41 protein-coding genes, 2 pseudogenes and 1 other annotated feature are annotated in these 44,203 nt (G+C 48.8%); of the genes and pseudogenes, 12 read left to right on the top strand and 31 right to left on the bottom strand.

The window, feature by feature from the left end; translation table 11 throughout:
* Positions 1 to 74 precede the first annotated feature (74 nt).
* The 10 genes and pseudogenes from DWZ16_RS12370 to DWZ16_RS16290 form a co-directional block, all read right to left on the bottom strand.
* Entirely contained in the window at positions 75 to 1,925 is a 1,851-nt protein-coding gene (locus DWZ16_RS12370) for a glycosyltransferase family 2 protein (protein WP_118492057.1), read from the bottom strand.
* Between the two features lie 111 nt (positions 1,926 to 2,036).
* Positions 2,037 to 3,197 carry a glycosyltransferase family 2 protein gene (locus tag DWZ16_RS12375; RefSeq protein WP_118522958.1) on the bottom strand — a complete coding sequence of 387 codons (1,161 nt, stop codon included), beginning with the start codon at positions 3,195 to 3,197 and terminating at the stop codon, positions 2,037 to 2,039.
* A complete protein-coding gene (locus tag DWZ16_RS12380) occupies positions 3,160 to 4,530 on the bottom strand; it encodes an exopolysaccharide biosynthesis polyprenyl glycosylphosphotransferase (RefSeq protein WP_118467352.1) in 1,371 nt (456 codons plus the stop codon). Before DWZ16_RS12380 ends, DWZ16_RS12375 begins: the two co-directional genes overlap by 38 nt.
* 100 nt (positions 4,531 to 4,630) lie before the next feature.
* Positions 4,631 to 5,626 carry a glycosyltransferase gene (locus DWZ16_RS12385; protein WP_182427364.1) on the bottom strand — a complete coding sequence of 332 codons (996 nt, stop codon included), beginning with the start codon at positions 5,624 to 5,626 and terminating at the stop codon, positions 4,631 to 4,633.
* Positions 5,601 to 6,296: a transcription termination/antitermination NusG family protein gene (locus DWZ16_RS12390; protein WP_118522960.1), complete on the bottom strand. Its 696-nt coding sequence runs from the start codon at positions 6,294 to 6,296 to the stop codon at positions 5,601 to 5,603. The genes DWZ16_RS12385 and DWZ16_RS12390 overlap by 26 nt, the downstream gene beginning before the upstream one ends.
* Before the next feature lie 711 nt (positions 6,297 to 7,007).
* A pseudogene (leuS, locus tag DWZ16_RS12400) lies at positions 7,008 to 9,418 on the bottom strand (leucine--tRNA ligase).
* Positions 9,419 to 9,613: 195 nt separating this feature from the next.
* Positions 9,614 to 9,852, bottom strand: a binding site (T-box leader).
* A gap of 128 nt (positions 9,853 to 9,980) precedes the next feature.
* On the bottom strand, positions 9,981 to 10,193 hold the full coding sequence (locus DWZ16_RS12405) for a FeoA family protein (RefSeq protein ID WP_022360163.1): 213 nt from the start codon (positions 10,191 to 10,193) through the stop codon (positions 9,981 to 9,983).
* A 233-nt stretch (positions 10,194 to 10,426) separates the two neighbouring features.
* Positions 10,427 to 11,485 carry an MBL fold metallo-hydrolase gene (locus tag DWZ16_RS12410; RefSeq protein ID WP_118492051.1) on the bottom strand — a complete coding sequence of 353 codons (1,059 nt, stop codon included), beginning with the start codon at positions 11,483 to 11,485 and terminating at the stop codon, positions 10,427 to 10,429.
* 30 nt (positions 11,486 to 11,515) lie between these two features.
* Positions 11,516 to 12,427 carry an MATE family efflux transporter gene (locus DWZ16_RS12415; RefSeq protein WP_243015209.1) on the bottom strand — a complete coding sequence of 304 codons (912 nt, stop codon included), beginning with the start codon at positions 12,425 to 12,427 and terminating at the stop codon, positions 11,516 to 11,518.
* Positions 12,355 to 12,870 (bottom strand): MATE family efflux transporter, encoded by a 516-nt coding sequence (locus DWZ16_RS16290; RefSeq protein ID WP_243015210.1) that lies wholly within the window; start codon positions 12,868 to 12,870, stop codon positions 12,355 to 12,357. The genes DWZ16_RS12415 and DWZ16_RS16290 overlap by 73 nt, the downstream gene beginning before the upstream one ends.
* 393 nt (positions 12,871 to 13,263) lie before the next feature.
* Between DWZ16_RS16290 and DWZ16_RS12420 the strand changes: the two genes are divergently transcribed.
* The gene (locus DWZ16_RS12420; protein ID WP_118522962.1) at positions 13,264 to 14,583 is read left to right on the top strand and encodes an acetyl-CoA hydrolase/transferase family protein; all 1,320 of its coding nucleotides are present in this window, start codon (positions 13,264 to 13,266) and stop codon (positions 14,581 to 14,583) included.
* A 158-nt stretch (positions 14,584 to 14,741) separates the two neighbouring features.
* On the opposite strand, the gene DWZ16_RS12425 is transcribed toward DWZ16_RS12420, so the two are convergent.
* From DWZ16_RS12425 to DWZ16_RS12435, 3 genes are all read right to left on the bottom strand, one after another.
* The gene (locus DWZ16_RS12425; RefSeq protein ID WP_107001643.1) at positions 14,742 to 15,263 is read right to left on the bottom strand and encodes a hypothetical protein; all 522 of its coding nucleotides are present in this window, start codon (positions 15,261 to 15,263) and stop codon (positions 14,742 to 14,744) included.
* Positions 15,260 to 16,390: a hypothetical protein gene (locus tag DWZ16_RS12430; RefSeq protein ID WP_118522963.1), complete on the bottom strand. Its 1,131-nt coding sequence runs from the start codon at positions 16,388 to 16,390 to the stop codon at positions 15,260 to 15,262. The genes DWZ16_RS12425 and DWZ16_RS12430 overlap by 4 nt, the downstream gene beginning before the upstream one ends.
* Before the next feature lie 534 nt (positions 16,391 to 16,924).
* A complete protein-coding gene (locus DWZ16_RS12435) occupies positions 16,925 to 19,015 on the bottom strand; it encodes an elongation factor G (RefSeq protein WP_118492046.1) in 2,091 nt (696 codons plus the stop codon).
* A gap of 334 nt (positions 19,016 to 19,349) precedes the next feature.
* Here DWZ16_RS12435 and DWZ16_RS12440 point away from each other — a divergent pair, with 334 nt between their 5' ends.
* Together DWZ16_RS12440 and aroA are read left to right on the top strand one after the other, a co-directional pair.
* On the top strand, positions 19,350 to 20,456 hold the full coding sequence (locus DWZ16_RS12440) for a prephenate dehydrogenase (protein WP_118492045.1): 1,107 nt from the start codon (positions 19,350 to 19,352) through the stop codon (positions 20,454 to 20,456).
* 66 nt (positions 20,457 to 20,522) lie between these two features.
* Entirely contained in the window at positions 20,523 to 21,800 is a 1,278-nt protein-coding gene (gene aroA, locus DWZ16_RS12445; RefSeq protein ID WP_118522972.1) for a 3-phosphoshikimate 1-carboxyvinyltransferase, read from the top strand.
* 74 nt (positions 21,801 to 21,874) lie between these two features.
* Here the strand turns inward: aroA and DWZ16_RS12450 are convergent, their stop codons facing one another.
* The 13 genes from DWZ16_RS12450 to DWZ16_RS15575 all read right to left on the bottom strand — a co-directional run bounded on the left by DWZ16_RS12450 (position 21,875) and on the right by DWZ16_RS15575 (position 34,983).
* The gene (locus tag DWZ16_RS12450; protein ID WP_118492044.1) at positions 21,875 to 23,335 is read right to left on the bottom strand and encodes a peptidoglycan D,D-transpeptidase FtsI family protein; all 1,461 of its coding nucleotides are present in this window, start codon (positions 23,333 to 23,335) and stop codon (positions 21,875 to 21,877) included.
* Positions 23,319 to 24,659, bottom strand: a complete 1,341-nt coding sequence (locus DWZ16_RS12455) for an FtsW/RodA/SpoVE family cell cycle protein (protein ID WP_118467334.1) — start codon at positions 24,657 to 24,659, stop codon at positions 23,319 to 23,321. The genes DWZ16_RS12450 and DWZ16_RS12455 overlap by 17 nt, the downstream gene beginning before the upstream one ends.
* A 47-nt stretch (positions 24,660 to 24,706) precedes the next feature.
* Entirely contained in the window at positions 24,707 to 25,801 is a 1,095-nt protein-coding gene (locus DWZ16_RS16980) for a hypothetical protein (RefSeq protein WP_412694345.1), read from the bottom strand.
* Positions 25,783 to 27,090 (bottom strand): U32 family peptidase, encoded by a 1,308-nt coding sequence (locus tag DWZ16_RS16985; protein ID WP_412694346.1) that lies wholly within the window; start codon positions 27,088 to 27,090, stop codon positions 25,783 to 25,785. Before DWZ16_RS16985 ends, DWZ16_RS16980 begins: the two co-directional genes overlap by 19 nt.
* A gap of 13 nt (positions 27,091 to 27,103) precedes the next feature.
* Positions 27,104 to 28,258: a cell division protein ZapA gene (locus DWZ16_RS15570; RefSeq protein WP_182427365.1), complete on the bottom strand. Its 1,155-nt coding sequence runs from the start codon at positions 28,256 to 28,258 to the stop codon at positions 27,104 to 27,106.
* An 89-nt stretch (positions 28,259 to 28,347) separates the two neighbouring features.
* On the bottom strand, positions 28,348 to 29,370 hold the full coding sequence (gene ruvB / locus DWZ16_RS12470; RefSeq protein WP_107001650.1) for a Holliday junction branch migration DNA helicase RuvB: 1,023 nt from the start codon (positions 29,368 to 29,370) through the stop codon (positions 28,348 to 28,350).
* A 158-nt stretch (positions 29,371 to 29,528) separates the two neighbouring features.
* Complete coding sequence (gene ruvA, locus DWZ16_RS12475; protein WP_022360178.1) at positions 29,529 to 30,152, bottom strand: Holliday junction branch migration protein RuvA; 624 nt, start codon at positions 30,150 to 30,152, stop codon at positions 29,529 to 29,531.
* 520 nt (positions 30,153 to 30,672) lie between these two features.
* Positions 30,673 to 31,611, bottom strand: a complete 939-nt coding sequence (locus DWZ16_RS12480) for an AMP-binding protein (protein WP_118522964.1) — start codon at positions 31,609 to 31,611, stop codon at positions 30,673 to 30,675.
* Entirely contained in the window at positions 31,494 to 31,979 is a 486-nt protein-coding gene (locus DWZ16_RS12485) for a hypothetical protein (protein ID WP_118522965.1), read from the bottom strand. The genes DWZ16_RS12480 and DWZ16_RS12485 overlap by 118 nt, the downstream gene beginning before the upstream one ends.
* Before the next feature lie 104 nt (positions 31,980 to 32,083).
* Positions 32,084 to 33,229: an acetyl-CoA C-acyltransferase gene (locus tag DWZ16_RS12490; protein ID WP_118522966.1), complete on the bottom strand. Its 1,146-nt coding sequence runs from the start codon at positions 33,227 to 33,229 to the stop codon at positions 32,084 to 32,086.
* A 135-nt stretch (positions 33,230 to 33,364) separates the two neighbouring features.
* Positions 33,365 to 33,934 (bottom strand): biotin transporter BioY, encoded by a 570-nt coding sequence (locus tag DWZ16_RS12495; RefSeq protein ID WP_022360190.1) that lies wholly within the window; start codon positions 33,932 to 33,934, stop codon positions 33,365 to 33,367.
* A gap of 182 nt (positions 33,935 to 34,116) precedes the next feature.
* Positions 34,117 to 34,758 carry a hypothetical protein gene (locus tag DWZ16_RS12500; RefSeq protein WP_147353425.1) on the bottom strand — a complete coding sequence of 214 codons (642 nt, stop codon included), beginning with the start codon at positions 34,756 to 34,758 and terminating at the stop codon, positions 34,117 to 34,119.
* Positions 34,759 to 34,842: 84 nt separating this feature from the next.
* Complete coding sequence (locus DWZ16_RS15575) at positions 34,843 to 34,983, bottom strand: hypothetical protein (RefSeq protein WP_182427366.1); 141 nt, start codon at positions 34,981 to 34,983, stop codon at positions 34,843 to 34,845.
* 277 nt (positions 34,984 to 35,260) lie between these two features.
* On the opposite strand from DWZ16_RS15575, the gene DWZ16_RS12505 reads away from it, so the two are divergent.
* Positions 35,261 to 36,676 (top strand): spore germination protein, encoded by a 1,416-nt coding sequence (locus DWZ16_RS12505; protein WP_022360194.1) that lies wholly within the window; start codon positions 35,261 to 35,263, stop codon positions 36,674 to 36,676.
* Between the two features lie 97 nt (positions 36,677 to 36,773).
* Here DWZ16_RS12505 and DWZ16_RS12510 read toward each other — a convergent pair whose 3' ends face one another.
* Together DWZ16_RS12510 and DWZ16_RS16990 are read right to left on the bottom strand one after the other, a co-directional pair.
* Complete coding sequence (locus tag DWZ16_RS12510; RefSeq protein WP_118522968.1) at positions 36,774 to 38,276, bottom strand: PLP-dependent aminotransferase family protein; 1,503 nt, start codon at positions 38,274 to 38,276, stop codon at positions 36,774 to 36,776.
* Between the two features lie 14 nt (positions 38,277 to 38,290).
* Positions 38,291 to 38,413 (bottom strand): hypothetical protein, encoded by a 123-nt coding sequence (locus DWZ16_RS16990; protein WP_412694347.1) that lies wholly within the window; start codon positions 38,411 to 38,413, stop codon positions 38,291 to 38,293.
* Positions 38,414 to 38,563: 150 nt separating this feature from the next.
* Between DWZ16_RS16990 and DWZ16_RS12515 the strand changes: the two genes are divergently transcribed.
* The gene (locus DWZ16_RS12515; RefSeq protein ID WP_118522969.1) at positions 38,564 to 38,791 is read left to right on the top strand and encodes an IS66 family transposase; all 228 of its coding nucleotides are present in this window, start codon (positions 38,564 to 38,566) and stop codon (positions 38,789 to 38,791) included.
* Positions 38,792 to 38,991: 200 nt separating this feature from the next.
* Here the strand turns inward: DWZ16_RS12515 and DWZ16_RS12520 are convergent, their stop codons facing one another.
* On the bottom strand, positions 38,992 to 39,354 hold the full coding sequence (locus tag DWZ16_RS12520; RefSeq protein ID WP_118522970.1) for a winged helix-turn-helix domain-containing protein: 363 nt from the start codon (positions 39,352 to 39,354) through the stop codon (positions 38,992 to 38,994).
* Positions 39,355 to 39,411: 57 nt separating this feature from the next.
* Positions 39,412 to 39,807 (bottom strand): S-layer homology domain-containing protein, encoded by a 396-nt coding sequence (locus DWZ16_RS12525; protein ID WP_243022025.1) that lies wholly within the window; start codon positions 39,805 to 39,807, stop codon positions 39,412 to 39,414.
* A gap of 190 nt (positions 39,808 to 39,997) precedes the next feature.
* Here DWZ16_RS12525 and DWZ16_RS12530 point away from each other — a divergent pair, with 190 nt between their 5' ends.
* Genes DWZ16_RS12530 through DWZ16_RS12540 form a run of 3 tightly spaced genes read left to right on the top strand, consistent with a single transcriptional unit; the run spans position 39,998 to position 41,598 of the window.
* Positions 39,998 to 40,270: a helix-turn-helix domain-containing protein gene (locus DWZ16_RS12530; RefSeq protein WP_002592127.1), complete on the top strand. Its 273-nt coding sequence runs from the start codon at positions 39,998 to 40,000 to the stop codon at positions 40,268 to 40,270.
* The gene (locus DWZ16_RS12535; RefSeq protein ID WP_117534454.1) at positions 40,230 to 40,619 is read left to right on the top strand and encodes a TnpV protein; all 390 of its coding nucleotides are present in this window, start codon (positions 40,230 to 40,232) and stop codon (positions 40,617 to 40,619) included. The genes DWZ16_RS12530 and DWZ16_RS12535 overlap by 41 nt, the downstream gene beginning before the upstream one ends.
* 16 nt (positions 40,620 to 40,635) lie before the next feature.
* Complete coding sequence (locus DWZ16_RS12540) at positions 40,636 to 41,598, top strand: DUF3658 domain-containing protein (protein WP_014078537.1); 963 nt, start codon at positions 40,636 to 40,638, stop codon at positions 41,596 to 41,598.
* A gap of 61 nt (positions 41,599 to 41,659) precedes the next feature.
* On the opposite strand, the pseudogene DWZ16_RS12545 reads toward DWZ16_RS12540, so the two are convergent.
* A pseudogene (locus DWZ16_RS12545) lies at positions 41,660 to 42,465 on the bottom strand (helix-turn-helix domain-containing protein).
* 485 nt (positions 42,466 to 42,950) lie between these two features.
* Here DWZ16_RS12545 and DWZ16_RS12555 point away from each other — a divergent pair.
* From DWZ16_RS12555 to DWZ16_RS15680, 4 genes are all read left to right on the top strand, one after another.
* Positions 42,951 to 43,139, top strand: coding sequence for a hypothetical protein (locus DWZ16_RS12555; RefSeq protein ID WP_003020302.1), 189 nt, complete (start codon positions 42,951 to 42,953; stop codon positions 43,137 to 43,139).
* On the top strand, positions 43,136 to 43,477 hold the full coding sequence (locus DWZ16_RS12560) for a DeoR family transcriptional regulator (RefSeq protein WP_006873175.1): 342 nt from the start codon (positions 43,136 to 43,138) through the stop codon (positions 43,475 to 43,477). Before DWZ16_RS12555 ends, DWZ16_RS12560 begins: the two co-directional genes overlap by 4 nt.
* Positions 43,470 to 43,766, top strand: a complete 297-nt coding sequence (locus tag DWZ16_RS12565; protein WP_009323503.1) for a DUF3847 domain-containing protein — start codon at positions 43,470 to 43,472, stop codon at positions 43,764 to 43,766. The genes DWZ16_RS12560 and DWZ16_RS12565 overlap by 8 nt, the downstream gene beginning before the upstream one ends.
* A gap of 256 nt (positions 43,767 to 44,022) precedes the next feature.
* Positions 44,023 to 44,203: hypothetical protein (locus DWZ16_RS15680; RefSeq protein ID WP_207663871.1), on the top strand; the 181-nt coding region annotated here is incomplete at its 3' end.

Consider the following 44,203-nt stretch of genomic DNA (forward strand, 5'->3'; position numbering starts at 1 on the left):
TGCTTCATGAGTGGTTTATATTTTTTAAATAATTCTATTTGCTTCTTTCCCATTCTCAATTCTCCTAATGGATACTAACCTCTATTTGTTAATATTTTTTCAATCCAGAGCTTTCCATTTTTTAATATTTCGTATTTTGTCTTATATTCTTTTTGAGTTTTTCCATATTGAACCATCAGAATCCGCCAAGTATTTATGCAATACATAGCTGCTTTGAAAAGCTGTCTTTCTTCCCGGACTGCCACTCTCTTCTTTTTTGCCCCAGTATCCCGCAATTCAATCCGCTTCTTTCGGAAAATCGAAAACGGTGCATCATACGGACGTAAGATACCTACTTCTTTATCTGCTGGCAGGAACCAGCCGTTGAAAGTTATCTTTTTCCAAAACTGTTTTTTATTCCGATCCGGGTTATAGCACCTCTGTAATTCTTTTAGGGTTGGCTGCTCTTCCAATTCCATCGGCTCTGTATCCGGAAGATGCTTTCTCAACTGATTGTTCAACCGCTCTGCGTCTGTCCCCATCAGCCATTCTGGACCTTTCATGAAATCTATCATTCCCCGCCAGGAGAAATAGGCTTCTTCATAACGCATCTTTAAAACAGCTGTTATGATAAATTTAGAGATCCATTTCCACATCTGAATTCGTGACATATCCGGTTCATGCAGTGCTGCAAATATCAGGTTATTCCGCACATCGTAATATGCGTTGGTTCCCAGAAAATTCACTTCAAACCCTTTATGCCAGACATTGAATCCATTTAAGAAAACAATGCCTGTCTCTCTGTTTCGAATCTCATATTCGATATCATCCCGGTGAATAAACAGCGGAAGCGGCAAATTATCTTTTCGAACTGTATTCAGGGAATAGCAGCAACACCACCAACCGGAATACATCCGATACTCATCCTGCGGTGTCTCAATCAATGGCTTCCGGCAGTTCTGAAAGCTACGCATATCTGTCATAACAAGACGGTTAGTCACATTGAATCCTTCAAACCACTCTCCCATTGCCTGACAAATATATGGATAATCTTCCCGAAGCAGCGTACCTCCCAAGCGGATATCCTCCCACTCATCCTTCCGCATCCCCAGGAACCCATACGCCCGCACAAAAAGCTCCGGATCCATGATGGCATCATCATCCATCAGCTGTACATGCGTTAATCCGAGACGTTCTTTTTCCTCGATCGCCTCAATCATGCCTCTGGTAAAACCACCCGCGCCACCGACGTTACGGTTTGGTATGATTCGAACGGTTTCTGGATATCTGGCTGCCAGGCGGCTGATTTCTTCATGTTCCGAAAGCGTTCTTCCGTTGTCTACCAGCCAATAGCAGAGTTTTAAAGAAGCATTTTCCGGTCGTTCCAGAAATTGCAGGATACTTTTCAGATTTCGGAGGACATATGGCTCTCTCTTAAACGTGCAAACTACCGCTGCGATCCGCACCTGTTTTTCATTCCGACAAGTTCCCTCATACCAGCCTTTTATATGATTTGATATATCAAAACCGATATTTTTCTTTGTATCCTTTATCGTTTTGGCAGCTGCATTTTCTGCTGATTCTGTCTCCGCGTCTTTCACGTTCTCCGATTCTGTCTCTTTCCCGGCACCTATCTTTTTCACCGAAAACCAGAAAACTCCTTTTTCCGTCTCCGGATATGGGAACTCCAGATCCAGAGTTTCTTTCCCCCCCGTCAGCATCTTTTCCTGAATGACATTCTCATCCAACATCAGACGAATTGCCTGACAGCCATTCAATTCCAGGTGCAGCGTCAAACTTTCCTGGTTTGTGTACTTCTTTCTTTTTTCGATATAGAAAAGGTTGAAATATCCATTGAAATCGACCCATTCTCCATTTCGATGGAAATACAGTTCTTCTTCCCTGCAGATATCTGCTTCCGGAAATCGTATATTTTGTAGACGCATCCGCTGTGTCTCCTTTTCAGTCCTTTTAGGAACTGCCGTTCCTCATTCCATGTTTTGGGATTATATAGTTTCTAATCTGTCTTTATATCTCTGACGGATCTATCTTCATTTTTAGAACTTCCTTCTGCTACGCCCAAGCGCCCACACCGCCGCCCGGTACAGCCCATACCGGCTTACCCGCAGCAGCTTCACCGCCTTATTTCGGTTCGCATGGTAAATCTCCGGATAGTCCCGAAGTAATTCATCTTCAAACTGCACCAATGCATGCTTTACTTCCTTGCCTGCCGGAAGGCTCAGAAGTATCTTCACTCTCCCAGCTGCCACCCTGGCGATTCCATTTTCAAGATACTGTAGCTTTTCCTGACTGCATGGAAGCTTCTTTCCGTCTTTTCCGGTAAGTGTTCCACCCTGATACAGACGATAAAATGACAGCAGGGATTCCATCACCCGGTCATAATTTTCCTTATTCCTGATCATCTTCTCCGGGCTGACACTCTGTCCTTCCCGGCCGATCCGGTACTGATAGACAAAGTCCGGGATAAAGGATACGGTCTTGACCCACGGAATCGGATACAGGATGTATTCGGCATCAACGTAATAGCAGTGTTCATCGATGGAAAGCGGCATCTGCCGCAGAATCTCCGTCCTCCAGGTAATTCCATGCATTTTCATATAAATCTGATCCGCGATTCCATCGAATTCATAGGAAATCCCATATTTCACCCCTGAAAATGGTTCTGGAATTTCTGCTTTTTTCGGAAAGGAGCTTTCCTCTCCGCTTCCGTTGTCAAATCGCCAGTAGAAACCGCTGACCAGCACATCATCCCGACAGTTTTTCAGCGCAGCAATCAGATGATCCAATGCCTCCGGATCCACCCAGTCATCGGCATCGACTACTTTCATATACCGCCCCAATGCATTCTGGATGCCGCAGTTGATCCCAGATCCATGACCGCCATTTTCTTTATGAATGACACGGACAACGGTCGGATAGCGCTCCGCATATTGATCGGCAATCGCACCGGTTTGATCCCTTGATCCATCGTCTATAATCAATATTTCCATGTATTCGGACCAATCCATACCTGGTTGAAAATCAGGCATTCTTGCTGATACGGTTTGAATGTTTGATTCCGTTTCATTTCCTGTCCAGCTCTGATTTTTCTTTTTCAAATCCTGGTCTTTGCATCCTGCGCACAGTGAATCCAGGGTATATGTGATATATTTTTCCGCGTTATACGCCGGGATGACGACTGTCAGAAGCTTTTCCATTGTCTGCGACTCCTTCCGTACTCTCTTTGAGCATCATGATCTTCGGTGTCATCAGGATGAGCTTCAGGTCGAGAAGCAGAGAGTAATTTCGTATGTAAGTCAAATCCAGTTTCAGTTTGTCATAGGACGTTGTATTGTATTTTCCATAGACCTGCGCATATCCGGTCAGTCCGGCTTTCATCTTTAAGCGGTAGCAGAATTCCGGGATTTCTTTCTCGATCTCCGCCGCCAGCTCCGGGCGTTCCGGACGCGGTCCTACGATCGACATCTCACCTTTCCAGATATTGAAAAGCTGCGGCAGCTCGTCCAGGCGGGTTCTCCGAAGGAAATGTCCCACCGGCAGGATCCGGTCATCGTGTTCCGCTGCCAGTCTCGCCCCGGTTTTTGCCTCCGCGTTCTGGATCATCGTCCGAAATTTGCAGATCTGAAATTCTTTTCCGCCCTCTGTGAGACGGGTCTGCTTGTAAAAGACCGGACCGCGGTCGGTCAGGTAGATCGACAGCGCCACCAGAAGGAAAAATGGGGATAATACCACGATTCCGATGCTCGAACAGATGAAATCCATCGCCCGCTTAATAAATCGCTGAAGATCCGATATGCCATCATTTCTCGATAATAGCAGAGGACTGTCAAAGATATCTAATTCCTGGGAAGTCCGGATCAGAATGTCCGATAATTTCGGCACCGTGTAGGTCCGGATATCCTGCTCAAAACATTTCTTTAAAAGCGCATTTCGATCCTTCGCCGGAATATCTCCGATGATCAGAGCGTCGTATTTTTTTGCTTCTTCCAGAATCGCTTTCATGCCAACCCGGATATGAATGGCTGTTTCCAGATAGTATTTATCTTCTCTGGAATGAATCTTTTCCATCAGATGAAAGGCCGGACGGTCTCCGCATACCAAAAGCATTCTTCTTGGCGGAAACAGAATCCTGTATATCTGCTGAAACAGGAACGTCCAGATCAGTGCAATCAAAAGCTGGACAACCGTCATCCCAAGCAGTATCCGGGGATCATGAAATTTTTTATCTAACAGAGAAATCTGAATATACGTAATCAGATTTAAAAGTCCGATCGAAAGGATCTGAGAACAGAGCAGATTTCCTTTTTTCAGGTATCCGATCCGGAATCCCCCGTAAGTCAGCAGGAAAAATAGTAATAGTCCCGCATACAGGGCGATCATCAGCCAGTTTCCTCTTCTCCAGAACGGAAATTCGATCATTTTGTTGAAATATCCGTTCCAGACATATCCATAAGCGCCAACTTCTGCCCCCATCAGGAGCAGCGCACCTATCAGACGGAACAGTCGTTTGAATGGTTCATATTGTCTCAAAATAGTTCCTCTTCTTTTTGTTTTTATTCAGGCCGAACTCCACAGAACCCAACGTGTAATTCTATTCCAGGTAATCTGCCTGTTTCTTTTTATAGGAACACTAAGCATCCTCAGAAAGCGTTCCTCTCAATTTTTTCTGATAGAGTATTCCACGCACGGATGCCGGAATCAGACTTGCAGTAACGCGGATCACGCAGTTTCGCAGATACTCTCTTCTATTTAAAAATCCACTTTTAAAAAACGTTTTCTGCAGATTCAGAGCGGCCCTGGCATAGGACAGACCGCCGCGGCGTTTGATCATCCCATTGTCCGTTCTCGCATACACCAGAATATCCGAAAGATTTTCTGCTTTATATCCTGCCTGCAAAAGACGGACCCACAATTCATAGTCCTCCGCCCCCGGAACCGGATGATAGTTTCCCACCGCCAGCACAGCTGAACGCCGCATCATGACGGCCATATGGTTCATCGGATTGCGCTTTCTGGCAAACGTTAAAATTTCTTTATATTGGCAGGGAAGTGACCGAATTCCAGTGATTCTGCCCGGCGGAAACAATTTTCCATTCATCCCACTTCCAATTTCACCTCTATCTGGCGCATTTAGGTTATCTACATTTTCCTGTTCTGGCACTTCTGCTGCGGCAAATTCTGCAATTTTTCCGCTCAGAAATCCGAGTTTTCCCTGTTCTGCTTTCTTTCCTAGCGATTTGCCCACTGCTTCTTCTGCATATCGTCTCAGCTGCTTTTCACAGCGATCCGGACAGGCAATATCATCACTGTCCATGCGGGCGATCCATTCATTTCGGCACGCTTCTACACCTGCTGCCAGCGCCCGTGCGATTCCGCCGCATACAGGAAGGCGAAGCACCTGCAGAACTCCCGGCCATTCCCGGTCAATCGTCTGGATCGTTTCATCCAACACTGGTGTCAACGGTCCATCGCATACCAGGACAAATTCATCTGGAGGAATCGTCTGATTCATCATGCTGGCTGCCGCCTGATAGAAATACGCTGGATTTTCTTTGTGATATACCGGCATCAGAACCGAATATTTCATACACTCATACTCATTATTCTGCTGCCAGCTTTGTTCCATCGTTCTCCGCTCCATGTAATCTTGTTATCTTTTTTGAGGGGTTCTTTCCAGAGACCGATACCCGGCTAAAATCGTTTTCCTGGAAATCTCCTGAAAGATTTTTAGGGTTCAGGGTTCCTTTCTTTTGGAAAACTGCCTCCGGATCATCTTCCATCCGGATTGCCAGCTCTACCTGTCGTGCTTCGTTCAGCAGTTCTGCCTGAATCGTCACGATTCGTTTCCGCAGCCGCTTCCGGATGATCTTTGGCAACATCTCACCAAGCACTCCTTCCGCCCATTCGATCTCCCCCGCGTCATTTGCCCGCACCAGAAATCGCCGGACGGTGTGAGAAGAATCCTCCCGAAGAAGTTCTTTCAGAAATTTCTCTTCCTCTTTTTTTAAGGGGACTGCCGTTCCATATGGATGCGCTTCCGAACCAGCATTCAGAAATCGAACCAGCCCCGCCAGACATTTCACTCCGTCTTCCAAAACCGGCTCATCCGCCGTGTCCACAAACACATAGCCCGGAAACATGACTTCCGTATCTACATAGTAGACACCGCCCATCCGCCAGGTCCGTTCTTTGGACAACACAAAACAAGGCTTTTCAGCCTTATCCCGATAAAAATGATTCAGTTTTTCTGCCGCTTCTGCCTCGCGTCCCACAGGTGTCTGCACCACGTACCACATACAGGCGTTCTCCCTTTCATGTTTGCGATTTTCGCAGAATATCTAGTTCTGCGAAAATCTTCAATCATTATACGATACTTTCAAGGTTAATTCAATAGAAGTTTCTCCCAAGAATCTCTTATGAAATTATTAAGTCATCATTTCTGAACAAAAATTTCTGAAATTCTCATATAATATTTCCCTTTGCTTTTGAAGTTTTTGTCAATACGGCATTTGGGTTCTGCATATAAAACCTTTTATTTTCGCAGAACTAGATATTCTGCGAAATTTTTTATTCTGATTTTTCTAGCTACAAGCTATTATGTTGCATTTATGATATAAAATTTATCTTTTGATTGGTAGACTTTTTAGACAATTTTATTGAACGATAGCACTCCACACCTTCGCTTCCTCCCAGAAGCTTCATGTGTAATGTTTCGTATAGACAGCAAAAAAGCATTCCAAATGAGTTTTTCCTCATCAAGAATGCTTTTTGCATTCAGGGCTGATTGATATGCCGCATTGTCCGGGTTGACAAACATTCCCATATTCACCTATCCCTTCTGAAATCACATAATTTTATTTTATCATTTAGGGAATCAACTAGCAGGCACGCGAAAAAGGAGCGGGCAAAAAACAGCGGTCACACAGTTTTTCTCCCCTGTATGGCCGCTGACCTTATCTGCACAGAAAAGTCACAGATTCTTCTGCTTCTTCCCATGCCGTTTTTATTTATTTCATAACAATATTCACAATCCGTCCCGGAACGTAAATTTCTTTTACGATATTTCCAGTCAGCTTGTCCTTGATAGCCTCTTTACCAGCGGCGATAGCATCTTCTTTGGAGATGTCTGCCGGTACGGTGATGGTCGCACGGACTCTGCCGTTGATCTGAACGGCTACCTCTTTCTCGTCATCCTTCATCTTCTCTGCGTCGCACTCCGGCCAGGAAGCATGGAAGACACTGTCGGTGCCGCCGAGCTCCTGCCACAGCTCTTCGCCCAGATGCGGTGCGAACGGTGCCAGCAGGATAGTGAAGGTCTTGAGGGTTTCTTTGTCGATGCCACCCTCTTTCTTCGCCAGATCGATGAGCTTGTTGTTGTACTCCATGAAACCGGAGATAACGGTATTCAGGCTGAACTGCTCGAAACGCTGCTCAATGTCGAATACCAGTTTGTGGCGCAGTTTAACCATTTCCTTGGTCTCTTTGATGTCTTTGTCCTTGCTGGTCATAACCAGGTTGTAGAAACGGTTCAGGAAACGGGATACGCCCTCGATACCGCGGTCATCCCACTCTGCATCCAGTTCCGGCGGTCCTACGAAAAGCTCATAGAGACGCAGGGAATCGCAGCCGTAGTCGCGTACCAGATCATCCGGGGATACGACATTTCCTTTCGACTTACTCATTTTGATACCATTCTTACCAGTGATCATACCCTGGTTGAACAGCTTCTTGAACGGCTCGTCGAAGTCAATAACACCGATATCGCACAGGAACTTGGTGTAGAAACGGGAATACAGCAAATGCAGTACTGCATGTTCAACACCGCCGATGTACATATCAACCGGCAGATATTTGTCTGCTTTCTCACGGGATACCAGTTCTTTATCGTTCTTGTTATCTACATAGCGCAGGAAGTACCAGGAAGATCCAGCCCACTGCGGCATGGTGTTTGTCTCACGTTTTGCCGGAGCGCCGCAGCACGGGCAGGTGGTGTTGACCACTCGTCGATGGCTGCCAGCGGGGATTCGCCGGTACCAGTCGGCTGATAGCTTTCTACCTCCGGAAGTTTTAACGGAAGCTGATCCTCCGGAACCGGTACGTTGCCGCACTTCGGGCAGTGTACGATCGGGATCGGCTCGCCCCAGTAACGCTGACGGGAGAATACCCAGTCACGCAGCTTGTAATTGACTCTCTTGTGACCGATACCTCTCTTCTCAATCATTTCCGGCGCTTCTTTTTTCAGTACGGAAGATTCCATACCATTCCACTCGCCAGAGTTGATCATCGTGCCGGACGCCTCGGTATACGCCTCAGTCATGTTCTCGATCTCTTTGCCATCTTTTGCGATAACCTGGATGATCGGGATATTAAATTTCTTTGCAAACTCGAAGTCACGGTCATCGTGTGCCGGTACGCACATGATAGCGCCGGTACCGTAGTCAGCTAATACATAATCAGACAGCCAGATCGGAACCTTCGCACCGTTGATCGGGTTGATTGCATAAGTTCCGGTAAATACGCCGGTCTTTTCCTTATCCTGCAGACGGTCTACGTTGGAACGCATGGAGGAATCGAAAATGTATTTCTCAACTGCCTCGCGGGTCTCATCGGTTGCCAGGCTCTTTGCCATCGCGTGCTCCGGAGCCAGTACCATGAAAGTTGCACCGTACAGGGTGTCCGGGCGGGTGGTGTAAACGGTGATCTTCTCATCGCGTCCCTCTACGCCGAAATCAACCTCTGCACCATAAGATTTACCGATCCAGTCAGTCTGCATCTTTTTAACCTTCTCCGGCCAGTCCAGTTTGTCCAGATCATTTAAGAGGCGGTCTGCGTACGCGGTAATCTTGAGCATCCACTGGCGCAGGTTTTTCTTGGTAACCGGGGTACCGCAGCGCTCACAGCAGCCGTTGACAACTTCCTCGTTTGCCAGACCTGTCTTACAGGACGGGCACCAGTTGATCGGGAATTCTTTCTCGTATGCCAGGCCTTTTTTGAACATCTGGACGAAGATCCACTGGGTCCATTTGTAGAATGCCGGATCTGTGGTATTTACTTCCATATCCCAGTCATAGATGGCTGCGATCTCGTTGATCTGACGTTTAATATTTTTAATGTTGGACTCGGTCGAGATAGCCGGGTGTACGCCCATCTTGATCGCGTAGTTCTCTGCCGGCAGACCAAATGCGTCCCAGCCCATCGGATGGATCACGTATTTGCCGCGCAGCAGCTGATAACGGCTCCATACATCTGAAATAACGTAGCCTCTCCAGTGACCAACGTGCAGACCACTTCCGGACGGATATGGGAACATATCCAGGCAGTAATATTTTTCTTTCTTTCCATCGTTTACATTGATGGGATGTTTTTCCCAGTTCTCGCGCCATTTTTTCTCAATGGCGGTATGATTGTACTGTGACATCTTTGTTCCTCCTGTTTTCTGCTTAACCCACGCTGATTTTTTGCTATTTCCTGTCAAAATCCGGCTCCAGTCTCTAAAATGATGATTCATTATTGCAATCGACTGGTCCGTTGGCAGTTGCATAACATCCAACCCTTGCGGACATTCTTTCAATCCGGTAACGTCAAAAACGCCCTGCGTCTCTACATTACCTGTATAGAGACGCAGGGCGAAAATTCCAACTGCGCGGTACCACTCTATTTCACACGGAATCCGTGTGCTCCTCATCGTCCTGTAACGGCGGATGACCGGCTCTGTCTACTCGGGTATTCAAAAACACTTCTTTCAACAGGCTGCTCCCGGACCAGTTCGGCGGCTTCCTTCCGCTGCCTCACACCATCCGGCAGCTCTCTGTAGAAATTTCGCGGCTTACTACTTCCGTTCATTGCATTTGTGCTATCTGGTAGAATAGCATAAATGGGAAGAAATGTCAAGTAACGTGACCTTCTCAAACTTGCACGTGACAGATTCGACGTTCTTTCAATACATGACATTTTCGACAATCTTTCAATCACCGTCAAACCTACACCTGAATCCGCTCTGCCACTTCATCGCCCAGTGCCAGCCGAACCTTTCCATTTCCGATGATCAGACCATCCAGCACACGTCCAAGGACCCGGATACGGCTTCCTTCTTTGATTCCATAGCGCTCCAAAAAGTTCATCACATCCGCATTTCCAAACATCCACTTGATTTCACAGGACTCTCCCGCCTGCACCTTTGCCAACGACTGCATACAACGACCTCCTGACTGATATTCCGCTTTCTGTAACTGTTCAGTACCTTCACAGTCACGCGCAAAAATCCATTAAAAATTGCCTACGGCAATGGGATTTTTGTCTGCTGGTCCATGTTTTCGTACGGTCAGCGCAGTAAATGCGCAGACCTACTGAACAGTTACTGCTTTCTTTACTATTATTATATGCAGTCAGACTATTGTTAGTCAATGGTAATAATTGTTAGTTAATTCTAACAGTATTTAGCCGTTACCGTGAACCATCTCCACACTTCTCCGTCCATCTCCCGGCGGATTCTGCCGCGCAGGCGGAGGTAGTCCAGATGCGCCATGCACTCGCCCACCGCGAACCACTTCTGGGACGGTGGAAATTCTTCCCAGCTGGCGGCACGGATCTTCCAGCGCATCTTTCCAGCCGTCTCATATGCCGTCATGCCCGGATGTTCGGTAAGCAGCGCCTCCGTCTCCGCCAGACGCCGCTCATGGTGTGCCAGCAGCGCCTCGATGCGCGCTGCATAATCGCCCGTCTTCCGGTGTCCCGGCAAGGCAAGGCGGACCGGATATTTTCTGGCGAGGCACAGGCTGTCGAGATAATCACCTAATGAATCCTCCGATTCCAGCCAGGAAGTAATATTCGGCGATATATCAAACAGGATATGATCGCCCGTGAACATGATGCCCTGTTTCTTTGCCCAGAACATCGCATTGCCCGGCGTATGCCCCGGCACGGAGATCATTTCCAGCGTGTAATCTCCTACCGTGTATTTCCAGCCTGCCTCAATCGGAACAAAACGATCATCAACCTGATCCAGCTTATAGCGGACTGCCGGATTGAGCGCCTGCGTTTTCTTCATTTCATCCTCCGGAAATCCCCCAGCACGGAATTGCTCCGCCAGCCGAAGCGGACGCTCTGGTGTAAAACCGTCCTTTAAGATTGCCAGATCGGTTCCGCTGATATAGATGTGGCTGTCCGTCCCTGCCGCCTCCCTGGCAAGTCCTGTGTGATCCGAGTGCAGGTGTGTCAGAAGAATATCCAGCCGCTCCGGACTGCTGCCAAGTGCCCGAAGCCCGGCAAACAGCGCCTCCCGGCATTCCTCGCGCCGAAATCCGGTGTCAATCAGAAGGTCGCGCCCGTTTTCTTTCCCCTTGATCAGGTAACTGTTGAGTTCCCGCAAAGGATTCTGCGGCAATTCCACACCGATCCGCCAAATTCCCTCTGCCACCTGTTCTACAAGGGCTTCCCTCTTCTCTATGTTCTTTGTGATTTCTTCTCTTTTATTTTCTTTAAGCATATTTTTCCTTATTGAATCTATTGAATCTTCTCAGCCTTCTGCTTTCTCTTCTCTATGATCCATCGTCCGGAACAGATGTGCACAAATCAAAATCGCCACCACAATCGACAGATAATCAGCCGCCGGCTGTGCATAGATAACTCCATCCAGGCCAAACATCGCATTCAGCACGAAAATCAGCGGAATAAAAATCAGTCCCTGGCGGCAGATCGTAAGAATCAGCGACGGAAGCGCTTTTCCCATTCCCTGGATCGTATTGATGCAGAGGAATAAGATACCAAGGAGTGGCGCAGAAAGCTGGAGGGCAACCACCATCTGAATACCATACTGGACAACTTCCGCATCATTAATAAACATCTGAATCATTGTCTTTCTTGCGACAATCATAATCAATGTCAGAATCGTTCCCATAATAACCGATACAAGTCCTGTAAATTTGAATACCGACATCAGGCGTTTCTTGTTGCGCGCTCCATAATTATAACCGATCAGCGGCTGGATTCCCACGCAGAGACCAATCTGCAGCAGGACAACAAGCATATTGGATTTCATCGCAACACCCATCGCCGCTACCGGTGTGTCACCGTAGCCGACCAGCGCCTGATTCAGGATAATATTGGCAAAGCTCATCAGGATATTATTTAAGGAAGCCGGAATACCGATTCCTGCCACGCCGGAAGCGATTCCATCTCCCATCTTAAAATCACGGAAATGAATCGACAGTGTCGATTTTCCCCGCAGATAATAAGCAATATAGTAAAGACAGGCCGCAATATTGCCGATGATCGTCGCAAGCGCTGCACCGGTCACTCCCCAGCCAAGCACCAGGATCATGATCGGATCCAAAATAATATTTACTACGGTACCTATCAGGTTTCCGACCATCGATTCTCTCGATGCGCCTTCTCCCCGCAGAATATTCGCAAATGCAGTTGAAAACATAATAAACGGCGCGCGATTGCAATAATCGCCAGGTACTGTCTCGCAAAACCGATCGTATTTACACTGGCACCGATGAGATGCAGAATGGTTTCCATTCCAAGTACAGACAGGATAGCCACTATCACGCCCAGCCCCAGGGATCCATAGCAGCAGAATGAACTGATATGACATGCCCGATCTTTATGGCGTTCTCCCAGTGCTCTCGATATCGCTGAGCTGCCGCCGATACCGAACAGATGGCCTAATGCCATAAAAATCATAAAGACCGGCGTTGCCAGCGAAACTGCCGCCACCTGCAGCGGATCCTTCGTCTGACCGATGAAAAATGTATCCGCCATGTTATAGATAACAACCACCAGCATGGAAATCATGGTCGGAACCGCCATGGTTGCGACCGCCTTCGGTACGGGTGTTTTTTCAAATAAATCCGTATTTGTTTTCATTTGTCGTAACTCCTCTCTTTCTATATTTGTTGTATTCTTTACAGTCACATTCTCGCGCCGAGCGCGGTCGCTTGCGACATGTTTCTGCTTTGCGCAAGTGCACATCATTGGCACGTTAGTGCCTTTTTGTGTAATAGGGGATTCCAAGGAATTTCCTATTACATAAAAATACAGGCACTTCTGCCTGCTGTGTAAAAGACCAACTCTTATTTATAAACACTTAATTTTATCATAAACACCTATTTTGTCAACTATTTCCGTATTAAACTTATCTTAAAACCCAGCTTAAAAATTGTCTTTTGGAATTGTCTTTGGAAGTTGCAAAAAAGCGCTTTCTGGGATATGATGGAAACTAGAAAATTATGAATTTCATACCGATGGAGGATTTTTACTATGTCTAACAATTACGCAGGCAAATTTGTAAGTGCTGAGACCGCCGTCAAGGCCGTTCAACCGGGCGACTGGGTGGATTATGGCTTTGGCGCTGGATTTCCGGAGCTTCTCGACCGTGCGCTGGCAGCACGCAGGGATGAGCTGACCGATGTCAAGATCCGCGGTGGTTTAGTCATCCGCCCGCGCATCGAGGTTGTCGAAAGCGACCCGGATCAGAAAGCATTCAGCTACTACAGCTGGCACATCGGCGATTATGAGCGCAAGCTGCAGACCCGTGGGCTCTGCAAGTTTATGCCGATGATGCTGCGTTCCCTGCCGGAAATGTACCGCCACCACATTCGCGTGGATGTTGCCTTTGTACCGGTTTCCAGACCGGATGCGGACGGCTGCTGCGGACTGGGTATTTCCAACTATGCATGGCGCACCATCTTTGAGAATGCGCGCACCGTCATCTTCGAGATCAATGAGCGCCTCCCGCGCTTACAGGGCGTCGATGGTTCCCACCGTGTCCACCTCTCAGAGGCAGATTTCATCGTCGAGGGCGAGCATGAGCCGCTTCCGATCCGCACCTACCGCGATCCGAGCGCCGTTGATATTGAGATTGCCAAACGTGTCGTTGAGGAGATCCCGGACGGCGCTGTCCTTTCCCTGGGCGTCGGCGGCGTTCCGTTTACCGTTGCCAATATGCTGGCACAGTCCGACAAAACCGACCTCGGCTGCCACACCGGCACCATCAGCGATGCTTTTTTAGCCCTCCATAAGGCTGGCAAGCTGACCAACAAGAAGAAGGAAATTGACAACGGTTATTCTACCTGGAACCTTGCCATGGGCTCTCAGGAATTATATGACTGGCTGGATAATGAGCCGCAGCTCTTCCATCCGGCTGACGTCGATTACGTCCACTCTCCGTACCGCATCGGTGAGATGAAAAATGTCATCAGTATCAACGGTGGTGTCGAGCTGGATCTGATGGGACAGGAAAATGCCGAGTCTGCCGGCACCCGACAGCTCTCCGGTATCGGCGGACAGATGGATTTCCTGGAGGGCGCATTCCGCTCCGAGGGAGGCAAGGGCTTTATCTGCCTTGCTTCCACCCACAAGAAAAAAGATGGCTCCTTAAAATCCAACATCGTACCGTTCATTCCGGGCGGCAGCACCGTATCTGCACCGCGTACCATGATTCAGTACGTGGCGACCGAATACGGTATCGCAAAACTGACCGGGCTTACCTTAAAAGAACGAGCGGATGCCATGATCGCCATCGCACACCCGGATTTCCGTGATGAGCTGCGCCGGTATGCGGAGGAGAATTTTAAATAAAAATTGGAAAGATACATCGGAACCGAAACATCAACATTCCATGTTATCTTTGATTCTTTGAAAACCAGAATTTTCAACATAGAAAAGCCGTAACCTTATACTTTCGCTCATGAGTTTAATCCCATGGGCGAGTATATCTGATTACGGCTTTTTATTTTTTATGCCTCTTTCTTCGCCCCTATAACAACCATAACCACCATAAACCGGCAGACCAGAATAATCATAGACGCAAAGAGCTGCCACAGCGCGATATGCAGAATCAGGCTGACTGCGTACCCACACAGTGCTGCTCCCATTACCATAGCATATCCACAGCACAGTTCGGAGTGATAGGAATGTCTGGGCGAACCTGCGGTGTAGCTTTCCATCAGTCCATAGAGCACCACATATTCCAGCATACACGGAATCAGCGACCAGATGGTTCCGTCCGGCCGCCTCCAGAACATGGACAGGAAGCTAGAAAAAGCAGTCACCAGCACAAGCGCCGCCCCTGCTGCCCGGTACACTCTCATCTCTTTTACATCCATCTGGAAAAATCCCGCCTGCCGCTCTTTCTGGAGAATCCCGATATATAAAATCAGAAACCCGATGCAGGGCGGCAGCAGCATCACATGGAACAGATTAATATGAATCGAAGCAAGAATCAGACCGGCTAAAATCTTATGATCTCCCGTTTTCACTTAAATGCCTCCTCTTTCAGCAGATATTTCCACACATCAATAAAGCGAAGCTCCCTTCTCTTCCTGTATTCATTTTCAAATGAAAGAACCTGCTCCCCGCCATCTTTGCCGATATATGAAAGCACTGCAACTCCTGAATGAAATACCTGCGGCGACTGGTCTTCCTCTTTGCCAATCCAATGGCTCTGGAACGTCAGGACATCACCCGTTTTTACTGTCAGCCGTTTCGGATCTTCCCCTTCTTTTTGGGCTGGGATAGGCTCTCCATTTAAGGTCATCGAAAAATTTTCCATCTCCCCGGCTGACGCAATGCAGCCTTTTACTTCGATGGTTCCATCTTTCTGAACGGTGTAAACCTGTGTGGCCGTTCCATCTGAATTGGCGCTGGAACTTGGATTTTCCAGGGCGCTCCCGCCCTCCGGATTTGCAATCAGTACCAGATTACCAATTTTTACGTCCGCTGTGTTTCCATCTGAATAGAGCACCTGCGCCCGCGTCAGGATTCTCCACTGACTGATCCCGTTATGCTGCGGATCTTCAATCGAAAGCGTAGCATCCAGGCGATGAAGCGCATACTGTCCCGCTGACTGGACTGTCTCCCGCATTTCCTGCATTTGAAGTTCAGGCAACTCTGAAAAACGAATTTCTCTCACACAGATCTCATCCGTCACATCCGTCAGATAGGCAAAATTTACCTGTGTATACCATACATCCGAAGTTTCATCTGTCTCATCCACACTTTCTTCCCCCAGTGCATACAAAGACACTGTATTCTCCAATCCCATATCCGCATTCAGGTCTTTCACACCTTCGTCTAAAACTCCAACTTTCACATCGGAATCGGTACTTTCTTCTTCAAGCGCCTCACTTGACACAGATGAAACGATTCCATCCTCCGAAGTTTCTACTCCGTCCAGCCCACAGCCCAGATAAGCCGACTGGCTGTAGTGCAGAAACAGCGGTTCTTTCAGCCGGAACGTATACTGGGCGATCAGACCCGCCAGCAGACAAATAAGCGCCAGCACCAGCCAGATACGCACGATCATCCGCTCCGGGTGTTTCCGAACTGTTTTTGCCTGTTCTTTTACTTCCATGAGTTCCCCGCTTTTCTCATTTTTCTCTATCATAAAAAGGCCACCCACCTGTCTGTATAAGTTGTTCTCTTTGCAACATTATACCTTTTTACAGGTGGGTAGTCTTTTCTATTTTCTTACAATTTATAGCCTTCTTTTTGAAAATTGCAAAAGCACGCAATTCGTAGCAATTTGGCATCCGCATTCACTGCCTTAACTTCTCGCCTGTCCCATCGATAACATTCGCAACGCTTTGTTCAATTCAAGCACAGCCTATAACCATATCGATCCGAAAGACCTTCCAGAAAGAGAAAGCCGCCGCTGACAGCCTTGATGAATCGGTATCGATCCACTCAGCCGCCTGCGGCGGTTTTCTGCTTATTTATATAAGAATATCATATTTTTGACCGAAACGGTAAGCGCTTCTTTTATTTTCGGCATTTCGCGCATAGGCAGGCGATTCTGTTTTGTCTATATTTTACAACCAAATCGCAGACAATTCTGGGCTCAATCCAATGCCCCATCCAAGCCTTCCAATCAGCTTTATGCACTCTCATAGCCATTTACGCACCTACATTACATCTGCCATTATTCAGCTTCTGCCGCTCTCGCCTCCACTTCTCTCTTCTGTACATCGCCCGGAGCCTGCTCGTAGCGGCTGAACTCATAGGAGAATTCACCGATACCGCCGGTCATGGAACGAAGGTCGGTGTTATAACCAAACAGCTCGGACATCGGGATATCTGCCTCGATGATCTGTTTGCCGTGATGGTTGGAGTTCATACCGAGAACACGACCTCTTCTGCGGTTCAGATCGCCCATAACGTCGCCGGTGAATTTATCCGGAACGGTTACTTTCAGAGATGCGATCGGCTCAAGGAGAACTGGATTCGCTTCCATGAACGCTTTCTTGAATGCCAGCGTCGCTGCCATCTTGAATGCCATCTCGGAGGAATCAACCGGATGATAGGAACCATCTAACAGGGTTGCTTTCACACCGACAACCGGATATCCAGCCAACGGACCCTTCTGTACGCATTCCTGAACACCTTTCTCAACTGCCGGGAAGTAGTTCTTTGGAACGGCACCGCCAAATACCTTTTCTTCGAATACATACGGTGTCTCCAGATCGCCGGACGGCTCGAAGGACATCTTAACATCGCCGTACTGTCCATGTCCACCAGACTGTTTCTTATATTTGCCCTGTGCTTCTACTTTCTTGCGAAGTGTCTCGCGGAATGCAAATTTCGGTTTGCTGAGCACAATGTCTACTTTATATCTTGCCTGCAGCTTGCTGACAACAACTTCGAGCTGCTGCTCGCCGATGCCGTAAAGTAAGGTCTGACGGTTCTCGGTATCGCTGACGCTTCTGAGTGTCAGATCTTCGTCCATCATCTTCGCCAGTGCACTGGAGATCTTGTCCTCATCGCCTTTGGTCTTAGCTGCGTATGCCATGTAGGTATACGGGGTAGAAATCTTCGGTTTGTGGTATACAATCGGAGCCGTGCGGACTGCGATGGTATCGCCGGTCTGAGTAACGTTTAATTTGGCAACCGCGCCGATATCGCCCGCCTTTAATTCCGGAACCTCGATGACATCCTTGCCGCGGAGAACATATACTTTCTGAACTTTCTCTTCAGCATCTTTGTTTACATTGTAGATAACGGTATCTGGTTTTAAGGTACCGGTACAAATCTTCATCAGGGAGTATTTGCCGATGAACGGGTCAACCACAGTCTTGAAAACACGTGCCGACAGGGATACATCGTCATTATATTTAGCGGTAAAGCGCTCTGCGGTCGATACATCGACACCGACACACTCGAACTTGTCCGGTGACGGGAAGTATTTATCGATCGCCTGCAGCAAATATGCGAAGCCCTGTGCATTGATGCCGGAACCCATCATAACCGGAACGATGTTGCCCTCACTTACGTGCTCGCGCAGCGCCTGTGCGATCTCTTCCTGTGTAAATTCTTCACCGGAGAAATAGCGCTCCATATATTCTTCACTCGTCTCTGCCACTGCCTCGATCAGCGCATCACGGATGATGCCGAGGTTCTTCTTGGTGTACTCCGGAATCTCGCATTTCTCATATTCGCTTAAATGAGTGAAACGGCGGCCTTCCATCTTTACCGCATTGACAAAGCCGACAAATTTTTCATTTTCACGGATCGGCACCTGGAACGGCGCGATCTTACGGCCAAACTGTTTCTCCAGTTTTAAGATCAGCTCACGGAAGCTTGCCTGATCGTCATCCATGTTGGTAACGAAGAACAGGCGCGGCAGGTTGTACTCTTCACAGAGTTCCCATGCCTTCTCGGTTCCGACTTCGATGCCAGCCTTGCAGTTTACAACGATGATTGCTGCATCTGCTACACTGATAGCTTCCTCTACTTCTCCCACAAAATCAAAATAGCCAGGGGTATCTAACAGGTTAATCTTGATCGGTCCATCTTCTCCCTGATACTCCAACGGAATCAGCGTGGTGGAGATAGAGAACTGTCTCTTGATTTCTTCTTTATCATAATCGCTGATGGTGGTTCCTTCCGGAACTTTTCCCATTCTCTTGGTAGTACCTGTTACCAGTGCCAGCGCCTCTGCTACCGTTGTCTTGCCGGCACCGCCGTGCCCCAGTAACACTACATTGCGGATTTGTTTTGTTCCATACACGTTCATAGTTAAGTCCTCCCGTCTATTTATTTTGATGTTTTTTTCTTGTATTTTAACCTCTGTTCATATTGTACAAGAAAATAGAGAAAATTTCAAGCAAAACAACACCTTTATACAAAATTTATTCGTTTTATTTTGAAAAGCATTGAAAATGCGACAATTTCCCTGTTCAAAGGCGGTGAAATCAATCGCATTTTCGCAAATTTAGTAATAAACAGATGTAAAAAAATTTCTTTTTCACTTCAACGCGTAAAATCGTTGACAAGTGACTTGTTCTATTCTACAATAATTTCTAGTTTCATTTTTTACTATACTACCTATGAAAGAGAGCGTAATTGCTATGAATACACCGATTAATCATCTTACCGCCGGTTTCATCGGACTCGGTCTGATCGGCGGCTCTATCGCCAGAGGTTTGAAACGCAGCGCCCCGGATATTCAGATCATGGCTTATATGCGGACCCGCGAAAAATTGGAACAGGCACATGCAGACGGCATTGTTGACCTGATTCTGGACGGCGTGGACGAGCATTTAAGCGAGTGCGACATCATTTTCCTGTGCACACCGGTTGAATTTAATGAATCCTATCTGCGCCAGATCCGGCCGTTCTTAAAGGAAGGCGCGGTTGTGACTGACGTCGGAAGCACCAAGACCAGCATTCATGAGACCGTTGCCGCGCTTGGCATGGAAAGCTGCTTCGTCGGCGGACACCCGATGGCTGGCTCGGAAAAGACCGGCTACGAGAGTTCAACCGACCATTTGCTGGAAAATGCGTACTATATCATTACCCCGACGCCGCACACCCCGGCTTCCTACACCGACCGTATGGTGGAGGTGGCAAAGGCGATCGGTGCGCTGCCCCTGGTGCTGGATTACCATCGTCATGATTTCATTGTCGCGGCGATCAGCCATCTGCCGCACCTCATCGCCTCCAGCCTGGTCAACCTGGTACACGACTGCGACAGCGAGGATCAGATGATGAAACGGCTGGCTGCCGGAGGTTTCAAGGATATCACCCGTATTGCCTCCTCTTCTCCGGTCATGTGGGAACAGATCTGCATGACGAACACAGGCAATATCACTGAGGTGCTGGATCGCTACATTGATTCCCTGACGACATTGCGGGAAGAACTGTCCGACCACCAGTCTAGAGCCATCTACCAGCTGTTTGAGTCCTCCCGCGACTACCGGAATTCGTTTGCAGAAACTCCAAAAGGATCGATACAGCCGGAATACGCCTTCTCCGCCGACGTGGTGGACGAACCAGGTGCTATCTCCATCATTTCCTCGATCCTCTCCGGCAAAGGAATCAGTATCAAAAATATTGGCATCAGCCACAACCGTGAGCATGGCGAGGGCGCGCTGCGGATCAGCTTCTACGACAAGGCTTCGATGGAAGCGGCGTGGGCGCGTTTGAAGAAATACAATTACACGCTGTTCGCGTAGACTGCAATGTATGTTTCAAACTTAACTTTCAACATTAATGTTTAGGCAGGTACAACTATGAACTCAATGAAATTTACCCATACATCTTCTCTCCGGGGCGAACTGACCGTTCCGGGAGACAAGTCCATCTCTCACCGCAGCGTCATGTTCGGCGCTCTTGCGGACGGACTGACCGAAATTCACGGCTTCCTGCAGGGCGCAGACTGTCTCTCCACGATCTCCTGTTTTTCCAAAATGGGAATCTCGATCGAAAATCAGGGCGAGACCGTTCTCGTCCACGGACGTGGACTGCACGGGCTGACTGCCCCAGACTCCGTTTTAGACTGCGGCAACAGCGGCACCACAACGCGCCTGATCTCCGGCATTCTCTCGGCCCAGAAATTTGACACAACACTGACCGGCGACGCTTCCATCCAGAAACGTCCGATGAAGCGCATCATCGATCCTCTCTCTCAGATGGGCGCAAAGATCGAGAGTGTCAATGGAAATGGCTGCGCGCCGCTCCATATCACCGGCTCACCACTGCACGGCATCCATTATAATTCTCCGGTTGCCTCCGCCCAGGTCAAATCCTCGATTCTGCTGGCAGGTCTGTATGCCGACGGAGAAACCCGCGTGACCGAACCTTACATTTCCCGCGATCACAGTGAACGGATGCTGTCCGCATTCGGCGCAGACATCCACACAGATGGAACCACCGCGATTTTACAGCCGGCAAAACAGCTCTATGGACAGAAAATTCTGGTTCCGGGCGATATCTCCTCCGCTGCCTTCTTTATCGCAGCCGGACTCATCGTACCGGATTCAGAAATCTTAATTAAAAATGTCGGTATCAATCCGACCCGCGACGGCATCCTGCGCGTCTGCAAGGCGATGAACGCGGACGTCGAACTTCTCAATGTAAACACCGCCTCCGGCGAACCGACCGCCGACCTGCTCGTCCGCTCCGGTAAGCTGACCGGAACCACGATCGAGGGCGCGATCATCCCGACTCTCATCGACGAGCTTCCGGTGATCGCTGCGATGGCGTGCTATGCCGAGGGAACCACCGTCATACGCGATGCCGCGGAACTGAAGGTAAAAGAGTCAAACCGCATTGCTGTCATGGTAGAGAATTTAACCGCTATGGGCGCGGATGTGACCGAGACCGAAGATGGCATGATCATCCACGGAGGCAAGCCGCTGCACGGTGCTGTGATCGACAGCAAGAAGGATCACCGCATCGCCATGACCTTCGCCGTTGCCGCACTCGGCGCTTCCGGCGAGACCGAAATTCTGGATGCAGACTGCGTGAACATCTCCTATCCGGGATTCTATGGGGATCTGGAACGGCTGTGTAAATAAAATGTGACTATGCATATTTGAGACAAAAAGGGCAGGAAAAGCTTCAAATCGCTTTCCTGCCCTTTTCTTTTGTCCTACTGCCCATATTTCGCAAAATACCGATCCAGCACCTGTCTTGCGATCGGCGCAGCGACCGCACCGCCGGAACCGGACTCTTCTGCCAGCACGCAGATCGCCACCTTCGGCTTGTCTGCCGGAGCGAAACCGACAAACCAGGAATGTGTCTCCTTACCTGTCTCAAACTCGGCGGAACCGGTTTTTCCGGCCACCGTATAGGATGCCCCCCGCATCGCGGAACCCGTACCAATCTCGACCACCTGGCTCATGAGATGCGTCAGAAACTGTGCGTCATTCGCAGACATCAGGGTTCCATAGGCGGACGGAAGGAACTTCTTGACCGTCTGACCACCCACATTTTCAACATGATCGATCATATATGGCTTCATCAGCGTGCCGCCGTTGGCAATCGCCGATACGATCATCAGGTTATGCAGCGGCGTAATCTGGGTTTTTCCCTGTCCGATCGCGGTCTGAAGCTTTTCCCAGTCATCCGAACTGCCGTCGAGCGAAAACGTGCTCTGGTTGTACGGAAGTGTGTACGGAAGCTCCGAATTAAAGAGCATCTGATTTGCCAGCGCCCGGAATTTTTCTGAATTAATCTGCATTCCAATCTCCGCAAACGCACCGTTGCAGGAATTGGCAAATGCCTGAATCAGGTTCTGCGCCCCGTGTGCCGTCCCGTGGTAACATTTAATCGTATAATCGCCATTCTGGTAAGAGCCATTACAATTATACACATAGTCCTGCCAGGTATTCGGGTTCTCTTTCATATATTCCAGCACCGTCAGCATCTTGAACGTCGATCCCGGCGGATATAAGCCCTGCGTCGCGCGGTTGACTAACTGCGCCTTCGTATTGTCCGGCGATATCAACTCTGCCCAGCGCTCATCGACGAGATTCGCATTGAAATTCGGCTGGGAAACCATCGTTAAAATCTTTCCCGTATCCGGTTCCATGACGATCACCGCACCCCGGTGTTTTCCGATCGCGTCGGATGCCGTCTGCTGCAGATCCACATCGAGCGTCGTAATCACATTGTCGCCCAGATTTTTCTTCCCCTGAAATTCATTGATCGTTTTCTCAATCAGATTCACATGGGAGGAAAGCAGGTAGAAATTCGCCAGCGACTCCAGACCTGTTTTTCCATTTTTGCCAGAATATCCGACCGAATGGACAAACAGATAATCATACGGATAATAGCGTTTCTCGCTTCCGTCACTTGCAACGTTCGTCTGCGCCAGCACCGTTTTATCATTGCTCATAATCGAACCGCGGGTCACCCGGTCTGAGAGGAGATCGAGTCTCGCATTATAAGAGCTGCCGATCACATTTTCACTCTTAAACTGGATAAACCAGCCAAAATAAACGGCCATCGCGATAAAGAGCGCCGCAATCCCATAGGTCAGCCACAGAATATGACGGTTTGAACGCGCTCTCGCATTTTCAGTTCTTTCCATTTCATCCTTCTGCCTCATCAAGCTGCTGCTCCTCCTCTTCTTCCTCATTCCGTTTCAGGACATATAGTCCCTGTATCACGCCAAACAGGATAAATGTGCTGAGAATCGAACTGCCTCCATAACTGACAAGCGGCAGCGTCACGCCGGTGGACGGAATAAACTTGGTCACGCCACCGATCGTCAGGAACACCTGCACCACATACTCAATTCCCAGACCAAACGCGATCAACTTGTAAAATAATGCCTGCATCCGGGTCGCAATCAGCATAAACTGCATGAAGCAGCCCAGACAGATCAGGAGAATACAGAGCGCATAGATGCCGCCCAGCTCCTCCGAGATCGCCGCGAAAATGAAGTCCTTCTCGACAACCGGGATCTTCTTCGGCATCCCCTGGTAAAGTCCCATGCCAAACCAGCCGCCTGTGCCGATCGCAAAGAGCGCCTGCGTAACCTGATATCCTTTTCCTGCAATGTCACTCCACGGATCCTGCCATGCTTCCACTCGGACACGCACATGCGAAAACAGCTTATACGCCAGCATCGCAGCCGCACAGCCGCTTCCAAGACCGCCTGCCAGATACAGCCAGTTGGAGGTTGCAATAAACAGCATCAGGACATAGGCGAGGAAAAAAATCAGCGCACTTCCCAGATCCTTGGATAACACCAGAATCAACACGTGCGCCGCCGCCACGCCGGTCGTGATCGCCACATTTTTAAACTCCGTTGAGCGGTAAAACATCGTCGCCACGAAGAATACAAAGCTGATCTTAACAAACTCGGACGGCTGGAACGAAAATCCGCCGATACTGATCGAAAGCTGCGCGCCGAAGCTGGTATTGCCGATCACACAGACAACCAGCAGCAGCGCCAGACCTATCAGGCCGTACACCCACGGTATCTTAGCGAGCTGCCAGGTTCTATCTATCACATATGGTATAATCATTGTGATAACCGCTGCAACTGCCATGATGATAAACTGGCGGACCGCCTTGTCCATCGAGATGCGCGTCAGCATGATAAAACTGGTGCACAGAAGCATACACGTGTTGTTCAGCAACAGTCTCGACGCATTCCGGTAAAACAGCCGGTATAAGAGCTGGTACAGGACAAAAAAGACAAGCTGCGCGCCGAAAAACAGCACAACTGCCTCATCCTCGGTTTGTAGATAAATGATCGTACCCGACAGAAGAAATATCAAAAACAGCGGTACATTCTGCAGACGGCAGAGCCGGAGTTTCGACTCGTCATCCGGCAGTGAAAAAAAGCGGAAATTGTAATATGTATAAATCAGTATCAGCAATATCATCAGATACCTGGACATCGTTGTCACAAGATTTATCATGTTGATCCTCCTTTTCATGTGTACCCGGAAGATTCCCGGTACACACGCTACTCTACGCCCCTCTTAAAATGACCTCTTGTAAATTCGCCCTCCAGCTCCACCGGTTCCTGATGGAGGAAGGTCTTCACGTAGGCATCCAGCACTTCCCCGGTCTGTGCCGCACTCTCCGACGTAAATGCCAGACGCAGCACCTCCGGCTGCAGGCGGTCTATCTGCTTTTTATCCTTCAAAAGCGACAGGGGGCTGGAATTGTAGATCGTATTGCAGCAGAAGCGGCACTGGTTCCTTACCGGAAATACCTTCTTTTTGCGATCCCGCAGATACAGATATTCCGGACATTTACTGCATCCTTCCACGGTTTTCCGGATGCACTGGGCGGTTACCATGACCGGGATCGAGCCATATACGAGAAGTTCCCGTTCCCGGCTGTCGCGCGCCTCCAACTCCCGGCTGTTGAGCTCGACCGGAAGGGTAAAACGCATCGAAAGCTCCGGCGCCATCTCCCGCACAAAATCCTCCGCCCGGTGATTCATCGTATAAATACCATAATCCATCACAAGCGGGATGGAAATCTTCCACTCGCGCACCAGTTCCAGCTCTTCCCATGCCCGGATGACAAGACCGTCAAATCCCGCCGATTCCAGCCTGGAACGATGTGTTTCAAAATATTCCTTTGCCCGATCGCGGAAAATATGCGGCATTACCAAAAGGCACTGCTTGTCTGCCTCATGGCAGCGCGATACCCATTCGTTCCACTGTTCGGCGCCAAATTCAGCGCTATCCAGATAGATGGCTCCGACTTCCGGTACGGATAACGCCACTTTTAACTGTGCCGGGTGTTCGACCGAAACGTGGATGTGGTACAGAGCTGTTTTATTCCCTTTTTTATTCTCAAACAGCGTTTTCTGACTTTGTACAGGTAAATCTGCTGTGAGTTCAACGTCCTGAGCCGGGCTGGTTTTTTCTGATTCCGAACCTGTCTGGTTATTTTCTTCCAGATTCTTTTCTTCCGGATTTTGCCACCCTTTTCCTGTCCCGCACGCCCTATTTTCCGGTATCTCCCGGCGGTATGGACGCAGTATCTCCTCGGTAAGCTGCTCAAACGCAGAGCGGCGGAGTTCATTTAACTCCTGCACCGGCACAAAAGGCTGCCGCCTGTCTCCACTTCCAGATTTTCAAAATAATACGGCGTATTTCCCGTTTTTCCGAGCTGTTTCTCAATCCGTTCCTTGCTCATCGGCTGTTTCACTGCCGTCTGGACAACTGCTCCGATTCCGCCTGCCATCCGGCTTTCTCCCGTCAGCGGATCTTCGTATTGAAGCGTCAGCTGCAGCGGTTCGCCTTCACAGACACGCGCAAACCCCTGAACCGGTTCTTTTACCTCTGCTTCCACATACGTTTTGTCCAGATACTGGTAAAGTTCCCGGTTTTCCTGGCGGAATGCCGGTTTCTCATGGCAGACTACCATATCGCGTCCATTGTGCTCGGTATAATAGCCTAACGTCTGACCGCCGCGGTCAAACAGATCCAGCAGCTCCTTCCGGTCTTTCGGGTCAACCCGGTAACCTTTTCTGCCATTCTTTAAATATAAATCTACATATTTCCGGTACAGGCGCACCACGCCTGCCGTATAGCGCGGACTCTTCATGCGCCCCTCGATTTTCAAGGAATAAACGCCTGCTTCCAGAATATCCGGCAAAATATCCAGCGTACAAAGATCCTTGAGACTGAGCACATACTTGGAATCGCCCGGATTTAACACGCCATTTTCTTTCTTTTGTTTTTTGTTTTCATTCGGGTTGTTCTCATCCAGCCGCCGAAGGACATCAAACGGAAGCCGGCAGGTCTGAGCGCATCGTCCCCGGTTGCCGCTTCTGCCGCCGATCAGGCTGCTGAACAGGCATTGTCCCGAATAACAGTAACAGAGAGCCCCGTGAACAAAGCTCTCTATCTCCACGCCCGTCTCCTGATAAATGCGGCGTATCTCTTCCAATGAAAGTTCACGCGCTGTGACGATGCGGACCGCGCCCATTCTTGTCATAAGCGCCGCGCCCTCCGGTCCGGTAATCGTCATCTGTGTGCTCGCATGAACCGGCAAATCCGGAAAATGCTCCCGGATATAAGAAAATACGCCCATGTCCTGCACGATCACGGCATCCAGTCCCGCCTGGTAATACGGAAGCAGATAGTCGTATAAGTCATCCATCTCGTCTTCCTTTACCAGCGTATTGACCGTCATATAAAGCTGGCGCCCATGCAGATGCACGTAGTTGATCGCTTCCAGCATCCCCATTTCATCCGGATTTTCCGCATATGCCCTGGCTCCGAAACGGCTGCCGCCCATATAGACTGCGTCCGCCCCCGCTGCCACCGCCGCTTTCATGCTATCGAAGGAACCCGCCGGTGCCAGAATTTCCACCTTTTTTTTCATATCATTTCACCCACTATAACCGCAGAATTGCATCTTTCAGTTCCACCGTTCCCTGTCTCTTGGGAAATGGCTTCCGCTTCATATATGCCTCCACCTGTGCCTGACGGACAGCTGCCAGTTCCTCACGTGCTGCCCCTGCCTCCTGGAGGCTTTCTTCCAGATCTTTCTTTATCGTCTGTTTTTCCTGCTCCAGCTGACTCAGCTGCTCTTTTACACTTTGTTTTTCCTGTTCCGTCTGCATCAGACGTGCTTCCAGCTGCGTTTTTTCCGTCTGCACAGCTGTCGCCGCCTGTCTCGCTTCTTCAAGCTGTTGTTTGAGAATCTCCAGCTTGTCCTGCAAAGAAGCGATTTCACTCTGGGATGACTCGACCGCCAGACGCTGATCTTCTGCCTCCTGTTTCCAAACCTCTGCTTCTCCACGGAAATCGTTTGCTTCTTTCTTTGCATCCGCAATCTGTTCCAATGCCTCTTTCTTTGCAGCTTCTGCCTGCTCCCGGACTGTCTGCTCCACCCTGGCAGCGCGATCCTGGGCTGCTTTTTCCGCGGATTCCACGCGCTCCTGTACCTCTCTCTTCGCACGTTCAATCTGCTCCTGCGCTTCTTTTCTTGCAGACTCAACCTGTTCTTGTGCTGTTTTCTTCACAGCCTCGATCTGCTCCTGCGCTTCTTTTCTTGCAGACTCAACCTGTTCCTGTGCTGTTTTCTTCACAGCCTCGATCTGCTCCTGCGCTTCTTTTTTCACACGCTCGATCTGCGCCTGTACCTCATTTTTAGCAGCTTCCGCCTGCTCAGCTGCCTCTTTTGCCGCCTTCTTTGCTGTCTCCAGTTCTTCCTCGCTGACGGTGCGCTCATTGCGGAGACTCTCGAGTTTCATCTGGGTGCTGACCATCTCATGTTTCAGACGGTATGTCTCTTTTTCCATGCTCTCTTTGTCAGATGCAAGTGCCTTCGCACTCTCTTTTTCTTTAAAATAATCATCCGCCAGATTCAGATAAGTCATAATACTCTGGTAGTCTTCCGGCATTTTCAAAAATCCCGGCTGCGCCTTGAGCTGGAAAATCTTCCCATTCAGATACGTGGCAATCTGCTGTACATATCCTTCCGTCTCACTGCCGCCCAGGCTATACACTTTTCCATCAATTAATACATCTATATACTGTTTTGCCATCGCATTCTCTTCTTTCTATCTATTAATAAATATGGTTCGACGTTGTCACGTCACCCACACAGAAATACCACCTTCAAATCAATCAAATATCAAATCTCAGAAATACCGTTTTTTGCTTGATTCCAGGCATACCCGAGATGCCGATACGCTGCTTCGGTCGCCATCCGCCCACGCGGAGTCCGGTTGAGCAGACCGTTCATCAGAAGATACGGTTCATACACATCTTCCAGTGTCCCAGCATCCTCGCCCAGCGCTGCCGCCAGCGTCTCCAGTCCGACCGGACCGCCGGAAAACTTGTCGATAATCATATGTAAGATCGCACGGTCGTTGTTGTCAAGTCCCAGCTTGTCCACATCAAGGATATCCAGTGCAAAATCCGCGACTTCTTTCGTAATCACGCCGTTGTACTTGACCTGTGCAAAGTCCCTCACACGTTTTAACAGGCGGTTTGCCAGACGCGGCGTTCCTCTCGAACGTCTCGCAATCTCATAGGCCCCCGTCTTATCAATCTCCACATTCAGAACTCCCGCCGTCCGCAGGACAATCGTCTGCAGCTCTTCAGGCGTATAAAAATCCATCTTCTGCACGATGCCGAAGCGGTCGCGTAGCGGCGCCGTCAGAAGCCCCGCGCGTGTCGTCGCGCCTACCAGCGTAAATTTCGGCAGATCCAGACGAATCGAGCGCGCCGTCGAATCTTTTCCCAACATGATATCGATCGCATAGTCCTCCATCGCCGGATAAAGCACCTCTTCCACCTGGCGGTTTAAGCGGTGAATCTCATCCACAAAGAGGACGTCTCCCTCCTGGAGCCCGTTGAGAATCGCCGCAATCTCCCCTGGTTTCTCGATTGCCGGACCGGAAGTAACCTTCATACGGGTTCCCATCTCATTGGCGATAATGCCGCTAAGTGTCGTCTTTCCCAATCCCGGCGGTCCATAGAAAAGAACATGGTCAAGCGCCTCGCCGCGGGATTTCGCCGCATGGATAAATACCTTTAACGTCGATTTGATCCGCTCCTGACCGATATATTCGTCTAAGGTCTGCGGGCGGAGACTTCCCTCAATCCGCTTATCCTCCTCCGTCACCTCGGTTGTAATCGTCCTTCTGCTCATACTTGTTTCCTGTCTTTCCTGTTTTTCTCTCTCATTCAATTAAGCCATGACAGTTCCATTTTCTCATATCTGCCACACATTCCAAATTTTCATCTGACGCACAAGCACCACTATTTTTTATGATCCTGCAATTTCGAATGTCCGACACATAGGTTGTTTTACAAAAACGCCAGATATTTCAGTGATGCCTTCAATACCGCCTCGGAATCCATCTCTTCCGTCACATTGGCGCTCTTGACCGCCTTCACCGCCTCGGCATTCGTATATCCCAGCGCCACCAGCGCCTCCACGGCTTCCTTCACCGCATTGCCTGAAAGCCCGTTCCCCGCAGCCGGCGAAACCGCCGCACTGCCATCTAACAGCGGTGTCAGCAGATCCTCTGCCTGTACTTTATCCTTCAAATCGAGAATGATCCGCTGTGCCGTCTTTGCCCCAACGCCCGGTGCACGGGAGATCGCCTTCGCATCCCCAGTCATAACCGCAAGACGCAGATCCTCCGGACGCAGCGCCGACAAGATGCCAAGTGCCCCCTTCGGACCAATGCCGTTGACCCCCAGAAGCTGGCGGAACATCTCCAGATCCGAACGGCTTAAAAAGCCGTACAGGCTCATATCATCCTCCCGCACCTGCAGGTGCGTATATATCTTTACCTCTTCCCCGAGCGGCGGTAAAACTTCCAGCACCGACATCGGGACAAAAATCCCGATCCCCATCATGCCGGACTCGACCACGATACGGTCCTTTGCTTTCTCCGCCAGGATGCCTTTTACATACGAAATCACGGTAAATTCCTTCCTTTTCTCTCTGGTTCAAGATCTGGTTCAAACTAAAAAAAGAACGCTTCAAAATGCCTCCAAATCTTCTTTTCAGTATACCATAGCACAGTTTTCATTGCAAGGAAAGTGCGGAATTTCGAACATATATTCTGCCCGGTTGATTGAATTTCATTTTTACACATTATCGGGAACCTATAAATGAAAAAGCTTTTCAATTGTAATATCAATGATTACAGTCAAAAAGCCTTTTCAAAGAATGAGAATTATTATACTATTTGCATTGTGCAGATATGCACACTCCTGCGCTTTCATCTCGGTAATTGAATTGCCGAGGATTCCCGCTTATTGTCCTAAATCCGGCTTATAAATACATTTCTTTTGGATTACTTGGCGCAAATCTGAAAAACCTTGGTAGAATCCGACTCCAATCGCTGCCATCAGTGCATCTCCATAAGCTGCCCCTATGTCTTCCTTTTGTCATTTTGCACAATAAGCCATTTTCTTTTTTGACAAGAAAAAGCAATTTTCACAGTTCTTTTTTACGAATCTTTCCGCTTTCAGTCTTTGGAAACTCCTTTAGAAAGACAAATTCGCGTGGAATCTCATAATCTGCCAGTCTTTCTGCCAAAAATTCCCGAATTGCCATATTGGTACAACCACTTTTTCCGCTGTCACTTCCGGCAATTTCTTCCCTTTCAGCTTCTTTCTCCCACACAATCCACACTTTCAGATAATCGCGCCCATGCTCATGGACTGCCTTCACTGCCGTCTCTGCCACTCCCGGAAATGTCCGCACCGCCTCTTCGATCCGGAGGGATGACACTTTTCTCCCATTTATGTTGCAGATATCATCATCCCTCCCATCAAAATAGAAGAGTCCCTCTGCATCTGTGTGACCGCAGTCCCCAATCACCGCGTCATTTCCAATTCCAAGAATTCCATACCGCGTTTTTACATGGAAATGGTCATTTTCAATCCAGACATCCACCTCTGGAAATGCACGGCCAACCAGCGTCGTATCTTCTTTCATCTCACTTCCACGGATATAGGTAATATAGTTCAGCTCGCTGGCGCCATAATACAATGTAATCTCCGCTTCGGGAAATGCCTTTTTAAACTGCACTGCCTCCGCACCGCCCATACTCTGGGAGCCGCTGACAAAAGAAATAATCCGGTAATTGACCGCCTGTTCCCGCTCATAGATACGCCGCAGCGCCCGCAGCTTGACAGGAATCAGATAGACGCAGGTCGCCTGTTCTGCCTCGATCATCCGCTTCCAGAGGCGCGGATCAAAGGAATCCGCCGCAACGACGCTTCCGCCGGACGCAAGCTGCGCCATATAAAGGTTCAGGTTGCCCGTAAACGCCAGGCTCCCCTGCATAAACGTAATGCTTCCCTCTCCCATTTTGAAAATCTTATTCTGAAGCTTAAAAAAATCGTGCCAGCTTTCAAAGGAGCGGAACAATACTTTCTGACGACCGGAGGTCCCGACGTCATCACACCCATATATGCCCCTTCCGGAGGTGTCACGTCACGCAATTCATCGGAAATTTTTACATCGGACGGTGCAATCACCGGAACCGTATTTCCGTCTCCATATGCCAGAAACTGAATAAGCTGATGCGCGATCGTCGGTTCCTGGATCCAGTGGATGTGACGTTTTCCCTGTTTTTCTTCTATCTCTTTCGGATGTTTCCTTACACGTTCTGCCGCCTCGATGAGCTCCCCGAACGTATAGCGCTCTTTCTCCGTGATCAGGGCTTCCCACTCTGGCGGGTATGCCCGGAGCGCATCCAGATATGTATTTATACATTGTGTCTGTATTTCTTTCATGATTAATTCCTGTCTTTTACTTATTTTTATATAGAACTTTTTACCAATCTGAGCTTTTAAATTTACCACATTTACTTTTTATATCATTCAAACACTGTCTTCATCTACTTCATTACTTTCTCCACCAGAATACTGCTTCCGATCCCTCCGGCGGCTGCCACGCAGCACATTCCCAAATGCCCATTTTTATATTCCAGTGCTTTCATCAGATGCAGCAGAATCATTGCGCCGGAGACTCCATATGGATGCCCATAGGCAAGTGCCCCGCCCCAGATATTATAACGGTCTTCAATCCCCGGAAATGCACGTTCAAATAGAACATCAATAACGGCAAACGCTTCATTGACCTCAAAAGCATCGATCTCCTGATAAGAATGCCCCGTTTTTGCAAGTATCGCCTTAGCAGCGCTGACGGCTGATTTTGGGCTCATCATCGGATCATCCCCGATCGCTGTACCAAACCGGAAACGGCATTCTGCTTTCCGTCCCTGTTCCCGCAAAAACCGTTCCGAACAAAGTACCACAAATGCTGCGCCATCGTGCATCAGGCACGCATTTGCCGCCGTGATTTTCGTGCCATTTGGAAGCAGATACGGCAGGCGGTCGATCAGACGCTGGCTCATTGTCGGACGGATTCCCTCATCCCGGCTGCTGCCGTCGATGGAAACCGTTATATCCTCCAATATTCCCTCTTTGCGCGCCTGCGCCGCCCTCTTATGGCTCCGGAGCACCCAGGTGTCCATCTCTTCCTTAGAGACATTTTCCCGGATCGCAGTCTCCTCCGCGCCCTCTAACATAACCTGCTCGCCGCGCTTTCCCGGCACAAACTGTGCAACCGTATACACCTTTCCACCGTCATACTCCGGATGGTTCGGGGACATCATGCGGTACGGTTGTACCGAAGAACTCTCCATTCCCCCGGCAATGACCAGATCCGCCATCCCGCTCTCAATCTTGGCTGCTGCCGCGCTGATCGCCTCCAGCGCCGACCCGCACTGCAGATCCAAAGTAACCGCCGGAATCCGCTCTGGAAACCCTGCCGAAAGTGCCGCCAGACGCGTGATATTGCCGCCTCCCCCGACCGCATTTCCTCCTATTATATAGTCGATCGCATCGGTTGGAAGCTCAAATCGCGAAACCACCTCCCGCAGCACCTCCGCCCCTAGCTTTTCCGCCGGGATATGACGGTACATTCCATCTTTCACCCCGATGTAACTGCGCAAACCGCCCAGAATATATACGTGATTCATACTTTTCTCCTGTTTTTCTTCTATTCATAATTAAAATTAAAGGGATGCGGCAACGGACTCCTCATGCCTCCTGGCTGCATTTCTGCACTAAAAGGCTGATTCTGTTCACTACCACATCCCATCTTTATTTTCTATCTAATTTCCAAATAAGCCCGTCCGCTTCAGCGCCTTTCCAAGTGCTACCGCTGCCACACACTTAACGATGTCCAGCGGAATAAACGGAATTATCGACTGCACGATAACTGCACCCCACGGCTGTCCGGTCACGTGTTTCATCCAGCCTGCACCGAATGCGTAAATCACCGGAATACCAACTACAATCAGGAACGCTGTCTGGAATGCAACATTTTTCCATTTCCGGCAAAACAGGGAAATCAGAAACGCTACAACCAGAAATCCGATATAGTAACCGCCGCTCGGTCCAAGCAGTTTTCCCGGTCCTGCGCTTCCGCCGCTGAATACCGGCACGCCGCATAAGCCTAACAGCAGCCAGCTCGCCATAACTAAAATGGTATCCTGTGGTGCAATCAGCAGACCGATCAGGTTGACAATCATCGTCTGCGCTGTGATCTTTGCATCCGAAAACGGAAGCGGAATCGCAATATACGAAGACACACTGATAAGAGCCAGCATCATCGCCAAAAGTGTAAGCCGCTTCGCGCTCCATGCGCCGTGTACGTTCACTGCACTTGTCTCTGAACTCATTATATATACCTCCTCAGTGATAAAATTCTAAGCCGTGTAATGCATTTTCCTATGAATCACACACAGAGAATCTTTGCTAGAAAAGAGTATATCGGAATTTCAGCGGATTGTCAACCTTGTTTTTATAAATGGTTTACATATGCACCCATAGCTCCTCTGCACCCACTTTATCATCGGCATCCCTATTTTTCTGTAATCGAAAGAATTTCCTTTCCCTCTTGCTTCGTTCTCAGATACACCGCGTTTCTTCCCTCCTGCCCCGAATCCGACAGATATACCTCCTCATCAGGACGAAGTGGGGCAAGAAAACGTACTTCCAGAGCGGTCTGTCCCTTCATCCAGCCCTTCTTCCACAGACGAAGCAGGCAGGCATTCATAACAAGAAACCCCGGCAGAACTGCCGCTTCTCCCTGATGGATCGGATTGGTATCTGCCGCCTCCCGGAGATATTCTTCCATCTGGCTGCGGCTAAATGCCCGCGTATCATCATCCTCACTTCCCAGTTCCGTAATTGCTTTCATGAGCGGCATTTTCTCTTTTTCCGGGACAAGGACGCTCTGGCGCGGTTTTACCAGCAGCACTTCCATCTCCTCATTTTCCCGTTCCTTTTCCTCCTCCGCTGCCGCTATGCGGACTCGGATTGCCGAGCGACCTTTTTTGATGATTTCTGGAGTTAATTTGGTATGGCAAAACTCATTCTCCCCCTGTTTGGGCTGCCAGTCCAGATGAAGTGTAGTTGTGCCTATCATCCAGCCCTCGTATCCTTCCAATGTGGAGAGAGCGCGCTCAAAGCAAAGAAGCTTCTTTTTCAATCTATCATTCACGGTATTTTCGACCTCTTCGTTATAAATTGTAAATCTGACTCGCATGCACTTTTCTCTGCTCATTATACTAGATCTGTTCCTGAATCACAATATCCGAATCTCCCGCGTCTCCCCCTGATCCACCGGAATAAATCGGTCTTTTAAGCCCGGCGTCAGCCAGATCGTGCCGCTCTCGTCAACCAGGACTGCCTCATAGTCCTGATGCGCCGCCGCTAACACGGTCACCGCCGCCGAATTGCCTGCCGGGATCTTCTTTTACCTTTCATACATATTCCTCCATATAATCTTTTGTAATATCTTACTCTCCGCACCGGATTAGGCATCCCTAATCCAATAAAATCTGTCAATTATTTAAGTCTGTTTAAAAATGAGAATTTTTTTCTGTTTGCTTCATTTCGTATATTTTTATCCTTTTCGCACATACTCCATCTGTAAACATTTTGTCCCATTCCAGTCCCTTCGCGGTCACTGATATTGGCTTCTCTGATAGGAGATTTACACGATGCAGATTTCTTCATCCATTGAAAATAACCGGACTTTTTTTCAAAAAAAGCTCCGACCGGACATCAGTTTTGATGTCGTAGATCGGAACCTGATGATCGGCGGACGCGATGCCTGCCTCTACTGTATTGATGGTTTTACCAAGGACGATACGCTTTTAAAAGTGCTGCAGGCGATGAGCAGCATTGAAACCGCCCAGATGCCTGACAATGCAAACGATTTTGCCGCCCTCTACCTCGCCTACGGCGAAATCGGGCTGGAAACGGATTCGGACGCGCTGATTATCCAGCTTCTCTCCGGTGTTCCTTTTCTTCTGATCGACGGGTATGCACAGGCACTCACAATAGACTGCCGCACCTATCCCGCCCGCGGAGTCAGCGAACCTGAAAAGGATAAGGTATTGCGCGGCTCGCGCGATGGTTTTGTCGAAACGCTTGTGTTCAATACGGCTCTGATCCGGCGGCGCATCCGCGATCCGAAGCTGCGGATGGAAATCATGAATATTGGGGAAAGTTCGCACACCGATATCGCCATCTGCTACATGGAAAACCGGGTGGACACCGAACTTTTAAACCGCATCCGCACCCGGATTCAAAAAGTGCATGTCGATGCCCTCTCGATGAACCAGGAAAGCCTTGCCGAATGTATTTATCCGCACAAATGGTTCAATCCGTTCCCAAAATTTCGTTTTTCAGAGCGTCCGGATACCTCCGCTGCCTCGATTCTGGAAGGAAATATCATCATTCTGGTGGACAATTCGCCATCCGCAATGATTCTGCCATCCTCTGTTTTCGATATCATCGAGGAAGCCGACGACTACTATTTTCCACCGCTGACCGGCACCTATCTGCGCCTGTCGCGGACGGTCATCTTTTTCCTGACCTTATTTCTGACACCGCTGTGGCTGCTTTTTATGCAGAATCCCGGCTGGATCCCGGAATGGCTCGCTTTTATCCGTGTCACCGACGAGATCCATGTGGCGCTGATCTATCAGCTCCTGATCCTGGAATTTGCCATCGATGGTCTGCGGCTCGCGGCAGTCAACACCCCCAGCATGCTGACGACACCGCTCAGTGTCATCGCCGGTATCGTGCTTGGAGAATACTCGGTCAAATCCGGCTGGTTCAACAGCGAGACGATGCTCTATATGGCGTTCGTCACGATCGCCAACTACTCGATGACGAGCTTCGAACTCGGCTACGCACTCAAATTCATGCGCGTCCTGCTCCTGATTCTGACCTTTTTCCTCAATCTCTGGGGCTTCATCGCCGGAACACTCATTGCCGTCGGCTGCCTTGTCTTTAACCGGACAATCGCCGGAAAAAGTTATATTTACCCGCTAATTCCATTTCACTGGAGTGAATTAAAAAAGCGGCTGCTCCGGAACCGGCTGCCGCATGAGGAGAAAAACGGGTAAGAATGTCGCATAAAATGTCCGCATACCCACAACTACCCGGATGGTTCCGGGTACTGGCTGTGGTTTATGCGGACATTTTAACTTCTATATCTATCTTCTATTTTTCTTTCTTATACACTACCTCTTTCAGCACCTCCAGCGCCTCCTCATACCGCTCTGCCCCCATCGAGGCACAGGACAACAGGAGCTTCGGATATCCCTCTTGAAAATGATGCTCCTGTTTTTCCAAAAGACTCCCGACCGACTCCACCGGGCGGACGGCGACGCCTGCCTGTGCCGCACGCCCGGCAATTTCCGCCGATGTAAGCGGGCTGTCAAGCTCCATGAGAACCAGAAAACCGGCATCGCCCAGATGCGTTCGCGCTTTTTCTCCAAAAATGCGCCGCACCGCATCACACAGACACTTTGCCTTTGCCGCGTACAATTTCTTGGACTTTCGGATCTGGCTTTCCAGATGTCCGTCCCGGATAAACTGGCAGAGGGCAATCTGCTCTGCCTTGGACGCCGTCTGGTTATAAAAACGCCCCCGCTCCTGATACCGTTTCAGCAGATCCGGCGGCAGGACCATGTAGCTCATGCGGATCGAGGGAAGAAGCAGCCTTGAAAATGTCCCCAGATACACGACGCCCCGCCCGCCGGAAAGCCCCTGCAGGGACGGTGTCGGGCGGTTATAATAGCGGAACTCACTGTTGTAATCGTCCTCAATAATCAGCATATCCTCGCGCGCCGCATCCTTTAAAAGCTTCATCCGGTCGCCCACCGGCATGACCTCGCCCCAGACTGTCATCTGCGATGGGGTCAGATAGCAAACACTTCTCCCTGTATGTCTCATCGCCTCTGACATCTGTTCGGATAACCCTGTTTTCATCTCTCTTGCACATACATCTGGCTTTTCTATTCCGCACAAATCCTTTTTTGAGGACTCAATCCTCCTATCATTACTTTCCCAATATTCTCTTATATCTCCGGTCCGAAACCCATAATCCTCAAAAATCTGGCGTCCCTGCCGGAACGACGGATTAAAAAACCATGCGCTGTCCCGCTCCCGCAGCATCGGGCACAAAATATGCAAGAGACTCTGCACACCCGCCCCTACTACGATACTGTCCGGCGTACAGATCACATTGCGGTGGCGCCCCAGATACGCACAGAGCGCCTCCCGGAATTCCCGCTCTCCCTGCGGTTCGCCGTAAGAAAGCAGCCGCTCATCCTGGCGCAGGGCGCTCTTGACATAGCGCCGCCATAAATCAAACTGGAAGCTCTCCCGATCCACATTTGAAGACGCAAAATCATACCGGATTTCCGGGCGTTCCTCCTGATGCGGCACACCGTGCTCTATTTCCTCCCGGTTTGCAGCCGCCAGCACCGCATCCGTTACATAAAAGCCGCTCTGCGGACGCGAAATGATATAGCCATCCGCCGCCAGCAGCATATACGCCGTCTCCACCGTCGTCCGTGAAAGCTGCAGCTGCAGGGAACATTTGCGGATCGACGGCAGCTTCGCTCCCGGCTTCATCTGCCCGGACACGATCAATTCTTTGTAATATTCATATACTCTCAGATACCGGCTCTGTCCCGGTTCGCTTAAATTCAGTTCCATCGTATTTCCTCTATCTATTTATGTAAACGGCGATGCACCGCATCGATCATCCGCATCATCCCATATCCCAGACAACCGCCCCTCTTTCCGTCTTCACAATATTTTTCATCTCCACCACTTGTCCCTCTTATATCCAACTGCCTTCCTCAATTATACCGTTTTCTCCTGCTTATAGGCAATCCCCAAAATTGAGTACTGTTACTGTTCACGCATACGTGCCCAGTAACGGAAATTCCGAGGAAGAAATCAAAGAGCCGCTTCTTCCTAAGTAAAGAAGAAATCCCCCCATGATTCCGGCTGAAGTTGGTCTGGCATACTGCAACAAGCTTTTCTTTTTGGAAAAGCAGTTCCGTGACCTTACTCCGGAAGAGCGAAAAGACAGATGTCTGGAAACAGAAGTGCCGGTATGGGAAAGCTTTTATGCATGGTTAGAACAACTCAATCCTGTAAAAAGAAGTAAGCTGGAAAAAGCTGTGATATACGCAAAAAACCATAAAGAAACACTGCCTGTTTAAGGCGAAGGATATCAAGGGGGCAGTGGACAATACGGTGGATTATTCATCGCTTACGATTTACTAATTTCTCTAAACCATCCCACATCCAATCAAATTAAAAAGAGACACGGCATAAATTATTCTGATAGATTTTACATCAGATTTCTTTATGCCGTGCCTTTTATGTTATCATAATGATTGCTACATACATATAGCAGGCTTCACCCTCCGTTATACACCGGATTCGCATTGATTTTCGGTACGAAGGCAACAGCCGTTCCGCAATTTTCACCATCCTCCCCCCATACTTCTTCATAGATCTGTCCGGCAGAAAATACCCAGGATGGATGTTTTGCCAAGTATACCAATGTTTCAAATTCCCGACGAGTCATAGAAATCAACTCACCGTTTCGGTATGCTGTTCTCTCCTTCAGCCGAAGCTCCAAGCCCGGAAAAACAAGAGTGTTACAAGGGTGGGATGTCACAATATGGTCAAATCCTGGCTCGACCGCAATAATCTCCATAATTCTACTGAGTATATATTCTTCATGGTCGGTAAGCGACAGTACCAGAAACTTGCCCATATTGTTCACATCCCTCTTTATTGATATTATTTTTGCATTACATTACGGGTTCATTTTTCATCTGTCGGATGCGGTATTCACCGCCATCGTCCCATCTGCATAGAAGTAGTACCACTTACCATCAATCTGCTTCCAGCCTCCGGCAAACATCATTCCGGTGACCTTGTCCAGCCAGTACCACTTCTGATCCTCGGAGAGCCAGCCCTTCACTGACTCCCCGTTTCTGTAATAGTTCCACTGTCCGCTGTCATTCTGCTGCCAGCCGTTTGCGGCCTGCGGGTCAATGACGATTTCCACAAACCGCCGCAAAACCGTGGCGACCTCGGCGCGGGTGGCGGTTCCCTTGGGGTCAAACTTATTTTCATTCTTCCCGGTCAGGATGCCCGCCTGCTGCATGGACTTGACCGCATCCTTCGCCCAGCTGCTGATCTGTGTGTTGTCCGCAAAGGTCACAGCCCTCAAGGTCTGGGGCAGTTCATGGCTAATTAAAGGGAACAAAAAGAAAGGAAAAACCAATCCAGACGGTATCAGCGGCAGGCTACAAGAATAAATTGTGATTTCACAAGATTGGTGTTATAATAAGAGAAAAGTTCCTGCCGGGGCAACCGCCCCGGTGGTATGGATAGAAAGGCAGGAAAATAATATGCACATCAGCTATAAACCACTCTGGCACACACTGTTAGAGCGTGATATGAGAAAAGAAGATTTAAGGCTTGCCGCTGGTATGACAACGAATATGATTGCCAACATGAGCAAAGAGGGAAAGCACATCAGCATGGACACATTAGCCCGTATCTGCGAAACGCTGAATTGTGAGATTACCGATGTAATTGAGTTAGTACCAGACGAGCCTGCTTCCACAGGAGGTAAGGAACATGAGCGAATTGAAACCAAGAATAACAGAAAACGGAATTGATTATATCCTTGTTGGAGATTACTACATCCCAGACTTGAAGCTGCCGGAAGAACACCGCCCCATCGGAAAGTACGGACGGATGCACCGGGAATATTTAAGAGAAGTCCACCCAGCCAGATTGAACACATTGACCTTGACCGGGGAGTTATGGACATACCTTGCAGACCTGAACGAACAGGCACAGGAACGGTTAGACACCATCATGGAGCAGATGAAAGCCACCGAGGGCGTGACCGAGGAATTGAAGCGTACCCGTCAAATGGAATGGGTGCAGCGTTGCAATAACATTCACAACCGAGCAGAAGAAATTGTTTTGCATGATATAATTTATTCATACGGGAGTAATTAAATCGGAGGTATATAAGATGATTGAAATTGTATTTGGTGAAAGTGCCTGTGGAAGTTTGAAAATTGCCCAAACTTACGGTAAGGGAAAGTATAGAGGAAGTGCAGTTTCGGTCTTTATGAGGCACGAAGATGGGAGTGTTCCATCTTCAGATGAAATGAAAGAAGCACAAATTCAAGCACAGGAACAAGAACATATTGCTTGGGAGAATGCTATTCCATTGGGAGGCAAGAGCAGTGATGTTTATTGTTTTGATATGGCTCTTAGTGTGGGAGATATTTCTGATAATGGAATTGGCGAACAGCGGAAAAATGTTCTCAAGAAAATGCTGTCTGTCTGGTTTGTAGAGGATTTAGACTATCAGGTTGAAGAAAAAATACAGAAAATTAAAACTACATTGTCTTCGGTTATTGAACGATATGTAGCTGGGGAAGAAGTTCGTATTTGGTATAGCTATAATCCGGATGAACTTTGCGGTATGTACTGGCTTATGAAACAACTTCGACCATTAAACTGTCAGACAACAATTTATTTGGTTAAGTTACCTGCCTGGGAATATGGAAAAGAAAATACTATGACATCCAAAATAGCATGGGGTGAGGTTTCTCCTGGCGAATGGGGAAAATATATAACTCTACAAGAAAAAGCTAAGCCTGTATTTCTTTCAGCTTGTGCTATGAAATGGAATCAACTTCAAAATGAAAATGCACCTTTGCGTGCAATGCTAAATGGTAAATTGCAAAGTGTTTCAGAAGATATATATGATAGTTTCATTCTTCGTGAAATTGCGGAACAGCCAGAGCAATTCAAAATGGCTATTGTTATAGGTAATGTTTTAGGAAAATATCAACTTGGAATTAGTGATGTATGGATTTCTAATCGCATTGATAAAATGCTTGAAGATGGTGTGTTGGAAATTATACAGGACGCACCAAAGGGAGAAACAAATTATCGCCGGATATTAAGAAAACGAATGAAATAATAACCACAGCAAGAACCGCTGCTACATGGAAGGCACCCCAACCATGCAACAGCGGTTTTTTTTACCGTTTTTTCCTCTGGCTGATAGGCGTTCCCATTTTCTTTGATTTTTTGAGAATCCGAATCAGCCAGCGAAATTCTTCGTCTGACAGATTTTTATAGTTGATACCGAGCTGCTTGCAGTAAAGGACAACCAGCTTTTCATCCCGGCTGCCCTTGAAATTTTCGACTGCTTCGAGATTTTCTTTCAATTCATCGGCAACGGTGGTCTGGGGCGCACTCTCACTGTCCTTTTTGTGGGCTTCCCGAATATCCCGGATAATCAGGTTGAGGTCATCCAGAACCATGTGACTGAAATACTCATCATCACTGATATGGGCGGCTTGCAGCACTTTCAAATGCGGGTCATCTTCGCCTGGGCGATACCGTTCAATGATTTCATGCCGGACGGCATCGACAAGGGCGTTGAGGTTTTGAATCTGCATGGTGGCAATCCCATCCACATAAATCTCAATGTCCGCAAGAAACTTGATAAAGTCCTTATGGGTGGCAAGTTCGCAGAGCAGACGGTTGTTAATCCGACCGCTTTTCAGAAGTGCTACCATCTCATCACTCAAATGCAGCTCCCTTAATGGCGTGTTGATCTCCGCCCGGTTCTCTGTCCGGCAAAAGAGATAATCGAGGGACACCCCATAAAAATCTGCCAGCAGGATAAGGTTGCCATGATTGATTTCCTTATAGTCATCTTTTTCATAACTGCCAAGAGCCGATTTTGAAATACCCGTTTGCTCAGCCAGTTCTTCCAGTTTTATCCTTTGTTTAATCGTAAATCTTTTAGCCGTTCCTGTATTGTAGTAGCTCCGTTCATTGAAGCAGTTCCCCCTTTTTGACAACATATATAACCGTTGAATTGATTATACCATATCAATTCCGCAATCGTGGAAATTTTTGATTTTTGCCCTTAATTCCTACTTTGTGGACATACCGCACGAGGCACAAAAATGTTCTATGATACAGGTAGTTCATCGATGGATCAAATCCAATCGAATGACCAGCCTGTGTGGGATATGCTTCCCCGGCGATGTAGTGCCATGACTTTTGGCAGGAATGTGGAGGAACCCTGACCGAAACGAGCGTACCAAAGGGAGCGATACGCCGCTGTGAGATTCAGGGGAGGAACGACACCGGGGAGAACTGGCGAACTGACACCGAAATGATACCGAAACACGACAATGTGATAGGGGGATAGTCTACCCTATCGCTGATACTTCGGGAGATTTTAGGCGGCTCTATGGCTGTAATTTTTCCGAAAATCGCCCCGAAACCATACACAAAAACGGGAGGAAGCGCAATATGCCGAGAATGAGCAAAAAGAGGAAACAGGAGCTTTCCTTTTACCTCAATGACCGGGGGCGTGTCACTTACAACGAATTATGCCGGAAATGCCAGCATGGGTGCAAGCAGAGCTTCCGGGCGGTTGTGATTGACTGCCCCCGTTATTTATCCAAACGAGCAAAGAAAAAGGAGGAACACACCGAATGAATTTTGAATTTATGACGATAGACACACCACTGCCGCCCTGTATGCCATTTCCCAGAGCGTTGACAGGATTTCCAGTCAGCAGCACCGCAAAGGTCATGTACTGCCGGATGCTGGACGCTATGCTATCCAAAGGGCAGGAGGACGAGAACGGAATCCTGTTTGTCTGCTTCCCTGTCACAGCCATTGCCGCAGTCCTGTCCCGCAGTCCTATGACGGTCAAGCGTTCTTTGAATGAACTGGAAAACGCAGGACTTATCATGCGGGTGCGTCAGGGCGTTGGAGAGCCGAACAGGATTTATGTGCTGATACCGGGAAAGGAGGACGCTGCCCTTGCCTGATAGCTCAAAACTTGAAAAGCTCAACCGGGAGCTGGAGAAAAGCGAAAAGAAACTGCGGAAAGCTATCAATGATGAAAAGGCATTGCAGCATCAGTTGAAGCAGCTTACCCGAAAGGAACGGACGCACCGGCTCTGTACTCGTGGCGGTATGCTGGAAAGTTTTCTGCAAGAGCCGGAACGCCTGACAGATGATGATATCATGCTGTTGTTGAAACTCATTTTTCACAGACAGGACACGCAGGAACTATTGAAAAAACTGCTGGAACGGAAGAAGCCGGAAACCCCTTAGTTTACTAAGGGCGCAATTATACACCACCCAGAGGTTGGTGCATTGCGTTCTCCGAAGGCTCCTCGCCGGAGGGCTGTGATTTTCCGCAGTCATGGTCTGCTCCAAATCATACAGGGGACGCTACGCTTCCCCTGCGCTGGCTGCCGCCAGCTACCCTTTTGCGGACTTGGCATCTGGGGACACCTTGCCTTGCAAGCTGTTCCCAGCCGACAAGTTTCATAAAATATGCTATCTTTTCGATAGGCAGTGAAGTATAATGAAGATGACAACAAATATGAATTTTATAGCTGTTAAAATTAAGGAGATAAAAATGGCACAAGAAAAAAATGTTACAAGAAATTTGATACTTTTATTGATAGGTATGATTGTTATTTACCTATTACAAAAAAACGGGAATTTCTTCCCAATCTTGTTTGTAGTTCTATCAATATTTTTGA

Origin of the sequence: Clostridium sp. AF29-8BH (assembly GCF_003478145.1) — a bacterium.
GTDB classification, from domain to species: Bacteria; Bacillota; Clostridia; order Lachnospirales; family Lachnospiraceae; genus Otoolea; species Otoolea fessa.

What these genes read in the sequence shown, in the direction of transcription:
- DWZ16_RS12370 (WP_118492057.1), bottom strand. Translation starts at nt 1,925, where the DNA reads ATGCGTCTACAAAATATACGATTTCCGGAAGCAGATATCTGCAGGGAA.
- DWZ16_RS12375 (WP_118522958.1), bottom strand. Translation starts at nt 3,197, where the DNA reads ATGGAAAAGCTTCTGACAGTCGTCATCCCGGCGTATAACGCGGAAAAA.
- DWZ16_RS12385 (WP_182427364.1), bottom strand. Translation starts at nt 5,626, where the DNA reads ATGGAACAAAGCTGGCAGCAGAATAATGAGTATGAGTGTATGAAATAT.
- DWZ16_RS12390 (WP_118522960.1), bottom strand. Translation starts at nt 6,296, where the DNA reads ATGTGGTACGTGGTGCAGACACCTGTGGGACGCGAGGCAGAAGCGGCA.
- DWZ16_RS12405 (WP_022360163.1), bottom strand. Translation starts at nt 10,193, where the DNA reads ATGCAGTCGTTGGCAAAGGTGCAGGCGGGAGAGTCCTGTGAAATCAAG.
- DWZ16_RS12410 (WP_118492051.1), bottom strand. Translation starts at nt 11,485, where the DNA reads ATGCTTAAAGAAAATAAAAGAGAAGAAATCACAAAGAACATAGAGAAG.
- DWZ16_RS12415 (WP_243015209.1), bottom strand. Translation starts at nt 12,427, where the DNA reads ATGTTTTCAACTGCATTTGCGAATATTCTGCGGGGAGAAGGCGCATCG.
- DWZ16_RS16290 (WP_243015210.1), bottom strand. Translation starts at nt 12,870, where the DNA reads ATGAAAACAAATACGGATTTATTTGAAAAAACACCCGTACCGAAGGCG.
- DWZ16_RS12420 (WP_118522962.1), top strand. Translation starts at nt 13,264, where the DNA reads ATGTCTAACAATTACGCAGGCAAATTTGTAAGTGCTGAGACCGCCGTC.
- DWZ16_RS12430 (WP_118522963.1), bottom strand. Translation starts at nt 16,390, where the DNA reads ATGATAGAGAAAAATGAGAAAAGCGGGGAACTCATGGAAGTAAAAGAA.
- DWZ16_RS12435 (WP_118492046.1), bottom strand. Translation starts at nt 19,015, where the DNA reads ATGAACGTGTATGGAACAAAACAAATCCGCAATGTAGTGTTACTGGGG.
- DWZ16_RS12440 (WP_118492045.1), top strand. Translation starts at nt 19,350, where the DNA reads ATGAATACACCGATTAATCATCTTACCGCCGGTTTCATCGGACTCGGT.
- aroA (WP_118522972.1), top strand. Translation starts at nt 20,523, where the DNA reads ATGAAATTTACCCATACATCTTCTCTCCGGGGCGAACTGACCGTTCCG.
- DWZ16_RS12450 (WP_118492044.1), bottom strand. Translation starts at nt 23,335, where the DNA reads ATGAGGCAGAAGGATGAAATGGAAAGAACTGAAAATGCGAGAGCGCGT.
- DWZ16_RS12455 (WP_118467334.1), bottom strand. Translation starts at nt 24,659, where the DNA reads ATGATAAATCTTGTGACAACGATGTCCAGGTATCTGATGATATTGCTG.
- DWZ16_RS16985 (WP_412694346.1), bottom strand. Translation starts at nt 27,090, where the DNA reads ATGAAAAAAAAGGTGGAAATTCTGGCACCGGCGGGTTCCTTCGATAGC.
- DWZ16_RS15570 (WP_182427365.1), bottom strand. Translation starts at nt 28,258, where the DNA reads ATGGCAAAACAGTATATAGATGTATTAATTGATGGAAAAGTGTATAGC.
- ruvB (WP_107001650.1), bottom strand. Translation starts at nt 29,370, where the DNA reads ATGAGCAGAAGGACGATTACAACCGAGGTGACGGAGGAGGATAAGCGG.
- DWZ16_RS12485 (WP_118522965.1), bottom strand. Translation starts at nt 31,979, where the DNA reads ATGAAAGAAATACAGACACAATGTATAAATACATATCTGGATGCGCTC.
- DWZ16_RS12490 (WP_118522966.1), bottom strand. Translation starts at nt 33,229, where the DNA reads ATGAATCACGTATATATTCTGGGCGGTTTGCGCAGTTACATCGGGGTG.
- DWZ16_RS12495 (WP_022360190.1), bottom strand. Translation starts at nt 33,934, where the DNA reads ATGAGTTCAGAGACAAGTGCAGTGAACGTACACGGCGCATGGAGCGCG.
- DWZ16_RS12505 (WP_022360194.1), top strand. Translation starts at nt 35,261, where the DNA reads ATGCAGATTTCTTCATCCATTGAAAATAACCGGACTTTTTTTCAAAAA.
- DWZ16_RS12510 (WP_118522968.1), bottom strand. Translation starts at nt 38,276, where the DNA reads ATGGAACTGAATTTAAGCGAACCGGGACAGAGCCGGTATCTGAGAGTA.
- DWZ16_RS12515 (WP_118522969.1), top strand. Translation starts at nt 38,564, where the DNA reads ATGATTCCGGCTGAAGTTGGTCTGGCATACTGCAACAAGCTTTTCTTT.
- DWZ16_RS12520 (WP_118522970.1), bottom strand. Translation starts at nt 39,354, where the DNA reads ATGGGCAAGTTTCTGGTACTGTCGCTTACCGACCATGAAGAATATATA.
- DWZ16_RS12530 (WP_002592127.1), top strand. Translation starts at nt 39,998, where the DNA reads ATGCACATCAGCTATAAACCACTCTGGCACACACTGTTAGAGCGTGAT.
- DWZ16_RS12535 (WP_117534454.1), top strand. Translation starts at nt 40,230, where the DNA reads ATGAGCGAATTGAAACCAAGAATAACAGAAAACGGAATTGATTATATC.
- DWZ16_RS12540 (WP_014078537.1), top strand. Translation starts at nt 40,636, where the DNA reads ATGATTGAAATTGTATTTGGTGAAAGTGCCTGTGGAAGTTTGAAAATT.
- DWZ16_RS12555 (WP_003020302.1), top strand. Translation starts at nt 42,951, where the DNA reads ATGCCGAGAATGAGCAAAAAGAGGAAACAGGAGCTTTCCTTTTACCTC.
- DWZ16_RS12560 (WP_006873175.1), top strand. Translation starts at nt 43,136, where the DNA reads ATGAATTTTGAATTTATGACGATAGACACACCACTGCCGCCCTGTATG.